At 46.2% G+C, this 57,671-nt stretch carries 20 protein-coding genes and 5 pseudogenes (1 of these 25 running past the window's edge); 7 read left to right on the plus strand and 18 right to left on the minus strand.

Features of this window, described 5'->3' with window-relative positions:
- From ACWGOO_RS08625 to ACWGOO_RS08650, 6 genes are all read right to left on the minus strand, one after another.
- Positions 1–5,360, minus strand: a 5,360-nt coding sequence (locus ACWGOO_RS08625; RefSeq protein WP_452482514.1) for an amino acid adenylation domain-containing protein, incomplete at its 3' end; no start/stop codon positions are given.
- Positions 5,360–12,646 (minus strand): amino acid adenylation domain-containing protein, encoded by a 7,287-nt coding sequence (locus ACWGOO_RS08630; protein ID WP_452482516.1) that lies wholly within the window; start codon positions 12,644–12,646, stop codon positions 5,360–5,362. The genes ACWGOO_RS08625 and ACWGOO_RS08630, both read right to left, overlap by 1 nt.
- Before the next feature lie 38 nt (positions 12,647–12,684).
- Complete coding sequence (locus ACWGOO_RS08635) at positions 12,685–22,551, minus strand: amino acid adenylation domain-containing protein (protein ID WP_452482518.1); 9,867 nt, start codon at positions 22,549–22,551, stop codon at positions 12,685–12,687.
- Positions 22,552–22,554: 3 nt separating this feature from the next.
- Positions 22,555–22,899: a hypothetical protein gene (locus ACWGOO_RS08640; protein ID WP_452482520.1), complete on the minus strand. Its 345-nt coding sequence runs from the start codon at positions 22,897–22,899 to the stop codon at positions 22,555–22,557.
- Between the two features lie 49 nt (positions 22,900–22,948).
- Positions 22,949–23,728, minus strand: coding sequence for a hypothetical protein (locus ACWGOO_RS08645; RefSeq protein WP_452482522.1), 780 nt, complete (start codon positions 23,726–23,728; stop codon positions 22,949–22,951).
- A gap of 558 nt (positions 23,729–24,286) precedes the next feature.
- The gene (locus tag ACWGOO_RS08650; protein WP_452482993.1) at positions 24,287–24,502 is read right to left on the minus strand and encodes an integrase core domain-containing protein; all 216 of its coding nucleotides are present in this window, start codon (positions 24,500–24,502) and stop codon (positions 24,287–24,289) included.
- Between ACWGOO_RS08650 and ACWGOO_RS08655 the strand changes: the two genes are divergently transcribed.
- Positions 24,416–24,604 carry a hypothetical protein gene (locus tag ACWGOO_RS08655; protein ID WP_452483013.1) on the plus strand — a complete coding sequence of 63 codons (189 nt, stop codon included), beginning with the start codon at positions 24,416–24,418 and terminating at the stop codon, positions 24,602–24,604. The two genes, ACWGOO_RS08650 and ACWGOO_RS08655, sit on opposite strands and share 87 nt — an antisense overlap.
- On the opposite strand, the gene ACWGOO_RS08660 is transcribed toward ACWGOO_RS08655, so the two are convergent.
- The 5 genes and pseudogenes from ACWGOO_RS08660 to ACWGOO_RS08680 form a co-directional block, all read right to left on the minus strand.
- A complete protein-coding gene (locus ACWGOO_RS08660) occupies positions 24,581–24,703 on the minus strand; it encodes a hypothetical protein (protein ID WP_452482524.1) in 123 nt (40 codons plus the stop codon). The two genes, ACWGOO_RS08655 and ACWGOO_RS08660, sit on opposite strands and share 24 nt — an antisense overlap.
- 163 nt (positions 24,704–24,866) lie before the next feature.
- A pseudogene (locus tag ACWGOO_RS08665) lies at positions 24,867–27,458 on the minus strand (Tn3 family transposase).
- A 24-nt stretch (positions 27,459–27,482) separates the two neighbouring features.
- Positions 27,483–28,037, minus strand: a complete 555-nt coding sequence (locus tag ACWGOO_RS08670) for a recombinase family protein (protein WP_098831705.1) — start codon at positions 28,035–28,037, stop codon at positions 27,483–27,485.
- A 173-nt stretch (positions 28,038–28,210) separates the two neighbouring features.
- On the minus strand, positions 28,211–30,988 hold the full coding sequence (locus tag ACWGOO_RS08675; protein WP_452482527.1) for a binary toxin-like calcium binding domain-containing protein: 2,778 nt from the start codon (positions 30,986–30,988) through the stop codon (positions 28,211–28,213).
- Positions 30,989–31,792: 804 nt separating this feature from the next.
- Positions 31,793–32,242, minus strand: a complete 450-nt coding sequence (locus ACWGOO_RS08680) for a hypothetical protein (protein WP_452482529.1) — start codon at positions 32,240–32,242, stop codon at positions 31,793–31,795.
- Between the two features lie 378 nt (positions 32,243–32,620).
- On the opposite strand from ACWGOO_RS08680, the gene ACWGOO_RS08685 reads away from it, so the two are divergent.
- Entirely contained in the window at positions 32,621–32,950 is a 330-nt protein-coding gene (locus ACWGOO_RS08685; RefSeq protein WP_452482531.1) for a DUF3817 domain-containing protein, read from the plus strand.
- Positions 32,951–33,100: 150 nt separating this feature from the next.
- Here the strand turns inward: ACWGOO_RS08685 and ACWGOO_RS08690 are convergent, their stop codons facing one another.
- Together ACWGOO_RS08690 and ACWGOO_RS08695 are read right to left on the minus strand one after the other, a co-directional pair.
- Positions 33,101–33,352, minus strand: coding sequence for a YolD-like family protein (locus tag ACWGOO_RS08690; protein WP_452482533.1), 252 nt, complete (start codon positions 33,350–33,352; stop codon positions 33,101–33,103).
- A gap of 536 nt (positions 33,353–33,888) precedes the next feature.
- The gene (locus ACWGOO_RS08695) at positions 33,889–47,076 is read right to left on the minus strand and encodes an amino acid adenylation domain-containing protein (RefSeq protein WP_452482535.1); all 13,188 of its coding nucleotides are present in this window, start codon (positions 47,074–47,076) and stop codon (positions 33,889–33,891) included.
- Between the two features lie 170 nt (positions 47,077–47,246).
- Between ACWGOO_RS08695 and ACWGOO_RS08700 the strand changes: the two are divergent.
- A pseudogene (locus ACWGOO_RS08700) lies at positions 47,247–47,489 on the plus strand (IS30 family transposase); the annotation flags it as partial.
- 235 nt (positions 47,490–47,724) lie between these two features.
- Here the strand turns inward: ACWGOO_RS08700 and ACWGOO_RS08705 are convergent.
- Positions 47,725–48,057, minus strand: a complete 333-nt coding sequence (locus ACWGOO_RS08705; RefSeq protein ID WP_452482537.1) for a hypothetical protein — start codon at positions 48,055–48,057, stop codon at positions 47,725–47,727.
- A 148-nt stretch (positions 48,058–48,205) separates the two neighbouring features.
- Between ACWGOO_RS08705 and ACWGOO_RS08710 the strand changes: the two genes are divergently transcribed.
- On the plus strand, positions 48,206–49,393 hold the full coding sequence (locus tag ACWGOO_RS08710) for a macrolide family glycosyltransferase (RefSeq protein WP_452482539.1): 1,188 nt from the start codon (positions 48,206–48,208) through the stop codon (positions 49,391–49,393).
- Between the two features lie 118 nt (positions 49,394–49,511).
- On the opposite strand, the gene ACWGOO_RS08715 is transcribed toward ACWGOO_RS08710, so the two are convergent.
- Positions 49,512–51,560, minus strand: coding sequence for a fibronectin type III domain-containing protein (locus tag ACWGOO_RS08715; RefSeq protein WP_452482541.1), 2,049 nt, complete (start codon positions 51,558–51,560; stop codon positions 49,512–49,514).
- Between the two features lie 439 nt (positions 51,561–51,999).
- Positions 52,000–52,238 (minus strand): annotated as a pseudogene (locus ACWGOO_RS08720) (hydroxyethylthiazole kinase); the annotation flags it as partial.
- Positions 52,239–52,511: 273 nt separating this feature from the next.
- Here ACWGOO_RS08720 and ACWGOO_RS08725 point away from each other — a divergent pair.
- From ACWGOO_RS08725 to ACWGOO_RS08735, 3 genes are all read left to right on the plus strand, one after another.
- Positions 52,512–53,684 (plus strand): right-handed parallel beta-helix repeat-containing protein, encoded by a 1,173-nt coding sequence (locus tag ACWGOO_RS08725; protein ID WP_452482543.1) that lies wholly within the window; start codon positions 52,512–52,514, stop codon positions 53,682–53,684.
- A 1,080-nt stretch (positions 53,685–54,764) separates the two neighbouring features.
- Positions 54,765–55,340 carry an HD domain-containing protein gene (locus ACWGOO_RS08730; RefSeq protein ID WP_452482545.1) on the plus strand — a complete coding sequence of 192 codons (576 nt, stop codon included), beginning with the start codon at positions 54,765–54,767 and terminating at the stop codon, positions 55,338–55,340.
- A 62-nt stretch (positions 55,341–55,402) separates the two neighbouring features.
- Entirely contained in the window at positions 55,403–55,993 is a 591-nt protein-coding gene (locus tag ACWGOO_RS08735; protein ID WP_452482548.1) for a TetR/AcrR family transcriptional regulator, read from the plus strand.
- Positions 55,994–56,210: 217 nt separating this feature from the next.
- Here ACWGOO_RS08735 and ACWGOO_RS08740 read toward each other — a convergent pair.
- Positions 56,211–56,535 (minus strand): annotated as a pseudogene (locus ACWGOO_RS08740) (IS4 family transposase); the annotation flags it as partial.
- Positions 56,536–56,602: 67 nt separating this feature from the next.
- Positions 56,603–57,671, minus strand: a pseudogene (locus ACWGOO_RS08745) (IS256 family transposase) (it continues 151 nt past the right edge of the window).

Genomic DNA, 57,671 nt, shown 5'->3' on the forward strand with positions numbered 1-57,671 from the left:
GATAACGCCACCTTGATCAGGCTGGCCACCCCTGCGGCAGCGTCCAAATGACCGACGTTGGTTTTCACCGAGCCAATCCCGCACCAGGGACCATCCGAAGCTCCAAACACCTTCGTTAGCGCCGCCAGCTCAATGGGGTCACCAAGCGGAGTGCCGGTACCATGAGCCTCCACATAGGAAATGGTCTCGGGTTTGACACCTGCCGAATCCAGTGCCATCTGGATCACTTCCGCCTGTCCTCCAATACTCGGAGCCGTGTAGCCTACCTTTCGTCCGCCATCATTGTTAATGGCAGATCCTTTAATGACAGCATGGATGGTATCGCCATCTTGTAATGCCTTGTTCAGCAGTTTAAGGACCACGACACCTACACCGCTTCCAGCGACCGTTCCCTTTGCCTGAGCGTCAAAAGCCCGACAATGGCCGTCTGGAGAGAAAATCCCCCCCTCTTGGTAGACATATCCCTGTTCGTGAGGAACAGTAATGGTCGCTCCGCCCGCAATGGCCATGTCACAATCGCCTCGCGACAATGCTTGGCAAGCAAGATGAACGGCTACCAAAGAAGTCGAGCACGCAGTCTGCACCGAAATACTGGGCCCTTTCAAATTTAATTTGTAGGCAGTACGCGTTGACAGATGGTCTTTATCATTCCCCATAATCGCTTGATAAGAAAGTAGCGGATCTGCCAGATTAAAATGAGAGAACAGCCCGAAAAGTAAGTACGTGCTAATGCCTGATCCCGCATAAACACCTATAGGGGTTTCTCCTCTTGAGGGATCGTATCCGGCTTTCTCCACCGCCTCCCAAGCACAGTCAAGGAACAAACGCTGCTGAGGGTCAAGCATCTCCGCTTCCCTTGGACTATAGCCGTAGAAGCTTGCATCAAACCATTCAATTCCATCAATCGTTCCTCGAGCAGATACATATTCAGACGATGCATATATATCTTTGGAAAGGCCGATTTTTTCCAGCATGTCTGGCGTGAAATGCCGGATGGATTCGACCGCGTTAGTCAAATTTGACCAGAACAGTTCTATATCGGATGCTCCAGGGAATCTTCCCGACATGCCAACAATGGCCACCGATTCATCTTTGGGGTCGGCATCTACCATGTCTCTTGCTGCAAGTTCCGCTCGATTCAGAGTGTTCTCCACATTCTCTTCTGAGAAGTGAGTTAACCGCTGAGTCAATAAACGAACCGTTGGATACTCGAACAACTCCAACAATTCAATATTGCTGGAAAGTTCGGCATTTAATCTGGCGTGGACCTGTGCAAGCAATAAAGAATGCCCTCCGATATCGAAGAAATTTTCATCAAGACCCACACTACTGATATTTAACAGGTCTTTCCATATGGAGGCAACCGCGCATTCAACTGCAGTTTGAGGAAACTGCTGTGTGCCTGAATCTTGTTTACGAGCTTCTTCAGGTGCAGGAAGCCGTTTGCGATCAACCTTCCCATGCGGTGTTAATGGTAGTTGTTCCATAAACACAATTTGTGATGGGAGCATATAATTTGGCAACCTTTGCTTACCGTAGCTACGAATTTCATTGGCACTCATCGGAAGTGTTGGAGTCACCCAATCTTTCACCTTAGTCTCTTTGAGTTCGCGAGTCGCATAAATATAATAGACGCTTTGCGAAACATCCAGAGACCAATCTTTCTCCGAGATCACTTCGAAGCCATGGTGCCTTAACAGATCGGTGACAATATGAAGACGGCCCTCCACATCGTGGAGTTCCAATACAACTTGTTCGATTTTGGGCCAATCTTCATTGTCTATCCCTTGAAGCACGGCTAATTCAGCTTTTTCTACATTAATTTTCAATAAATCAATGCGTTCGACCTGATATTCGCGCATTATATCCGAGAGCCTGCGGACAGGAACAGACAGTTGTACGCTTTTCAAACGGTCGTTCAGAATAGTCTCCAGCGCTTGATCCATGTCCATCGATGGGGTACCGTTACGGCGAATGTAGGAACGCACCAGTTCTTTTTCTTCATGTAAATCTGTGTGTAAACCTGACAAAAAAGAAAATTTAGGGTAAAAAGCAAACTCTCCCATTCCTTCCTCCGCGGCGAGCGCGCAGTCTATGATCGTGGCCTCGACTTCATACAAACGAGCGTTTAAAGTCGTTAATTCCCGTACATATGGATTGGGTTCAAATGCGAAAATACGCACGCCGGGAGCTTGCAAATGGGCCTGCAGAGTAAACAAACCGATATTGGCACCTATGTCAAAAATAGTATTTTTTTCCTCGATCGATATACCATGCCGAAGATAAGCCAGATTTTCATAAATATCGTGATACAAAAAGTTGGTCTCATTTTTATTCAACTGCACGACAGCCAGACCATTGTCCAGTAGATATCGCCTGTGCCCTGAAACCATGGGAGCACGTTCGAGTGTCGGCACGACATAGGCAACTAAAGTATCCTGTCCCGCTTCATCTTTACGAACTACGACACATGTTTCCTCGATATCCGGATGACTAGTAAATACAGATTCAATTTCACCGGGCTCAATCCGAAATCCGTGGATTTTGGTTTGGTCGTCGATCCGGCCCACAAAAGTGATTGAACCGTCATCACGCTGTTTTCCAATATCGCCGGTCCGATATAGCCGAGCTCCTTCCACATCAGAAAAGTGATCCGGCAAAAATTTTACTGCTGTCAAATTCGGCCTATCCAAGTAGCCTTCGGATACGCCGGAGCCACCGATCCAGATTTCACCGTTAACTCCTAGGGGGACCCGATTCTGATGTGCATCAAGCAGGTGAACTGTAACGTTAGATAATGGATAGCCTATAGAAGGAAAAACACTGTCTCGCACCCGGGCAACGGTAGCATCTACCGTACACTCTGTAGGTCCGTATAAGTTATAAAACTCCAGTCCTTTGGCTTCACGCATCTCCAACCATGTTGATTCCTCGATCGGCTCTCCGCCGATCAATCCAAGCAATGGACGATTACCCTGATGCTCTAAAAGCCCGAATCTCATCAACATTCGGCACTGGGAGGGCGTACAGTCGAAAGCGTCAATTTCCTCATCTCGAAGGTAAGCCACGAAGGCGCTGCCGTTCAAACGAATATCTTCAGGGATGATATGTAATGTGCGGCCCCGAAAAAGCTGAATAATCTGTTTGACCGATGTGTCAAAGGATAAAGAACCGTTTACTGCAATCTGCTGTACTCCTGAATGATGGCGATAAATCCTTTCCTCCAAGGCCTCGCTTAAATAGAATACTGATTTGTGCGTTACAACGACCCCACGAGGCTGGCCTGTCGAACCCGAGGTATAGATGACATAGACCGGATCTTCTGGCATTGCCAACCGATCCAGATTAAGATCGGATTCTTCAGCTAGCCCTTCTTCCCCGGCCTCCAAATATACACGAATCGCTGAATTGTCGTTAAGCTTGCTCTCCAGAAACTTGTCAGTCAGGATCACTGCCAATGAAGCATCTTGGATCATGTAACGAATTCGATCTTCAGGATAAGTAGCATCAATTGGAACATAAGCACCGCCCGCTTTTACAATCCCAAGCAGACTCACAATCGCTTCAATTGAACGGTTAAGGCAAAAGCCTACCCGAGTCCCCCGTCCCACACCGAGTTTACGTAAACGGTGGGCCAAACGATTGGAGCGCCTATTTAATTCGCGAAAGGTCAATTTCTCGTTTTTGTAAACAAGTGCTATCTGATCAGGATAAGCTTCCACAGCCGCTTCAAAACACTCATGCAATGTGCGTTCCTGCACCAATGCAGTTTTGATCGCATTCCATTTCTCCTGCATCCTGATTTCTTCAGACGTAAGTAAAGGCAGTTCGGATAGAAGAGCTTGGGGGTTTGCAACAATTCCATTTAAAAGCAATTCTAAATGCCTGATCATTCGACGAATAGTTAAAGGTTCAAACAAATCTGTTGCATACTCTAAAGCTCCTTCTAACCCGCGTTCAGTGGAAGTGAGTAACAGCACAATATCGAAGCGAGAAGTGCCTAAAGGGACCTGGATGGAAGCAGTTTGCAATCCGGGCAATTGAATCAAAGAAGACTTAACCGTCTCAAATAAGAAAAGCACTTGAAATAAAGGCGATTGACTTACGCTTCGATCTGGTTGAACTTCTTCTACCAACTTGTCGAAAGGATACTCCTGATGCTCGAATGCTTCGATAGCCACGTCCCGCACGCGTTCCAGTAATTCAAGAAAAGTAGGCTCTTCAGCTACATCAATCCGCATGATTAACGTATTCATAAAGGTCCCGATTACCTTTTCTAATCCGGTTATCCTGCGTGTAGATACGGGGGTGGCCAGCGAAATTTCATCCTGTGACGTATATCTGGTTAAAAGCACGCTGACAACTGTCAAGACGGTCATAAACATGGTTACACCCTGTTGACGGCTAAAATCAGCTAGCGCTTCGGCTAATGAAGCAGGAAATAAAAAGGTTTCCATGTCCCCTTTAAAACTCTGCCGGGCTGGACGAGGATAATCCGTAGGCAGTTCTAAAGGAGGCAAATGCTCCAACTTTTGATGCCAATACTCCTTTTGAGTTTGTAAAGCATCTGTCTCTATCCATCGACGTTGCCAATAAGCGAAATCAACATATTGGATTTCCAGTTCGGGCAGGGGCGACGGCTCTCCTGCCAAAAAGGCTCCATACAAAATCGAGATCTCTTGGCCCAAAATCCCCATAGACCATCCATCAGTTACAAGGTGATGTAGATTCAATGCAAGAATATATGATTCATCCTCTATACGAATCAACTTTGAACGAATTAGCGGACCCGATGCAATGTTAAAAGGAATGCGTGCTTCCTGTACGACCAACTTCAGGGCAAGGTTCTTCCGCTTTGTATTTACTTCCCCCCTAAGATCGACACGTTCTAATTTGAGAAACATCGAATCTTGGATATGTTGCACTGGCTTTCCATTAGATGATGGAAATGTGGCCCGCAGCATTTCATGCCTACGGATGATTTCGTTCAAACAACGTTCTAGAATGTCAGCGTCCAAAGCTCCTTCAATCTGAGTAGTAATTGGTACATTGTATGAAATATGAGTAGGATCAAGCTGTTGCATAAACCACAATCTTTGTTGGGCAAATGACAGAGGCAGTTCGGCTTTTCTACTAATGGGGACGAGTGGTAGGCTTAACAGCCCACTACCTCCCTCTTGTTCCTGAAAATAAGATAACAGCATTTTTTTGTGAGCTTGAAGATCGCAACGTAACTCCGGTGTCAGAACTCCTTTGGGCGCGCGAAACCGTAAATTTCCATCTTCAACCCACAGATCAATCCCCTTTTTACGAATCTGGTCTACTTTGGCGCGTATAAGGCTGGTAGTGGTATCATTCATTACAATATGCCTTCCTCCCAAACGTATTCTTCTCCGTCCCCTTCCAGATCGTTAGTCTGGCTTTCGGGTACTCCGCCGAGAAGTGAATGCACCAGCACATGATTGTCTTTCAATTTGAACAGACTTCGGATAGAATCAAATTCGATTACGCCGACTGGGCATAGACCCAGCTCACATACTGACGCTTCAGACATAAGTAACTGTCCCATATAACCAGATTCAAGCGTGCACAGACAGGTAGCCTGCTCTCCGTACATCGGTCCGATGGCATCCAGATCAGCTATTAGGAAAATTGAGAAAGCTGCCTGCTCGAATACGGGCTGATATACGAACGGGACGTGAATATCTTTACTTAACTGCGCTTCAGGCGACAGGAACAGAAGCCTATTTTTGGACGGATCATAGTAATATATCCCCTCATCCAGTCCTTCGATGTGTCTACCATGAACATATAAATACGTCTGAACCGCATAGAGTTCACCGAAAGATGGGTATTGCCTGCTGCTTTTTCCACCCACCTCATGATGCCGCAGCGATTGGAGCATTCTTGCCAGACGGATAAAGGGTACAATCTCTTGCGCAAAATGACGACATGGCTCCAATCCTTTGAATCCGGCAGATTTTTTCTTATTGGTTAGGTCAATTGAAGGAGCGTACGGTTCCGATCGCAACCAGTGACGCTGTCGTTTAAAATGCTCGCGTTCTTCAGGGTCCAAAATGATTTCATAATCAACCATTGCGGTTTCTTCCTCAGCTTTGACCGCCTGGGCCTGCCGGGATTTCACCATTGTATTTTTATCCAGTCTGGAAGTATACGAGCGTATTATGTCCCCAACTGTCGGATGATGATAGAATTCATCGAATTTAATTCGAATACCGAATGCTTTTTCCAAAGCATTCGCCATTCGCACAACATCCATCGAGGTAACGCCAAGCTTAAGAAGATCAGATTCCTCTGTTAAAATCTCAAACTGTAAGGTCTCCCTAATTAAGGTCAAAATTTGGTTCCGCTCTGTTTCTTTCTTGTGTTGGCTTGCATCCGTTTTTGTAGTCAGTCCAATCTGATGTGGTGCGGGCAAAGCCTTGACATCCAGTTTTCCGTTAGCGTTTATTGGCCACTGCTCTAGGATAAAGACTGCGGCTGGAACCATGTAATCTGGAAGCTTATCGCTTAGGTACATTCTCAAGTGCTGACCGTCGAGTTTATTGGTATAAGAAGAATGAAGCAGCACATATCCTGCAACTGAAGAATCACCCGATGGACCCGCCTTCACTGTTACAAGTGCCTCCTTAACGGCCTCATGCCCCCTCAGTGCTTCTTCAATCTCGCCAAGTTCGATCCGAAAGCCTCGAATTTTGACTTGAGTATCCTCTCGTCCCAGGAACTCAATATCACCGCTTGGCAAGTATCGTCCCAAGTCTCCGGTGCGATACAATCGTTCTCCCGACTCTGGATGAGTAATGAAGCTGTGAAGAGTTTTGTCCGCATTTCGCCAGTATTCCAAGGCTAATCCGATTCCCCCAATATACAATTCCCCGGGAACCCAGACAGGACGATGCTCCAGTTTTTCATTCAGCACATAGAGATGCTGGTTAGCCATTGGTCGACCATATGGGATGCTTTTCCAAGCCAACTCAATATGTTCAATGGGATATAGAATCGACCAAATTGAGGCTTCCGTCGCACCCCCTAAGCTCACAATTTTCACATCCGGCCGAGCAATTTCACGAATCCTTTCTGGTAAGCGAATAGGAATCCGGTCGCCGCTTAGTAATATCAACCTCAAGCTGTCCGGCAAACGCCGAAATGACGCATTCGCATAATCAACCAAAAGACCCATTAAAGCAGGAACTGTGTTCCAAACAGTAACCTGACATTCATCCATTCGGTCAAGCCAATGTTTGGGGTCCTTAACTCCCTCGGAATGTGGATAAACGACTGTACCGCCTGATTGAAGCATGCCTACTAGATCAAACACCGACAAGTCGAAGCTAAGCGAAGATAAAGCCAGTACCCGATCTCTAAACCCTATCTGATAGCGGGTACGCAAATCTTCTAGCGTATTCTTTGCACCTCTATGCGTAATAGCTACCCCTTTGGGTACCCCTGTTGATCCCGACGTATAAATAATGTAGGCCAAATCATCCTCTGAAGCCGAATGTTGCATAGGTTGAAGGATTTCATCCTCCTGAAAATTGTGATCGTCCACACAGTAACGTTCGACCCGGTTGGGCCAGTCAATACGTGAATTCACCCTTGATTTCGTTATGGCATAACGGATGTTTCCATCTGAAAACAGCAATTGAATCCGCTCGTCCGGTAAGCTCGGATCAATCGGAAGATAAGAGGCACCGGCACGCAGGATTCCAAGCACAGCTACCGCTTGCTCCCATCCCTTCTCCATCACTATCGCTACGGGTTGATCCCGAGTTATACCCCGGCTTTCGATCCAGCAGGCTAAGTTGTTTGCAAGACACGCCAATTCACCGTAAGTTAATGTTAATTCAGGCGTTTGTATGGCCAAATTACCCATATGTTGGCGTGACAGTTCAAAAAATGGCTCATGAAGCAATCCTCCTGGTAGTGCTGTCTCCGTTGCATTGATTTCATGAATCCGCTCCAAATGGTTCATTGGCAATAAGTGTCTGACAGGCTCATCCCAAGCCTGAGCCTCTTCCGTCAATCGGCTGAGCAAAGAACAGTAGGCCGTAAACATATCGTCGATCATTTCAGGAGGGAAAAGTTCCTCAGCCACATCCCAATGAAAACGCAACATGCCGGCATCTTCGTAAACCTGATGATCCAGAAAGACTTGCGGGGTTTGACTTATCCCATACACCACATCGCCCAAGCCCCGCATCACGGAGGCATCGAGACCATCGACCGCCGTTAAAGTGCTAGTGAAAACAACCGGCATAACTACGCCAGAATTGTCCAGATTGGTGCGCGCATAGTCACGCATCACTTTTACACCACTATAAAAACGATGATCTAAATCCTCCCAAAGCTTCTGCTGAATCATTTTTATCCGCGATCCAAATGAAGCTTCTTTAGAACAGTCCACCTCTAATAACGTTAGAGTCGTAAAATCGCCAATAATCCGGTTCACATCTGGATGTAAGGGAAGGCGGTTGAAAAGCGTTAAATTTATCGTAAACCTCGGATTTCTGCTCCAAGCGGCTAGCACTTCACTGAATGCCCCTAGTAAAATAATCGATGGAGTAACTCCAAAGCGTCCTCCATAGCCACAAAGCAAACGCCAATCTTCCGCATGAAGGAAAGAAGCGAGACGGCGAAACCTTGATGCTTTTAATGGACCCGCTGAGCGGACAATAGGTAGTTCAGGGGCTGGCGGTAGTTCCGGTATCCGTGCGGCCCAATAAGCTTCCGAACGAGTATACGCTTCACTTTCAAGTATCTGCTGCTCAGCAAGCACATAGTCGCGAAATGTCAACTCTAATGGTTTTAAAGGAACTTGCGGATTATGTACAAGCTGAGTAAGTTCTTGCAGCAAAACGTACCAACTTTGTGCGTCCCCGATTAATAGGTCTACGCTAAAATGCAAACGAAGCTTGTCTATGGAAAAGCGGGTTACACTGACATCAAACATAGGATACCGATCAGCAGGTTCATTAAGATGTGAAAGTTTATTCCGAATTTCATTAAGCTTTCGCTCTACCTCGATGGAGTTCAAATGTTGCAAATCTCTGTATTTTACTTCATAAGGCGGAACTTCTTTAAGAATAATCTGCATTCCATCGTTACGGACGATAGCTCGCATCATCGGATGACGATTAATGAGTACGTTTAAAGCATGATTCAAACGTGAGACCGGGAATATATCGGTCTCAATCTCGATATAAAGATGTGCTCCTACATCGCCAAGCTCAAATTCAGGACGACGGCCGATCCAATAAGCCTGCTGCACATCATTGAGCGGGAAAGGCTCATAGAGATCCTCTGGGGCTGGAACAGCAGGTTTCCAAGCATACTCTCCGGAACTTTGCGGCAACCCGGAACAAGCTCCTTCGGCTGCAACTTTATCCAAGTAAGCCGATAGCTCAGCAATCGTCGGTGCAGCGATTAATTCATGCAGGGGGCACTCTATTTTTAAAACCTCTCGGATTTTGGAAACTAATTGAATGGCTAAAAGAGAGTGTCCTCCTAATTCAAAAAAACTGTCCTCTATTCCAATTTCACCGATACCGAGCAGCTCGCTCCATATTTGGACCAACGTTCTTTGTAACGGTGTCTGGGGAGATACTTTAGCCTTGCCTTTGTCCCACTGCGACGCATCGGGTGAGGGCAAAGAGTTACGATCAGCTTTGCCATTGCCCAAGAGGGGGATATGTTCCAGTTCAATGAACAATGAAGGAACCATATATGCAGGTAACGCTTGCCGTGTATATTCACGAAGGTCAGCGATCGATAGCGTTGCGCCCTCTGCTCTCACCCAATAGGAGATAAGTCTGGAGCTACCCGAAGCATCGGGCTGCGCAATCAGGACAACATCACGTACGCCCGCATGTTGCCTCATCACTGCCTCGATTTCCCCCAGTTCAATCCGAAATCCACGGACTTTGACCTGATCATCATTACGGCCGAGAAACTCTAACGCACCGTCCGACCGAAAGCGTGCCAAATCGCCAGTACGATACAATCGAGCGCCTGGTCTGTCTGTATATAGATCAGGCAAAAATCGTTCCGCTGTCAGTTCTTCCTGGCCCCAATAGCCGCGAGCTACACCTACTCCGCCTATATAAAGTTCCCCTGCCACTCCGATCGGCACACGATGTCCTTGGGTATCCAATACATACATCTGCATATTCGCAATAGGTCGACCTATGGGCACTGTTAATTCATTCTGCTTGCATTCCCACCAAGTGGCTTCGACTGCAGCTTCTGTTGGGCCGTACAGATTAATCAAACGGACTCCTAGTCTTTTCATACACGCTTGCGCAATATCTGGGGCAAGTGCTTCGCCTGTACAATAGACCTGCTGGAGTGAGGAACAGCGACTCAAATCCCGCTCCTGCAGAAAAATTCGCAGCATAGACGGGACGAAATGAGCCACGGTAATTCTATGTTTTGAGATGAAATCAACCAAGTACGCACTATCCACATGCCCGTCCGGTCTGGCTATCATCAGCCGTGCGCCCGTTATCAGCGGCCAGAACATCTCCCAAATGGAGACGTCAAACGTGTATGTCGTTTTTTGAATGACTCGATCGCAGGTTTCAAGCTGAAAAGTTTCAAGCATCCAATGCATTCGGTTGCAAATTCCTCGGTGTTCGTTCATAACCCCTTTGGGCTTGCCCGTCGAGCCGGAGGTATATATGACATATGCTAGATGCTCCGGTTTTATATCGACGTTTACCGGCAATACACTTTCTTGAGAAATTTTGTTCTCCCACTCGGCATTAAGCATAACCGCATAAATTTCCAACTCAGGAAAAACTTCCTTTAAGTGCGTTTGTGTAAGAAGAACCTGCACGTTAGAATCTTCAATCATGAAGCGGATTCGTTCCAATGGATAATCCGGACCTATAGGTACGTAAGCACCGCCGGCCTTAAGGATACCTAAAATGCCAATAACGAGCTCGAACGAACGATCCAAAAGCATACCTACCGTCTGTTCCGGTCCGATCCCTTTCTTTCTCAGATAGTGAGCCAGTTGGTTACTTTTCTGCTCCAATTCCAGATATGTGAGCTTTTCACCTTCAAATTCTAAGGCTACGGCATTCGGTGTACGACGAACCTGATTCTCAAACATTTCGTGGAGCAGCCAAGGGCCGTCATAACTGGACGACGTATTGTTCCATGCTTGAAAATCAAGCAATTCCTCTTTGTTAAGTATCGGTAGTTCGCCAATCGACAGTTCCGCATTGCTTGCAGCGGATTCAAGCAACGTTTGCCAATGAGATGAAATACGGGCTACGGTAGATTCATCGAACAGATCGGTATTATATTCGATTTCGAGTTCCAATCCCTCTTCGCATGGAGTAACTTGAAACGTAAGATCGAATTTAGAGGTTCCACAATCTACTGGAATTTGTTGTATCGTTAAGTTAGCCAGTTCCAGAGGTGGCATCGGTGAATTCTGAAAAAAGAAAGCCACTTGAAATAAAGGGTTGTGACTCAAGTGTCTTTCAGGCTGCAATTCCTCTACCAATTTTTCAAAAGGTACATCTTGATGTTCAAGTGCTTCCAGAGCGGTAGTACGAACCTGATCCAACAACTCAATGAAAGAAAGTTCAGAAGACAGATCAGCGCGCATTACAAGTGTGTTCATAAAAACACCGATCAGATCTTCCATTTCCGGATATTTCCGGTTCGCAACAGGACAGCCGATGCGGATCGTGCTTTGGTTAGAATAACGGTACAGTAGAGCATGCAAACCAGCTAATAGGATCATAAATAAAGTGGCATTTCTTTTACGAGCAGTATCTTCCAGCTTTTGCTGCAGGTCAGACGGTAGCATTACTCGCAATTTGGCTCCCTTGTACCTTTGAATTGCCGGACGACGATGGTCTGCAGGAAGAAAAATAGGAGTATTATCATTTCCCAACTTATTTTTCCAGTAAGCTAGTTGCTCCCGCATGTCCCCTGCTTCATACTTGCTCCGTTGCCATTCGGCAAAGTCAGAATACTGGATTTTAAGATCGGCTAATGGCGATGCATTTCCTAATCTCAACGCATCGTAAAGAGCGGCCAGTTCCTTCAAGAACACTCCGAGCGACCATCCATCTGAAACCATATGATGCATAACAACCACAAATAAAGACTCTTGTGGGCTCATTTGCACGACCACTCCCCGAATCAAAGGAGCTTTTCCCAGATGGAACGTGCGACTGGCTTCGGCCAAGACGATTCTCTCTGCTTCTGTTGATTTGTCAGGCTCTGACAGTGTGCTACAATCGAAAAACGATAAACGAAAATCTTCTACTGGCATTACGCGCTGAACGACTCGCCCCTCTTCTTCAATAAAAGCGGTGCGTAGTACTTCATGACGGCGGACGATTTCGCTCAAACTGCGTTCCAGTGCAGAGAAATCCAACGCCCCAGTTAGATGAAGAACACCAGGAACGTTGTAATACGGATTGTCCGGATCAAGAAGCCACATGAACCACAATCGCTGCTGGGTTAAAGAGAGACCTGCTTCATGTTCCTTATGGTCACGGCGTGGTATAGGGGTCATCCCCTTTTTCTTGCTTCCTATACGCTCCAGTACTTGGTTCAACTGCGTTTGCGTTAATGCTTTCATTTTTTGTGATGACTCGTTCACGTTACTCCCCCCTCGCTTCTTCTGTTTGGCGAACATAATTATTCGAAAGCATCTTCTGCTAATGCGATTTCTTCCAATATCTCGCTCCCCACTTCTTGTACCAGCAAGTCTGCTATGTGTTCGGATAATAAAGCAATCGTGGGAGAGGTGAACAGTTCAACCAAACGTACCTCAACCATAAAAGCTGCGCGAACTCGACCCACAAATTGGGTGGCAAGCAGTGAATTACCTCCAAGATCAAAGAAATTGTCATTCACTCCAACCTGTTCGATACCTAAAATCTCAGAAACAATAGTAGCCAGCATTTCTTCAATCGGGTTGCGGGGTTTCACGTAAACAGTTTCCAACTCAGGCCGTTCGGAATCGGGCTCAACAAGAGCTTTATGGTCTAGCTTTCCATTTTCAGTAAGAGGAATTTTATCCAAAATCACAAATGAAGATGGAACCATATGAGCAGGCAACCTCTCGGATACATAAGTGCGTAAAAGTGGTACAAGCTTCCTTGCCAACGTACCTTGGAATGGGTCATTTGCATACGAATTTAAAGGTCTCTCCTCAAATATAGGCTCAGGCAGAAAAAAACGTTTTCCCTGTATGCTCATCCCTCGATGCAACAAGACAGCATGAAAAGAATGGAGCTCATCTGCTGTATCACCACAACCAACATGAACGGAATAAGGCAGTTCGTGCTCCCAAGCCCACAGTTCTTCAGGATCAATGCCTTCCTTAGTACAAGTTGAAACCAGAGGCAGCACGTCCAATTTCGTCCGCTCCTTGGGTCCATGCATGACCTGCGCCCAAATCCCCAGTTCACTTGACAATCTCCGGTTCGGTATCCTCTTAACGATTAAAGCTTCAGGATTCTCTTGCTCTATCATGCTTCGTAGAGAAGAGAGGGTGAGGCTTTCATTTTGCCAATCAAGCACTAGTGGATTACATTCAGGTGAATCCGCACTGAAAGCATCCTCAGCAGAAATGTGAAGCATCACGTCATAACGATACCGTACCAACTCACTGTCGCAGCTTCCATGTTTGAGATAAATCTCCACATGACTTATTTGCGGTATCTGACGTTTGAGTGCATAAAAAAATTCAGGTTCAGCGAGCAGTTCGTTTTCTTCTCTTACTGCATGCCGGGCAGCAGCACAAATACGTGATAACTTCATGTCCTCCGGCGCATGAAAAAATTGTATGGAGGTATGAAAAATTTCTAGCAGAGCAGCGTTCCTTACATCGCCGACAAAGATTGTCCCACCTGGTTTCACCCGTTGCACCGCTTGATGCAATATATTTATAAAATACTCAATGCTCGGTAAATACTGCATCATGGAGTTGATGATGACTGTATCATACAAATGGTCCCCCAGTCCGGATAGGTCATCTGCGGATCGATGGAGCAATTGCACTTTGTTTTCCTCTATCCCCACAGTTGCCATTTGACTCCGAATATAGTTCAAGGCCACATCGGACAGATCTAAAGCCGTATAGCATGTACAACCTGGAGCCAGCCGAAACAAAAGCATACCGGTACCGCAGCCTATTTCCAGAATACGATCCGCTTTTAATCTTTTAATTTGTGCTACCGTATGTTCGACCCAAGCATGCATTTCATTTTTAGGGATTGGCTGATTGGTATAGCTGCTAGTCCAACCTGTGATGTTCAAGGTAGGATCTTCATATGCTTCTCCCTGACCATAGGTCGTATCGAAGACGGTTTGCCATTGAAAAACTTGCTCTTGTTCCATTTGTTCTCCGAACAAAACAGTTTTAGCACTTTCTGGATTTGCAACGACATGTGCAACCAATCGGCGATCCTCTGATGTCGGTTCCCATACCTGCAGCACACAATCTTGAACCATTGGATGCTGCTTGATCACAGCTTCAATCTCACCTAATTCAATGCGAAAACCACGAATTTTGACTTGCCCGTCTCCACGCCCGAAATATTCTAGCGAACCTCCTGGCAACATACGTCCACAGTCTCCCGATCGATATAAAAGTTTGTGTGTATCGAATGGATTCTTAATCAGCCGAGATTCTGTCAAATCAGGACGATTCAGATAACCTTGGAAAACCCCAGCTCCACCAATGCAAATTTCTCCTATAGCTCCAAGCGGCAGTGGACGCTGGCTAGAATCGAGAATATGAATCTGAAGATCAGGTATTGGCATGCCGATCGAAGCGGGATGCAGTATCGCCTCTTGTATGGATTGGATTGGGGCATAGCTCACATGTACCGTCGTCTCCGTAATACCGTACATATTAATTAACTGTGGACTGTCTAATCCGTATCGCTCAATCCAAGGGACAAGTTGCCTAGTGTCAAGTGCTTCACCGCCGAAAATTACATATCGCAAACCAAGTGGAACCGAATCAGAGCGCTGACAAATCGCGTAAATCAGAAGACGGAAAGCAGAAGGAGTATGGTTCAACACCGTCACTTTTTGTTCACGTAACAATTCCAAAAACAATTCCGGCGAACGACTTGTAGTATAAGGGACCACTACCAGCTTACCCCCATGAAGCAACGCCCCCCACAGCTCCCAAACGGAGAAATCGAACGCATACGAATGAAACAAGGTCCATACGTCCTTTTCTCCAAAATGATACCAATCCGTTGTTGCCTGAAATAACCGAACGACATTATAATGTGTGATCAGTGCCCCCTTTGGATTTCCTGTTGAACCCGACGTATAAAGGACATAAGCAAGGTCATGGGGACTCACAGCAACTTCAAGAGGTTTGCCATCTTCTAACTGGGGTTCCACTCTAGCATCAATACAGATGATTTGAGCCCCCTCCAATTGAAGCGCACGCTCACGCGTTGTCTCTTGTACCACAACGAATGTAGCTGATGAATCACTGAGAATAAAGTTTAAGTGTTCTGTAGGGTACACTGGATCTAAGGCTATATATGCAGCCCCGGTTTTCAAAACACCAAGAATGGCAATAACCGTTTCAATGGAGCGTTCGGTACAAATACCAACCCCAATCCCTTGGCCAACTCCCAAATCAATGAGTCTGCGTGCCAGGCAATTCGATCTGACTTCTAACTGCTCATAGGTCAGTTGGCTGTCGCCACAAACTACGGCCACGTTGTCAGGATGACATTGAACCTGTTTCTCAAACAATTGATGCAAACAAGCTTGTGGTGAAAATTCGATAAGACTTTGTCTATTCTCTGTTATCAACCTACGCTTCTCTGCCTCTGATAAAAGCGGCAAGTCCTTAACAGCACATGCTGGATTAGTGACCAGCCCCCACATCAAAGTTTCATAGCTTTGAATAAATCTTTCAATAGTCGTAGCATCGAATATCTCGGTATCAAACTCGCATTCGATCAGCAAACCTCTTGGAGTTTCAAGCAGGTCGAAAATCAAATCCAGCTCAGACGTACCATTGTCGATCTGTGCCACTGGAGCGATAAAGGAGGCATCCAAGGCAGGGCCAATCTTTAACGAAGTCGCTCTGTCTGAAAATGTATGCATAACAACTGCAATATCATACAATGGATTTCGATTGCCGTAACGGTCAGGATTAACCGCATTAACGATTTTCTCAAAAGGACATTCACTATGAACAAAAGCGTTCAAAACTGTGTTTCCAACCCTTTGAATGAATGACAAAGCACTTTTTTCCGCACTCACTGTCGTACGCAAAGGCAAATGATTGGTAAAGTCACCCACCAGATGTTCAAGCTCGTCCGTTGTTCGATTGGACACAGTTGTGCCAATGATCAGGTCTTCACGGCCAGTCCAGCGATACAATAAAGCCTTCATGCCCGCAACTAGTGTCACAAAAGGAGTAACGTTCTGAGCCCGACTCAATGCATTCACCGCTTCTATTAAATCAGTTGACAGGTAAGCGTGTATCCTGCGCCCAACATGCTTAGTAAAGGCATTCCGCTGCCGATCGGCTGGAAAGCAGGGTTCAAAAGAAGCCCCTTCCAAATGCTCTTTCCAATAGTGCAAATGAGGAGCGAGATAAGTGGCACTTAATCGTGACCGCTGCCACTGGGCATAATCAACATATTGAATTCGCAGTTCAGGAAGCGGGTAATCATCCCCCTTCAAAAACGCGGTGTACAATAAATCCAGCTCTTGTAGTAATACACCGACCAAAGACCATCCGTCTGCCACGATATGGTGAAACAAGAGAAGCAAAATGTGATCCTCTTCACTAAGTCTTATAAGCTGCGCCCGCATAAGCGGATTTTTATTTAAATCCAGCGGACAACTTGCCTCCTCTAAAGCAATACGGCGCGCTTCTTGCTCAGCCTGTTCTAGTGAGAGATGGCGAAGATCAACGATTGGTAATGGCATTGGTTCGGGAGCAAGTACCCGTTGGCGTGGTTCCCCTTCAACAACATCAATACGAACCCGTAGAATCTCATGTCTGTCAAGAAGCTCCTGAAGGCATCGGTGCAAAATGTCTTGTTGCAGCGTTCCTTTCAGTCGCAGGCCGGTAGGCAAGTTGTAAGCAGTCGTTAAAGGGTCTATTTCTTGAAGCAACCAGAGCTGCATTTGCGACGTCGACAGCGCGAACGATTTTTCTTTCCTGTCCAGTCGCATAATCACCTCTGGCTCAACTTGCAAACCGGCGCTTATCGCAAGGTCAACGAGTCGAGCACATTCTGAAGCTATGCTTACTATTGTCGCTTCCCCCATCAGTAAGGCGATGGACAGTTCAATCCCAAGATCGCATTTCAGACGATTGCGCAATTGTATAGCCATCAACGAGTCGAATCCCATTGTGCTCATCACTTGCTGATCTTCCAGAGATTGTTCAGAAAGCATTAGCATTGAAGCTAACACTTTCTGAAGATAAGCGACTAGAGCCTCTGTTCGATCTGTTCCGTTCTCAAGGATTCGCTCAATATAGTTGATGTCCTCCTTCCGCACATCGCAGTACAGGTGATCCTCTATCGTTGACTCGAATCCAGAAGATACGCTGTTACTTGATTCAGCTTCACTTGTAAGCTCGCTTCCTCTTGCTTCCCTGTTATTTGACCAATCAGCCGTTACTGATGGACTCCAATAATGCTTTTTATCGAATGGATAGGTAGGGAGTGCAATTTTTTTTGACTGTCGTGTATTTCTGCCGCTCCAATTTAAAATAGATCCTCTCGAATACAATGACCCTAGTGTCTCCAAAAGAGTTCTTCTTTCGTCCCTTCCTTTCCTCAATGACGGAAGAGAGACGGTATTAATCAGAGTCTGAGATATCAAATGTGTGAGTGTTGCTGTTGGCCCGATTTCGATAAATACATCACAACCCAGCCCACCGAGTACTTGTATACCCGCCGCAAATTTTACCGGCTGACGAAGGTGATCACGCCAATACTCGGCATTCGGCTTTTCTCCAGCTTCCCAAGCTGTCCCAGTCAAATTACGAATGAGTGGAATTTGAGGTGCTCCATAAGCGTATTTTGTCGCAACAGCCTCAAATGGCTCCAACACTATATCCATTTTGGGAGAATGAAAAGCATGTGAAACCCGCAAAAGTCGGCTGTCCACTCGATTGGCGTTCAGATGCTCGCACAATTGGTCAATAGCCTCTGTATCCCCAGCAACCACAGTATTCCCTGCACTGTTAATAGCAGCGACTGATAAACGGTCATTATAAGGTGCCAGCAGGTTTTCTACTTCGGATACTCCTAGCATAACAGCGACCATGCGGCCGGGTTCTGCGGAAGATTGCATCAACTGACCTCGTTCGGCCACTAATCGCAATCCATCCATCCAGTCCAACACGCCGGATGTACACGCAGCAGAAAATTCTCCTAAACTGTGACCACTCACAGCAGAAGGTTCAATCCCCCAAGTGCAGTAAAGTTTGGTTAGGGCATACTGAAAAGCAAAAAGAAGTGGTTGAACATAAGAAGTGTCTTCCATCCAGTTGTTTGCTTCCTTCTCTCCAAGAATTGCAGCCTTAATTGAGCGCCCTTGAAATGCAGGAAATGCCTGAAGCGTTAGGTCACAAGCATTAATGGTCTTTTGGAATATGAATTCCGTCTCATATAGTTGCCGCCCCATACCGGGGTACGCCTCTCCTTGTCCAGCGAAAATGAAAGCAATTTTTGGTGTTTTTAAAGCCTTTGTTAAAGTGATTGGTTTGTCCATTGCCTTATTTATTAAGAGCAATTGAGCAGCCAATTCCTCTTTAGTTGCCCCCACCATAGCAATTCGGTACTGCAGATCAGCTCGCGTCGTATCTACCGCATGACAGAAATCTGCTAACGAAACTGATGGAGATTCTTCCAGAAATCTCCCGTATCGTTCTGCCAAAGTCCGTAGCGACCATTCACTGCTCGCTGACAAAGTTAGCAGATGTAACGAAGAATCGACAGGTTCTGTTATCGGCTTTTCCACAACAGATGGCGCTTCTTCCAGAATAACATGTACATTAGTCCCACTGAATCCAAATGAACTGACTCCAGCGATCCTTCGTAAAGAAGGTCCTGGCTGCCAGAGCATATTTTGCGTCGGTACTTTGATAGGAAGCGAGTTCCAATTAATGTAAGGGTTAGGCTGATGGAAATGAAGGTTTTTGGGTACAGACCGATTTTGCAGCGAAAGAACTGTTTTTATTAGACCCGCAATGCCTGCTGCTGATTCCAAATGACCTATATTCGTTTTTACAGAACCGACAAAAAGAATATTTTCCCCATTGCGTTCTTCACAAAGCGCGTCTGCGAGAGCATGCATTTCTATAGGGTCTCCCAATACAGTTCCTGTACCGTGCGCTTCCACATATTGGACCTCATTCGGCAGTACACCCGCATTACTGAGCGCTTCGCGTATAACCGACGTCTGGGCAGCCTTGCTCGGTGCGGTAAGACCATTCGTCCGTCCGTCTTGATTGGCAGCCGAACCACGGATAATTGCTAAGATATTGTCTTTTGCAGCTTGAGCATCAGAAAGCTTCTTCAATACAATTACTGCGCAACCTTCCCCACGTACATACCCGTCGGCGGTACTGTCGAAGGTGTGGCATCGTCCAGTTGGGGACAACATTTTTGCCTTTGAGAGACTAATATACAGTTGGGGCGCGATCGTAAGATTGGCACCACCCGCTAGTGCTATCTCGCATTCTCCATTGAGTAAGCTTTGGCAGGCCAAGTGCACGGCCATTAACGAAGATGAACAGGCGGTATCTACTGCTATTGAAGGCCCTTGTAGTCCCAAGCAATATGAAATTCGTCCTGCAGCCGTGCTTAACGCTCCGCCAGAAACAGCATACGGGCCAAGTCGTTCAATATCCATAAACTGCAACCGTTGATAGTCACTGTAGCTAAGACCAAGAAATACCCCTGTAGGATGACCTGCCAGACGATCTGGCGACTGACCGCTACGCTCCAGAGCCTCCCAACTCAACTCCAGCAGAATCCGCTGCTGCGGGTCCATTTCCATTGCTTCAGGACGTGAGATATTGAACAATCCAGCATCAAAGACATCAATATCGGATAGGAACCCCCCATGCCTGCTATAAGTTTTTCCTGGCACGTCAGGATCAGCATCATAATATTTTTCCAGAGACCAACGATCTGGCGGGATCTCGGTAATACAGTCCTCTCCTCTCTGAAGCACCTGCCAGAAATCTTCCGGATCGGATGCTCCAGGGAAGCGACACGCCATTCCAACAATCGCAACAGATTCCACATTATCAGTTGGCTTGGGCGGATTTGACTCAAGTTTGATTACCCTCTTGTTAACATAATTTTCCTCTGTTAGGTATTTCGCCAACTCATGGATGTCTGGTTGCTCATAAAGCAACGTCGAAGATAGCTTCCATCCGACGTACGACTCTATCTCACTCGTCAGAAGGATGGTTTCTTTTGAGCTGAGCCCCAAAGACGAAAAAGGCATCCGCACGTTAACTTCCTCAGGAAGCATGTCTAGCCGGGGAGCTATCTGTTCACAGATCCATCGCTCCAGCGTCTCTGCTTTCTCAGGACTGGAAGGTTTTCCCCATTTGTGATGATCCACTTGAATTGCCCTGTCTTTCTTTTGAGATTGCTCCAAGGAACTCCAGCTAACAATAGTATTCAGCAACCCGTTTTCATAAGCCTTACGGCTGGCGCTACGTTGAATTTTCCCACTGCTTGTTTTCGGAATGCTTCCAGGACGAATTAGGGCGAGGCATACTAGTGAAATACCATGAGCGCCGGAGATCGTCTCCCGAATTTGATGAGCGATCGCCTCTATGTCAAGTTTAGCCTTGCGAGCTGAACGCTCGACTTCGTAGACAACACCAACCCCTTCCGTTCCAATGGTCGTTACAGCAAATGCTGCGCCCGCACCTCTACGTACAAAAGAGCAACTTTTCTCTACAGTGAGTTCTATATCTTGTGGATAGTGGTTTTGCCCATCGACGATAATTAAATCTTTAAAACGTCCCGTAAAGTACAACTCTTCGTTCCGCAAGAAACCTAGATCACCCGTACGTAAAAAAGGTCCTTCATTTGTTTCACTAGTATAGGCCTGGAAAATATCTACTGTCTCCTTCGGCTGGTTCCAATATCCTGCACTTACCGAGCTGCCTGCTACCCATATTTCACCCACCTGATTATCGGGACACACTTTAAATGTTTCCGGGTCAACGATAAGAATTCTCGTATCCCAACCGGCGTTCCCACAGGATGGCAAGGCGACGCCATTTTTTTCATCACTACAATCTACGATTCGATTCAAGGCCAATTCTGAAGCATCTGCTATGACATAGGACGGTCCATTATTTAGGGATGACGCAACTTGAAGGGTTGTTTCCGCCATCCCATACGCGGGTGCCAACGCTTGCCGTCTAAATCCACAAGTGGCGAACCTTAATGCAAATTGCTCTAACGTATCTTTTCGAACGGGCTCTGCCGAAACAGCTACGGAGCCCCAACTGCTCAAATCTAACTCACTTATTTGCTCTGGCGAAACCTTTTGTATACATAAATCAAAGGCAAAGTTTGGTCCTCCACCATGTGTAATCTTCCATTGTGTAATCGCCTCAAGCCAGCGGACGGGCCGCTGTACGAAAGAGACCGGGTCCATCAGATATCCACAATGCCCATTGTAAACAGGAAGCATAATTCCTTCGATTAGTCCCCAATCATGAAAAGGAGGAAGCCATATAAGAGAAACGGAGTCCTCTTTATATCGCAAGGATTGCACCATAAGATGACATTGTGCCAACAAGTTACCGTGCGTGATCATTACTCCCTTGGGGATGGACGTTGAACCAGATGTATATTGAAGGTAGGCTACCATGCCCGAAGTTGCATCAAATGGAACATAGGAGTTCGCTTGACCACAAGCGATGTGGTCAACTACTAAGCGTAGCATCGTTAAGAGTTCAGGGATCTGTTCTATACAATCTTCAAGTTGTGCCTCTAATCCCGATTCAGTTAACACAATCACGGGATTAGAGTCTTGAATCATAGAGCAAATTCTTAGGCACCCCCGGTCAAGCGAATGATGCCTAAGACGGGGAGGATAAGCAGGAACCGCAATGACTCCAGCATATAAACAGCCAAAAAGCGCTGTTATATAATGGATGCCAGGATTAAAAAGAAGAATTGCCCGCTGACCCGGTTTAACCTTGACCTGTAAAGCACTTGCTATGGCTTTGGCTCGAAGGTCTAGCTGAGCATAAGTGAGCAAGTCAGACGGGAGTTCTCCGTCCTTAAGAAACGTATGTATCGCTTGATTTGGCATTTCTACCACACGTCGTTGGATAATTTCCAGAATTGAAGATTTCTTGAACACTACTTTCACCTCCACAAATAAAAAAACGTGCACACTTAAAAAGTGTTTCTTCTTTGGAAAGTGAAGGAACACTTTTAGATAATATTGTCTGGAATGATAGAGTGAATAAGTACCGCCACCGCTGAAATGGAAATCCATCGATGGCGGCATTTGTTAAATTGCTGTGTTAAATTCGAAGCGTTTCGTAATCTTGCTCTTCCATATCTTCATAGCTGCAGAGTAATCGTTCAGAATACGGATTCCTTCCTCCTGACCGAAATACTCAATAACAATTTCAGGTGTATGCATCCATAGATCCATATCACCCAACGACTCCATTGGAAGCGTCAATGACAAAACGTCATCTCCACCAATAAACGTCCGGTAAAATGTCAGCCTGTGTCCCAGTCCTTGAGGATGATTATTATGTGCCACAAGGATTTTGGTGAAGTTTTCTTCAAATTGAGTTTTTTTGCCTGGTATGATATAGAAATCAAGGTTATATATAAATTGTTCCATAAATAAACACTCCTTTTTTAGAGTTCAAAATAATCATACATTTAGATTACTACTCAACGAATTCACAACCGGAATTATCGCAACTAGGTACGAAAGTCATCAAATATGATTTGTAGTCTTCAACGCCGGAAAGGAGTGAGTCATAAATTCTCTTTGCCTCCTCACTCCCATATACGCTTAAAATATCCCTTAGACCTTGCCAATGATCCATTTCACCGAAACTTCTCATTGGCACATATAGATGAAGCATGCGATGATTTGTCCCCTCTTCGACATAGGTTACCCACTTTAAGCCTTGACTGTGCTGATTGTGGGCTTGAACTGCTTTAGATACCATTTCTTGATATTCTTCCGTGTCAGTTTGCTCATTGAGCCGGACGATGGCGTAATAAATATACTCCAACGGCGTTTCTTCCTTTTCTTTTGAAGGGTTACTAGCCGTAGGATAGTATTTTAGCAACTTGCTTTCATTTGAAATCAGCGTAGAAGCAAACGCTTCTAAGCATTCTTTGCCTTCCTTTTCGCCGTATATTTCATACATAATTTCCTTATCAGAGAGTGCTTTTTCACGTCCGTCAGCGTCATTTAATGGATACATTAGCCATACTACTCCTTCACCAATCCAACTTCCATAACAGGAATAGGTGCTTCCATTTTCGTGTTCTTTGTGAGCATTTGCAATTTTCAACAAACAATCATGGAACAGCATACCTGGTCCTACTTCATGATTTAAATCAATTTGGTACATATAAGGTGAAGGCTCTGTTCCATTAGGAGAGGTATACGGAAACCCCCATTTTAAATCTAGACTCGGAATAACTTGTGCCATATTAATAACTCCTCTCATTTAAAAAGTGGTGTTGCTGTTTTGGTAAATCAGATATGTAAAATCAAGATGTACGGAAGGTACTGGTTCGTAGCTTAGAAGGCGATAACTCGTCAAGCAATCACAATGAGAAATTTAAGAATGTTAGAATTTTTATTATAAATGTTTCATTTATAATTTATAACTCTATATGCAATAATAGTTATTTATAAAACAAAAGAAACATTCAATTAATCTTTAAAGCTTATTCTACCATTTGTCTCCAACGGCTTTTGACAGAATTATGAGACACCCAAGCTAAAAGTTTTTCTTTATCGTTCATTCAAGTAGATATTGTTCTAACTTACGTCTTCATTTTAAACTCTCAACTAAAAAATACGAATCAACCGAAAGGTTGATTCGTGAGGTTGATTTTTCCTAAACATGAATGATTACATGCTCTACCTACATATGAAAAATTACAAACATATTTTTTTGCCTAATGCAAGTCTGGCCTCTCGGTCAGTATGAGATTCGATTCCACCGGTTTTTTTTCACATAATTTAAGCCGCTTCCGGTACTCTACCGGGGACAGTTATTTAACCTTCGTTGTGGACGATGTTGGTTATAAAATCGAATGTAATCTTCAGTTTTTCTTTGTGCATCATCCATATTTTGGATATCATAAGGATAGAGTCCTTCCTTTTTGAGATGCGAGAAGAAGCTCTCCATCGAGGCATTGTCATAACAATTGCCTCGGCAAGACATGCTGATTCGAGCGCCAACCTTTGGCAGCATGTCGTGATATGCATGGGACGTGTACTGGAATCCCTGATCGCTGTGAACGATGAGGCCAGTCACGCCTTTTTGCTGTTACTAGGCTTGTCGAAACGTCTGTAAAACCAGCTCGTTATCATTTCTATGGCTCATCTGGTACGCGATAATTTCGTCATTGAACAAGTCTTTAATCGCAGATAGATATAGCCAGCAATCACCCACACGATATTGCGTGATATCGGTGACCCATTTTTAGTTTGAATGGATGCCTAAGCGAATGCACTGTTAGGCGTCCCACCCACATTTTAACGAAAATATACTCTAATCAAATTTCGACATAAAATGAGCCGAATTTTCTACTCTAAGAAAAATCCGGCTCTTATTTTTAGACTTGTTGTAAAGGACGAAGAGATTCTAACGTTGTAGTATCTTTCATATTAAATCGATACTCACCTAAAAAGTTGATATGCTCCCATCCTAGTGGTGAGATATGTTTTAATAGTTCTTCGTTAAACCCATGCGTACTTCTTAACATTTCTACAGCTTTGCTTAAATATACGGTATTCCATATAATGATGGCATTAATGAGAATACTTAATACACTTGCTCGTTGCAACTGATCTTGGAGAGCACGTTCACGGAATTCCCCGTGTTTCCCAAAAAATATTGCTCTTGCTAGTGAATTCATTGCTTCTCCTTTGTTTAATCCTCGTTGAACTTTTCTATGTAATGTTTTATCTGAAAGATAATCTAAAATAAAGATAGTTTTTTCAATTCTACCCATTTCTCTTAATGCCTTTGCTACTTTATTCTGGCGAGTATAAGAACCTAACTTGCCCATAATTAGTGCACCGGACACTTTTCCTTCTCGAATTGAATGAGCTATACGTAAAACGTCATCATAATTTTCATAGATCAATTTCATATTCACTTGTCCCCGTATAAGACCTTCTATATTTGAAAAATCTTTAGGTGAACCAATTGTATACAATTTAAAACTTGATAAGTCCCTTAATCGGGGGGCAAAACGAAATCCTAACAGGTGAGTTAAGCCAAATACTTGGTCAGTATATTCGGCTGTATCCGTATAATGCTCTTCAATCATTAAATCAGATTCATGATGTAGTAACCCATCAATCACATGTATAGCATCTCTTGCATTCGTGTTAATAACTTTTGTGTAAAAGGAAGAAAATTGATCACTTACGAATCTATATATAGTCGCTCCTTTGCCAGATCCATAGTGTGGATTCGAGCTAGCACTCAAAGAAGATACTCCAATTTGAACACGCATTCCATCCGATGATGAAGTAGTACCGTCACCCCAGTAAGAAGCCAAGGGTAGCTGATGTTGAAAATTAACCAATATTGCTTGTGCACGATTTAATGCATCATCGTACATACGCCACTGACTTGCATTAGCTAACTGATGATAAGAGATATCTGGTGTAGCCTCTGCCATTTTCGTAAGTCCAATATTTGTTCCCATAGCCATAAGTGAAGCAAGAGAAATAATGATTTCTTTCCCTTTAGGTGGTTTGTTTGTGGGTGCATGAATAAATTGTTGCTCGAAGCCTGTCCAGTTCGCTACTTCTAGAAGTAGGTCTGTAAGTTTAACCCGAGGTAACATGTGACAGAGTTTGGCACTAAGTTGTTTGGCTTCCTCTGGAGTATCCTTGTGATACTTTACGTTTTCCTGAGTCATTTAGTTCACGGATGACGTCTAAAGCGTTTAATACAGACTTAGCATAATTTGTAGACTGAAATTCTAAGGCTCTAAGTAATGTAGGAGTATATTTTCTTAGGTAATTGTATCGGCTTTCTAATAAATCAAGATAATCATAATTTATAGGTCGAGACAGTTGTTTAGCTTCCTCTACAGAAGATAAAAATTTATCCCAGGGCATGACTGTTTCTAATACCACAAAAGGATTCACATTTTCTTCTTTAGCTTTAATTAATGCAGTTCCTAAGTCTGCATAATGAAGAATTTTTTCATTTAGCGCTTTTCCGTTTTTTTATGGATCTCCTCTTGCTGCTTTCTTCCCTTTAATTGAAGATTCATCATTTGTTTATCATGAATCTCAAAAGCTTGATCAATTAAATCCTGAGTTAAATCGAATAGATAAGCCACCAATATGGCATACTTTTTTATCTCTTTAAACCTTCGAAATGAGAAAGCTTCATAGCGTGCTCCCATTCGAGATAGTTGTCGTAGTCGATTAGGATGTATCCCTTTTGTATTAATGTTTAACTGTAGTCCTTTTATGTATTCTAAGCGCTCAATAACCTTTAAAAAAGATTCTGGTGAAAATTGACCAGGTACTTCTTTTAACCAAGCTAAATAAGTTTTTGAAGAGTTAGGCATGAAATGGAGCAACCCACTTAGTTTTTCCTTTTGTGAAAAGGTTAAAGATGATGTTAGCATCTTAAATATGCTTTTCTCTGCTCGTTTACGTGTTTCCCATATTGCTCGTTCTATAATTGCCATCGAAGGAAGTATAATCTTCCAAGTACGGAGTTCTTGCAATGCTATTTCAATGAGATATGTTGTATTTCCATTATTTAATGCATGTGGTTGAAGAAATTTAGATAACTTTCGATAGTCAGCAATTGTAAAGTTACGAAAACCGTATTCTTTTCGAATCTCTTCTATATGTTCATATCGTGTAGCGTCTCGTTGAGCATAGAGTCCCCAATCTTCTGTATTTACACCAATTTGTGTAGCTACAAATTCTAAAACGACATTCGGAATATCTCCTACATCAGATAAGGGCCATCCTGAATATCGTAAAACACTTAATTGAATAGCAAAACCTAGACGATTATAGTCCCTCCGATGGCGATTAATAATTTTGAGATCATGCTGACTGAATGAAAAGTATGTACTTAATATCCATTCGCTTATATCAGAGGGGATTTGCATATATTGTTTTCGGTCTTCCGTTGTAAGAAGTTCTCTTACTCTCACATACATTAGAAGTCATCCCCTTTGTATTTGTTATTTCGCTTTCTGCAGATATCGATACAATGTAGCTCTTGAAACACCTAAGGTGTTACATATATCTTCGGTAGAATAATTTGGATCCTTCATTAAAGATTTAGCCATAGAAACCTGGGTTGTATCCATCACTTTAGGTCTTCCACCCAGACGTCCACGTGCACGAGCGGCTGACAATCCAGCTTGTGTACGTTCTTGAATCATTTCTCGCTCAAATTCAGCTAATGCTCCGAATACGTGAAAAATGAGTTTCCCTCCACTTGTAGAAGTATCCATATTTTCCTGAAGACTTCGAAAGGCAATTCCTTCTTCATTTAATATATTGATAGTTTCAATAAGGTGTTTGAGGGAACGACCTAAGCGATCTAATTTCCATACTACTAATGTATCGCCCTCGCGTACGTAATCAAGAGCTTCATCTAATCCAGAGCGAGATGAGGTAGATCCACTTACTACATCAGTAAAAATCCGTTTGCATCCAGCTTGTATAAGAGCATCTTTCTGTAAATCCAAATTTTGATCATGTGTAGACACACGAGCGTAGCCAATTAACAAATTATCACCTCCATATATTTTTGTATTGTCTCATAACTCATAAAATAAAGGAATAATGAGATTTTGATTTTAAGACAAGTTTTGAGACGGATAACATAGCATTATTTCAATATCAAATAGAAAGCATAAAGAAGTCTCAAAAACGGAAGTTTTTGAGACTTGAAAATACTACATTACGGATAAGTTATTGTAAAATCAATTGTTACGTAATCATTTGTAGCATCTGTACCAGAAAGAGTGACTTTATCACCCGAATTAGCACTCACTTTTTGATCTGGCTGAGCCAGTATATCATCCGGACCCGCATTTCCAGTATCATGATCTTTTACATCCCCATAAAAAATAAAAGTGCCATTAGGTGCATAGAATTCTAAATTGTTTACAGATATTGTTGTATCAGTAATATAATCATCTCTTGATGGCATTGACCATAGAGTAACTTCATTGGCCTCTTGATTCAAAGCAAGATCTGAATAGAATTTAATATACCCATAGGATTCTGGATGTCCACCCCTATCTTTAAGCGAATAAAAGTTCACTGTAGCATTCATCACTAATCTTTCCCAACCCTGTATATCTATATTTTGTTGATTGTACCACAAAGCTACTATAGATTTAACAGCCGGGTTATTTTTATATATAGCATTAATTTGAATACGAGAACCTATATCAAAAGTACCAGCATTATATTCAGTAAAGTTTATCTTCTGTATTCCATCTTCTGAGGTCTCATATCGTGTTCCGGTTCCGTAACCTTTTCCATCAACTACAACCTCGTAATCACATACATATTCAGGATCAAGTTTTAAATACACAGCACTTACCTGACTACCGTCTGTTTGCCAATGATCAACGGTATGTGCTTTTTGTATAATTTGCTCTGTTATATCACTTGTTAGCGTTTCAAGTTTTGTGATTGTAATATCATCCAAATAAATATCACCATTATTCGAATTAACATAAATTTGATTAGCAATAGTGGAATCATCAAGGACTTTAAATTCAAAGTCAACTCTTTGCCAATCTGTATCTAGTGTAAAACTGCTATGCTTTTTATGACTACTATTCGTATTCATTATTCCCATTTCTATCGATGAACTTTCATTCATAGATTTTGCGTACATACTTAAAACATACTTTCCGTATGGTTCTAATAAAGGTTGTAAAACCCCCGTTGCATTAGTACCTTTTAAACCTCCACTTTCTATTCCGATATCATCTTGCTGTGTTGCACCTGTCCATGTAATTCCGTTACTTGTAACACTGGAAGACCCATTACAATCAAAACTAACACAAGGAATTTTAATCAAAATCTTCATCCCTTGTTTTAATAACAAATCGAACATCGTTTTATCTGGATTCGATTCTAACTGACTCTCAAAATCATCAGCTGTCTGTTGATCGTAAATAAGTTGTACGAGTTCTTCACAAATTGGAATGTCATTATAAAACTGTTTTTCTCCATCACTTGTAGTTAAAAAAGCGACTTGAATTGCATCTCTAAAGGTAATCTCTGGCGTATAATCAAGGTTATCCTTATAATCTCTTGCAGCTATTCTTCTTTCCAACACTTCATCGCCTGTATCTAATACTAAACATGCTGAGCTGGCTTCAATTTGTGTGAAATATTTATCCCAAGATGTATTATTATCATCGACATCCCCACTAATTTGAGTGGTTTCTATTAGTAGTTGTTTCCCAGATTGAAGTTTTTCTAAACTATCATAATGTATTGTAAAGTCCTTTCCTGGTTCAACCTCGGTTAATGCCATAGCATGTAGAGATTGATCAGGATAAGTTGCCCCAGGAGAAAGTGAATTACCAATATTGCTCGGAGGAGCTGTAATTGTCATAATTGTTTCATCGTCTATGATAAAGTTATTTGTTGGTGTTACTTGATAAATAGGAGCTGTACCAGTATTGAAATATCTTACATTCGCATTTAAATATGCAGATTGACCAGTGTTAATATGAACTTGCTTGGTGGTACTTTCTTCAGTTGTTTGCGTTGTTGAGGATGTATGTGAAAATCCTGCAGTAATCTTACCAATAAATTTTCTATCTTCTCTACCAGCCTCTGCACTAGTATTTTCTGTATTTGATTCTGTTTTACTAGAAGAAGTGGAGTTTTCTTGAGATTCTGTAAAATCTTCGTTCTCTGATATTATAAGCTTCTCCATACTAACTCCAACTTGTGGATAGGCTGCTACTAATGGATTTCTAGCTTCTAAAGAAGTGGCGCGATCCATGTTTCCTGTCACTTTTTCTAAATCAGTATACGGATCTCCTACGGTACTAGCTTGATTTGGATTGGATACATACTTTGTATACGTTCCATCATAATCAGGACTCCACTGAACTACATTTGTACCGTCAAACGTATATCCATTGATTTCCCACTCATCCAATATCCCGTCTTGGTCTGAATCGGTAGTATCATCAGCCACATCACCAAACAAACTAGTTTGTGGGTAAAATTCTGTATTTTTAAAGTCTGGTGATAATAGACAAACATTAGGAATACTCTCTTTCTTATTGGAATATGCCCAACATAGCTCGCAAGATACTGTGTGATTCGTATCTTTCTCAAAACGACTTTCAATTCGAACTGAATATACTTTATCTTTTTCTAATGTTATTTTTCCTCCTAGATTGATAATTTGATTTTCGATTTGAGTTAACATCTCCTGGTTAGATGGAGTGAAGAATACATATTCATCTGTTTGTTCTGGTTTAATAAATCCTAACCATCTAGCTGATTGAATCTTTTCGTTTTGTATATTAGATAAAGATGACATCTGAGTTTGATTTAAAGACAGATTACTGTCTTTTTTTTGTGTTATTAATAAGAGGTCATTAAAGTTTATTCCTTTAAAATAAAAGCCGATTAAACCAAAGCGTGAAAAACTACCTGTATTCTTATATTCTTTTACTTCCTTTTCTATTTTCATTTCTTCACTCCTCGTAGATAAAATAACATACTATAATATAGTAACAACAAAAGAGAGCGAAAAATGTCATACTGTGGAGTGAACATATTTATTTGTAAGAAAGCTCATCAGATAGCCATCATGTTAAAAACTTTGTGCGCCTTCACTGCAGCGAATCAGGAGGATTGAAATTATTTATTCGTGTCGAAAATTGCTTAGCGTATATTTCCGTTAAAATGTGGGCGGTACGCCTGTTAGAGAGGGCTTCCCAAAGGCAGTTGCATATTTTCAATCAGCTTTTCAATTGATCGTTGTGTCAGACGTCAGCTTTTTCCTTTACGGCCTACAGGAGCTGCAATGAATAGTGGGTTAAGGGAATCATGCATAAGACAAGTTGCCACGATCCCCTTTGGAGCTGTTAACCGAAGGGGATTTTTTTCGTAACAGAAGATGCTTAATCAAAATAATAGACCAATCAAGACTTTGAATACACATGTCTGCTTCATGTGAAAAATGGAACGAACTATACTTCATAAAGTGAGATCAGTTACTACATTTACATACACCTAATTGAAATAAATGAAAGCATTTGTTAAGTGTGTTTACTGCTGTGATTATGACGATCGTCGGTATTACTATTTTCATCGTTATTTTTGCTTTTTTGTTTGTTGCTATCAGAAGGCTTCAGTGGTAGGACAATGGCAGCGCATTATTACCTTTTTTAGTTGCGTCGATAGGCGGAATAACTTCTCAGCCCGCTTAAAAAAGGTTTGACTCCGCCGGAAAGAGTGTGTCAAAATTATCCTTTTAGCGATGAATGGTTTTCTATTGTGAATTTTTCAAATAGTGAAAGTTTAAAAATAAGGGCGCTTCTGGTGGTTTTGTGAATATCCATCCTTCACTCACGTATCCGTCCAGCAGCTCGCACATTTTAGCATATCCATCTTTTCTGAACGAAGGTGCGTATGCTGCGGCTTTAGGAGAGGTGTTCACATAATGTAGGAAAAATCCTTCATCAATCACCTGCGTATTATAAATGTATGCCTCACTAGACGCGCCGCACTCTGGATGGTGTTCTCCCCTATTCACAAACAGACAATGATCACCGTGCAAATCTACCGGCCATAGTCCATCAATGATCAAGTTTATTTCTTCCTGCTCCAGCCATTCAAATTGAGTTGGAAAGGGATCACACACTAAAGGTCTGGTTTGATGGGTTTCAGCAGCCATACGTTCATACAAACGCTGCGCGGCTACCGCATATTCATCCCCCAACCTAAGAATTGCGATATCCCATTCGTGCGAGCATGTTCAACCTTGATCTCCCTTTGATGCTGTAGATTGTGCAACCGATTGATCTGTGGATGTAATCATATGCGCAGCCTCCTCATTTTATCATCGCATCCATTTCAACAACTCATCACTCAGAAAGCACAGCCTAAGCCTTAAATCCATTCATGTAAACGTGAAAATCCAGACATATCTCCGAAGTAAGTGGATGGTTTCGCAAATGGAATTATCTATTATTACCCTTTAAAACGAAGAAAAAGCTGTAAATATTCGATATATCGTAACTTTCTACCGTTTAACAAAAGCGTTTTATAGGCTATATTAAATTTTAAGTAATAGGAATAAGAATAGGGAGGTTTATTCATGTTTAAAAATGCTTTAAAGACGTTTGGTATCATTGGTAATATTGAAGCGGTATCATTTCTGCTGCTTGTATGTATCGCTATGCCGCTTAAATACGCAGCCGGGATGCCGCAAATGGTAAGCTGGGTGGGGATGATCCATGGGGTATTGTTCGTGGCTTATGTAGTTGCAATTGTAGCCATGTTGATTTCTCGCAAATTGACGGTATTACAAGGGCTTATAGCTTTGATTGCCTCGCTGCTGCCGTTCGGTCCTTTCATCTTTGACCGTAAGGTGCTGAAGAAAGCGGAAGCGCGTATGGATAATGCCACTCCTGTAAAAACTTCATAGGCACATACAAAAATAATCTTACACAAAAACACGGCTTCCGGGAGCTTCTATAACCCTGGGAAACCGTGTTTTTATTTGGCATTCTATGTGCCCCACTTTGTCGTGATTTCATTCCTTTATATTTATGTCATCTTATAGACAAATCCCCCACTAATCTTTTGGGTAATTTACACTCATAATGTCCATAAAAGGAACTTTGTCCGTTTCACCATTACTCTCTACATGAACCTTGCCCGTTCTTGGGTCCATTTTGACGATCTGCCCGCGGGTTGTTTCTTGACGCCCCCATACGGTCAACACGACTTCGGATTGCTCTTGCTGCGCTTCTGCAAGCTGGTTCCCGATTTCCTCCAGCACAAATTCATCCCGGGTAGGCCGTTTGGCCACCTTCGCCTTTGCCACTTGCTTTCACCCTTCCTTTACTGCAAAATCAAATTCATTCTATTTTACCATACTTTTCATCATTTGGTGCTGGTAATCTGAGTTAGATCGTGTCATTTGCGTATAAAAAGAACCGATTTTCTCACAAACAAAAAAATCGGTTCTCAAGCTACTTGTTGAAACGGATTAGGAGAGAATGGAAATAATAAGTACCAGGTCTCGTGTTCCCCGACCCGAATAAGTTATATAAAGTCGCATGAGGCCGTCCGGTCACTTTTAAAATCCGCTCGTACGATTCGCCAAGTAACAGCATGAGGATCGTTTGATCCTTTTCATGCGTACGTAAATTATACTGGAATTTGGAAGTTTGAAGCTCTGTAAGTTAAAGTCTCTTCGTTTATCCTACAGCTTGGCAAGCAGCGCCCGATTAACCGTAAATCAGTAAGCCTTCGGCTTGATTGGGCAGACAGAGGCGCGAACGCCTTCTCCGCCCTCGTTTAAGCGCTTCGCCATAAAGAGCGCTCTGTGCAGGCCGCCGGCAGACGAAGCAGGCCCCGTTAGGTGGCCTCAGCTTGACGTTCAGAACGGCTGTGGCTTAAAAACGCCGCCAGCGCTTCGGCATGCGTTTCATTAAAATAATGCCCTGCGCCTGGAATGATGCGTAGTTCAACCTGATCTGCGAACAGCTTCCAGTTGCCATACTGCGACAAATATTCCGCCGTGATCCAGTCATCGTCCCCAATCACACAGTACAAAGGCGCTTTAATGCGGCGGCGCGCCTCATCTTGCAGCGTCTTGTTAAAGTATTTGCCTGAAATGACGCCGTCGCGCCGAAACCGTTTGATCAGATAGCCCGCTTCCTCGAAAGTCATTTCGAACTGGAAGCGGATATCTTTCATGAACTGGTAGACGGTCTGATCATCGACGTTCTTCGGCTCGGTTTCGTCCGGCATCAGCAGCGAGCCTCCGATCCACAACGCTTCCACGGTGATGCCCCGTTCCTCCAGCAATTGTACCACTTCAATGGCGATGGCGGAACCGGCGCAATGTCCGTAGACGGCCACCGGCCCGCTCGTCTCCGCCGGCATTTGGTCGGCGCATTGCCTTGCCGCCTCCCATACGGAAAGACCGGGGGCCACGGAAGGCTCTGGAAGTTCCACCGCAAGCAGCAACGGGCCGTCTTCGAGCTTCATCTGGTCCGCCAGCTTTCGGTACGACATGCTGCTGCCCCCGCCGTACGGCACGCAGACAAGCATTCCAGCCGGCTCGGCTGCTTCAGACGGCGTGTGCAGTGTAACGAGCTTTGCTGTACGAGCTTGGTAATGATGTTCCATAATAACAGCCAATCGTTCAATGGTGCGGCCTTCAAAAATATCCGCTACCGACACTTGTCCGCCCGATTTGGAGGCGATGCGCACAGCTTTCATGGAGTCCCCCCCCAGATTGAAGAAATCTTCATGCACGCTGACGGTCTTCAAGCCCAACACTTTCATCCACACATCTGCGAGCTGCCGCTCTAGCTCATTGCGCGGCATAACAAAGTCCAGACCGCTTACAGCGGCAGCCCCGGCCTCGCCGGGCTCCGGCAGCGCTTTTCGGTCGACCTTGCCATTGGCGGTAAGGGGGAGCGATTCGAGCTGAATCAAATGCGACGGAATCATGTAATCCGGCAGCCGCCCGGATAAAGCTTGTCTCAGCTGCGACGGCGTATAAGACTCAGCGGATACATAGTAAGCGCACAAGGAGAAATGGCCTTCTTCATCGGCCTTTGCGAGCACAACCGCCTCCTCGACGGCAAGCGTTTGACACAAAACGGTCTCCACTTCACCCAATTCAATTCGGTATCCGCGAATTTTAACCTGATGATCGGCGCGCCCCTTATATTCCAGCTCGCCGTTATCCTTCCACCTCGCCAAATCTCCAGTCTTATACAGCCGGACGCCGGGAGCAAACGGTCTCTCCACAAACCGCTCTGCAGTCAAATCAGGCCGGTTCAAATAGCCGCGCGCCACCCCCTCGCCGCCGACGTACATTTCGCCGAACAAACCGATCGGGGCCAAGTTTCCGCTAAAATCAGCGATATATATGCTGGTCGTTGGGATCGGGCGCCCGATATTATTAGATGCTGCTTCCATGTCCCGCTCATCCAGTTCTTTATAGGTGGCGTGGACCGTAATTTCAGTAATGCCATACATGTTTACGAATCGGATTTGCGGATATTTGCGCTTCACATCGAGCAATTTGACGGCTGCGAGCGATTCTCCTCCAAAAATGACATACCGCAGCGATGCCAACCCGCCGCCTGCGTTCTCTTCCGCCTGCGCCAATTGATAAAAAGCCGACGGCGTCTGATTCAGCACGGTCACACCGCTCGCGGCGAGCAGCTCCAGAAAAGATTTTGGATCTTGGGCGACCCGTTTCGGCACCACGACCAGCTTGCCGCCGTTTAAGAGCGCTCCGTACATTTCCCAGATCGAGAAGTCGAAACAGAGTGAATGGAACAGGGTCCATGTGTCGGCGGCGTGAAAATTGAAACGGTTCCGGCTGTTGAACAGCAGGCGCGCCACGTGCCGATGCTCGATCAGAGTGCCTTTCGGCTTTCCGGTTGTACCCGAGGTGTAAATCACATACGCAAGATGCTCCGGCCCGGCGGACGGCTCCGGATTCCGTTCATCGTCCGGGCAGGAAAGCTCCCCTGGCGTATCCAGCAGAATCACTGTGCCTCCAAACGCCACGCACTCCTGCAAATGGTTTTGAACGACTAAAATTTTCGCCTTCGAATCGTCCAGCATATAGCCGATACGCTCGGAAGGATAGTCCGGGTCGATTGGCACATAAGCCGCGCCGGATTTCAAAATTCCGAGCACGCCGACGATCATGTCCAACGAACGGTCCGCGATCAGCGCAACCAGCATATCCGGCCGCGCTCCAACCGCCTGCAGCTTTCTTGCCAGCCGATTAGCCCGGGCGTTCAGCTCTCGGTACGTCAACGTCTCGGTTCCGCAGGCGACTGCCGTTTGGTCCGGCGTGCGCCGGGCCTGCTCGTCGAATATCCAGTGAATCGTTGCGCCGCGCGGATAATCGGCCGCCGTATCGTTAAACGCCGTCCGGATGGTCAGTTGTTCCGCTTCATCGGCCAACTGCAGCGCGTCTACAGTCAGCTCTGGATTGGAAGCGACTTGCTCCAAGGCAAACCGCAGCTGCCTGCTAATTCGCGCAATGACCGAATCCTCGAAGACGAGGGCGTTATAGGAAATATGAATATCCATGTCCTCGCCGGGAAAAACGGTCAGATTCAAGTCGTAATTCGTCTGCTCCGAAATGGTGATATTCGAAATGGCCAGGTCTCCATCATCGCCCAGACCGATTCGTTCGATCTGCTGATCCATCGGAAAGTTTTCGAAAGCAACCAAATGATTGATCAAATCTTGTTTCTGCTCCGTCATTTGCTGAATCTCGTACAACGGGAAAGATAAGTACGGCTGCGCCGCCAGCGCATGATCCTGGCTGCGCCGCATCAACTTCGCAAAGGTGTCTCCCGGCTCCGAACGCACGCGGACCGGAATCGTGTTGATGAACAGCCCGATCATGCGCTCCATATCCGCCAAATGTGCCGGCCGACCAGCCACCACGCTGCCGAACACCACATCGCGGTGGCCGTTGTAGCGCTGCAGTAGCACACCCCACACGACTTGGAACAACGTATACAAGGTCGTGTGATTCGCTTTGACCGCCGACGCCAGGCGGCCCGACAAAGCGCGGCCGAGACGGATGCCGGCCCGCTTTGCTTCGTAGCCGGCGCGCCGACCGGGAGCGCTTGAACCGACGTATGTCCCCGGCAGAGCGGTCCGTTCTCCGCTGCCGTGCAAATACGCTTGCCAGAACGCGGCCGCTTCCCCGGGGTTCTGCTCCTGCAACCACGCAATAAACCGACTGTACGGAGCGGCCGGCGACAAAACCGGCTTTTCCTGCTTCCGCAGGGCAAAATAGCAGCCAAACATTTCCTTAACGAGCAGCGAAACGCACCAGCCATCTAAAATAATATGATGGGAGCTCCAAACGAAGCGGTACGTGTCGCCGCTCAAACGCAGTACGGCGACACGCAGCAGCGAATCCTTTGCGGGGTCCATGCCCCTTGCCTTGTCATGATCCGCAAACGTTTTAGCGTAAACTTCGCGTTCCGATTCGCCAAGTTCGCGCAAATCTTCATAATGGAGCTGGCCTTGACGGCGGCGGAATACAATCTGAACCGACTCTTCCTCCCAAGCGCTGTAAAAATTAGTTCGCAGCGCCTCATGCCGCTGTATAACCAAATCCAAGCTTTGGCGGAACGCTTCCGCATCGAAAATGCCGGACGCGTCAAAGGTCGTCTGCTCAAAATACGCGCCAAACCGCGACTCCAGCAAATGATGAAACAGCATCCCTTTTTGCATCGGGGTAAGCGGGAGCACGTTTTCAATTTCGCCCAGCTCCGCTGTCTCGGCCGTCAGCCTGTCCAACTGAGAAGCGGTCATGCCCGGCAGCAGCACATCGCTTGGCGTCAGTTCGGTCCGCTCTTGCGCGACGCAGTGCGCGATGACCTCCTGCAGGCTGCGTTTCAGCAGATCGGCAAAACGTTGGAAGGTTTCCGGTCGGTACATGCGGCAGCTGTAACGGATATAAATCGCCAGTCCGTCCTCCTCCACCATACTGTTGATATCCAGTTTGTGTTCCAGCGAGGTCGTTGCGCCGACCTGCTCACCTAACGCATACGGCGATTTCGCCAGTCCGCTTAAAGCGTAGTCCTGACCGAAATCACCTAAATAATTGAAGCAAATGTCCGGCTGCGCGGTCAGCGGAGCAGAGCCGTTCGCTTCCGACAAATAGCGCAAAATGCCGTAGCCTACGCCTTTATGCGGAATCGCGCGCAGCGATTCTTTCACCTGTTTGATCGAGCGGCCGATCTCGTCATCCGCCCCGGGCTCGAGCACGACCGGATATAGGCTCGTAAACCAGCCGACCGTTCGCGCGATATCCATCTCCGGCAGCACATTTTCGCGGCCATGGCCTTCCAAATGGACGAGCACCCGAGCCAGCCCGCTCCAACGCCGCACCGCCCGGGCCAGCGCCGTCAGCAGCAGATCGACCACTTCCGTTGTGTAAGCATTCGACGCGCTTTTGAGCAGTTGGCCCGTCTCCTCGGGCGACAGACGAATCTGCGCCAGCCTGCTGTCCTTTACTTGAGACCGAGTGTGGGTCGATATGCTTCCTGCGTCGGCGTCGGCTTCCGTTTCGCTGCCGCTTAATCCACCGTCGGTATCAACCGGCAGCGGCTCCATAGCAAGCCGCTCAATCTGCTCCCAGTAAGCCTTCTCCCGTTCCAGGACGCCGCTGCGGGCAAACTGAGCCAGCTGCTCCGCCCATACACGGAACGAATCCGTCTTTTCCGGCAAGCGTACCAGTTCTCCGCGGACCGCTTGCGCGTAACCTGACGCCAAGTCTTCCATCAATATGCGCCACGACACGCCGTCGACCGCCAAATGATGGATGGCGACTAGCAGATGATCGCTGTCGGCGCACCGGAAGAGGCCTAGTTTGACGAGCGGTCCCTTCGCTAGATCGATGCCGCTTTGCATCGCATTAGCCTGAATCTCAATGGCTGCAGCCGGGTCCGCCAAACTTGTGAAATCGAACACGTCCAGCGTATACAGGTCGCCTTCTCTAATTCCCCTGTTGTACAATTCGATCCGGCCGTCAGCGTTGCGGCGGGCGACAAGCCTCAGCGCATCGTGGTGCTCGGTTATTTTCCGTACCACCTGCCGCAGCGCCGCTTCCTCGAAGCCGCCGTGGCGGGTAAACATCAGCGCTTGGTTGTAATGATGCGCCCCATCGTGCGCCTGCTCGAAAAACCAACGGAGAATCGGCGTCGCGCTGACCGGGCCAGCAGTCTCGGATTGATTCGCCGTCCGCCGCGCCAGCGAAACACGCGGCGAAAGCTCGGCCACAGTCGGATAGCGAAAGAGGTCTTTCATGTCCAGCCGATACCCGGCCTGCATCAAACGGGAAGAGACCTGTAGGGCTTTAATCGAGTCGCCCCCGAGGGCAAAAAAGTCGTCGTGCACGCTAACCGACCGGACGCCCAGCACGGTCTGCCAAATGCCGGCCAGCGTCTCTTCGGCAGGCGTACGAGGCGCTTCGTAAGTGACGTCTCCCCGAGACAAGACGTTAGGCTGCGGCAAACCGCGGCGATCCACTTTCCCGTTAGGCGTCAGCGGGAGCCGCTCCAGGCCCATAATATGCGCAGGCACCATATGAGACGGCAGCCGCTGGGCCAAATGCGTCCGCAATCCGGCCGCGTCAACCGCCTTCTCGGATACCACATAAGCGCATAATTCGTTCTGTCCCGATGCGGAGGCGGCGGCATATGGAGCGACCACGGCTTGAAGCACGCCCGGGAAGGACAGCATCGCCGTTTCGATCTCGCCCAGCTCGATCCGGTACCCCCGGATTTTGACTTGATAGTCCATCCGGCCGAGAAAATCGACGTTTCCGTCGTCCATCCAGCGCACCAGATCACCCGTGCGGTACAGTCTTCCTCCGGGTGCAAACGGGTCCGGCGCAAACCGCTCTTCCGTCAGTTCCGGGCGGTTCAGGTACCCACGGGCTACCCCGGCGCCACCGATGCATAGCTCGCCCAGTACGCCGACAGGCACCGGATTCAGCTGGCTGTCCACAATGTAAAAGCGGGCATTCAGCCACGCCTGACCAATAGGCACATTACCGACGGAGGGCAGCTTGTCTAAAGGCTCGTCAAAGTAACTGGAATCAATGGCAGCCTCGGTGACACCATAGCTGTTGATCAAACGCGTATGCCGGCCAAGACGTTCCTGCAGTCGCCGATAATCGTTCACCTTGCAGCTATCCGAACTCGTAATAACGAGCCGCAATCGGCTTAGATCCAGAGCGTATGCATGGGCATGATCTAAAAACGGAACAATCAGCGCGGGCGTCGATTCAAACATAGTAATTTCATATTTTTGCAGCCAGTCGTGGAGCGCGGCAGGATCAAATCGGTCCTCTTTCGGACAGATCGCCATCATGCCGCCGCTGATGAACGTGCGGGCCAGGTCGCCCGTAAACACATCGAACGAGAAGCTCGCTAATTGAAGCAGCCGCACGGGGAAGTCTGCCAATCGGTATTCCTTAAGGTAGGCGAGCGCCGTATTCATCAGGCTCCCATGCTCGACCATAACACCTTTGGGGCGACCTGTCGTACCGGACGTATAGATCACATACGCCAAATCTTGCGGCGCAACGGCTGCCGAATCCGTCCAGTCGTCCCGCTCGTATAGGCTGGCATCGTCCAGATACAAGATAGCAGCAGCCGAGCCTCGCTTTTCCCGCGGTTCGCCGACAAGACGGCCGAGCCGGGTATGCGTCAGAACGACCGTCGCCCCGCTGTCGTCCAGCATCAAACGAATGCGCTCTTCCGGATAATCCGGATCCAGCGGCACATACGCGCCGCCCGCTTTCCATACGGCGATTACTGCGACCAGCAGATCCACCGAGCGTTCGGCCAAGATGGCGATCATGGTCTCGCGGCCAACGCCTGCCCGCTGCAGCGATGCCGCCAATCGGCCCGCCCGTTCGTTCAATTGTCCGTAGGTCAGCGCGACCTCCGAGTCGGCCGCGGCCAGTCGCTGGGGAGCCTGGAGCGCTTGGCGCTCAAATACACGCAGCAGCGTCAGTTCCCGCAGCCCGTCGATTAATGCTGGCTCGGCCGATGCTGTCAGGCCGCTGAACGCGCCGATCAGCTGCTCCCGTTCAGCCAGCGTCGTCAATTCCACCGCCTGGACGGGAATATCCGGATTCGCCGTGACCTGATCAAGTACATGAGCCAAATGCCCGTACATCCGGTCCAGGTCGTCGGAAGCAAACGCCAACGCATTGTATTCGAGTTCAATGCGCATATCTTCGCCTGGTAGCACAGTCAAAATAAAATCATAGTTCGTCTGTTCGCTGGTCGTAATATTGTCCAAAGTAAACCCATACGGCCCCCTGCCGCTTAACTGCTCTGCCGTTACATGGACCGGATAGTTTTGGTAAACCATGATGTGATTGAACAACTGCCGTTTGTGCTCAGTCAAGGCAAGGACTTCGTATAACGGGAACGTATCATATGTTTTTGAAGCGACAATATGCTTCTGGTGACCATGCAGCACTTGAGCGAACGTATTGCCCGCACCGCTTTGGATCCGAACTGGTACGGTATTGATAAATAACCCGATCATCGTATCGATTCCGGGAATATCAGCCGGTCGGCCGGCGACCACACAACCGAATACAGTGTCCGCACTGCCGCTGTATTTTTGCAAAATGATGCCCCAAACGGTCTGCAGCAGGGTGTTTGGCGTCACGCGCTGGCGGCGCGCCACTTGATGCAGGCGCTCTGTTCGCTGAGCACCCAGCGGATAAGACCGTTTAACGAAAACGAACCCGTCCGGCCTCTCACCTACATACCTTCCTCTAGGCAGCGGCGCTCCTTGTGCGCTTCCGTTCAAGTAACATTGCCAGTAGTCGCGGGCGGCGGCGTGATCCTGCCGCTCAAACCAAGTGGCATACCTGCTGTAAGGCACCGTTTCGGGCAGCGTAGGCCGGCGCTGCTCAAGCAGCGCAAAATACATTTCAAACCACTCGGCGAGGATCAGCGGCATGCACCAGCCGTCCATCACAACGTGATGAAAGCTGAAGAACAGGCGATACGCGGCTTCGCCCGTACGCAGCAAAGCGACGCGCATCAAATGGCCTTGCTCTAGCTCAAACCCCGCTGCCCTGTCGGAGCTGACAAGCGTTTCAAACCGGTCGGTCTGCTCGGCTGCGGACAACTCCCGCCAGTCTTCATAACGTATGGTGGTAGGCTTTGTCCGGAACACCACCTGCACCGGCTGTTCCTTCCACCCTCTAACGACATTTGTCCGCAGCGCCGCGTGGCGGACTACAAGCGCCGATAAACTCTTCTCCAGCGCATCGGGACAAATCGGTCCTCGCAGGTCGCAGGACAGCTGTCCAACATAGGCGCCGGAGGCCGGGTCGAGCAAACTGTAAAACAACATGCCTTTTTGCATGGAGGTCAACGGGTAAACATCCGCGATTTCTCCTAGCGGGCCGATCTGCGCCGTGAGCCGCTCCAGTTCTTCAATGGTGACATCCTCTAGTGTAACGTCGCTTGGCGTTAGCTCGGCTCCCTGCCGAGACTGGCAGTGCACAATCACTTCCCGAAGGCTTTCCTGATAAAGCGCAGCCAACCGTTCGATCGTTTCGTTGCGATACTGCGCAGCACTGTAGCCGATTGTAAACGACAACGCTTGTTCGGCAATCAGGCCATTGAATTCCAACGCAAACGGTCTCTCCGCCCGGCTGCTGATGGAGTCGCCTGCCGAATACGGAGAGAAGAGCAACCCCCCGTCTGCCAAATCTTGGTCAAACTGTCCAAGATAGTTGAAGCTGATCTCCGGTTCCTGGAAAAGCTCATCTTCACTAAGATCTGCCAAATAGCGCATGAGGCCATATCCGATTCCTTTGTTCGGAACGCTCCGCAAATATTCTTTTATCGCTTTAATATAATGCGGCAAGACTGCGTCAACGCTTTCCTCCAAAGCAGGTCCCGTTTCCAGCACAACTGGGTATTGGCTGGTGAACCAGCCCACTGTCCGCGAAATGTCCACCTGCGGCAAAATTGCCTCCCGACCGTGCCCCTCCAGGTTGACGGCGACTCGCCGCAAGCCTTTCCAAGCCCGTAGCGCTATACCGAGCGCCGCAAGCAACAGATCGTTTACACCGCTTGAATAAGCGCGGGGCGCTTGCTTGAGCAGCGCTTCGGTCTCTTCCGGCGTCCAGCGAACGGCCACCTGCCGCGTTTCCGAAACGGCCTGCCTGTCCCTTCCTTCGGCTTCGTCGTCTTTCGGTAAAGCTTCCGGCTTAACTTTGGCTACCTGCTGCCAATAAGCGAGCTCCTTCTCCAACTCTGCGCTCCGTGCATATTCGAATAACTGCTCCGTCCAGAAGCAGAAAGAATCCGACTTGGGCGGCAACTGAACTTTGCCAATCTGCTCGAACTGTTCGTAAGCCCTGGTCAAATCTTCCAAAATGATCCGCCACGAGATGCCGTCCACGATTAAGTGATGCGCGCACAGCAGCAGATGGTCACCGTCCGGGCAGCGGTACAAGCCCAGCTTAAACAGCGGCCCTTCTTCGATATGCATGCTGCTTTGCAGCTCGTTTGCTTTCGTTTCAACGGTAGCCGCCACATTAGACTCGGTGGACAGATCGAACGTGGACAGCTCAAACAATGCGCCATCCTGCGCGCTGCGGTTCCACGCTGTCCAGCCGCCGCTTTCGGAAGGGCGAAACACGAGACGAAGCGCATCGTGATGGACCGCGACGGCATACGCCGCTTCGCGTAGCGCAGCTTCGTTAAAGCGCTCTGCACGCGTCACCATGATCGATTGGTTGAAATGATGCCGCACCGGTTCATACCGTTCAAAAAACCATTTCTGGATCGGCGTTAGTTTAGCCTCGCCGGCAACCTCTTCCTGGGAGGAAGGGCAGCTTACCGGCTGGGTGAAAGCAATCAGTCCGGCAATGGTCGGATGCTGGAGAAAATCTATCGTCTCCAGCTTGTATCCGTGCCGCAGCAGGCGGGCCAGCACTTGAATTGACTTGATCGAGTCGCCGCCCAGCTCAAAGAAATGATCGTGGACACCAATCGGCTCCACGCCGAGTACCTGCTGCCAAATCTCGACCAGCAGCGTTTCCAGCGGCGTGCGCGGCGGTACATACGCCGCGCTGGTTTGTGCGCTGCCCTGAGGCGACGGCAGCGCGTGGCGGTCCACTTTGCCGTTCGGGTTCAGCGGCATCCGCTCCAGCGGAATAAATCCGGCCGGCATCATATACTCCGGCAACTGGATGCGCAGCGCTTCGCGCAGCTCGACAGCTGGCAGTTTGCGCGTCACCGTATAGTAGGCATACAGCGCTTGCTGTCCTCCTGCATCAGCGTGTGCGACCACGACCGCTTCTCGGACGGCGTCGATTTGGAGCAAAGCCGCTTCGATCTCGCCCGTCTCGATTCGGTAGCCGCGGATTTTGACTTGATGGTCGATCCGTCCCAGATAAGCGATTGTGCCGTCCGGCAACCACTTGGCCAAATCTCCGGTACGGTATATCCGTTCTTCTCCGAATGCGCCCGTTACGAATTTCTCCTCCGTCAGCCCGGGACGACACAAGTAGCCTCTAGCCAGCCCGACGCCTGCAACGCACAGCTCGCCGGGCACGCCCACAGGCAGCTCATTTCCCCACGAATCTATGATATACACACGGTGATTCTGCATAGGGCTGCCTATGGCTATCGGGCTGTCCGTTTTCCAATCCTCTGGTACCTTCCAGATACTCGTTGCAATGGAGTTTTCGGTAGGACCGTAGCCATTATATAGCGCCAAGTGGCCTTTCCAAAGCTGGAACAGCTTGATGCTCGCCGCCGAACCGACGGAAAACAACATTCGCAGGCTTGGCATTCGGTCAGGTTGAAGATGCAGTGCATAAGTAGGCGGCAGATCAACAACCGTAATGCCATGCTCGGCTATGTACCGCTCGAACCGCTCGTAGTTCATAATGATCGAAGATGTCGGTACGTATAAAGTCGCTCCACAAAATAACGCCTGGAAGATCTCCCAGCAGGCCGCATCGAATGACAGATTGGCGAACAGCAGCGTGCGATCCTCCAAACCGATGCCGAGCGTACGATCGTAATACGTTTTGAGATTGACTAGACCGCGGTGTTCCACGAGTACGCCCTTCGGTTGGCCTGTCGTACCCGAGGTGTAAATGACATAAGCAAGGTCGTCCCCGCTAGTTCGGTCATCCAGTGCGGAGCTCTCATCAGCGTAAACGCGTTCATCATCCAACGCGATGACCGTTTGACCCGATAGATCGATAAGCTGGCGCAGAGCTGTTTGCGTGACGATCAGCGTCAAGCCGGAATCGTCCAGCATGTAACGAAGTCGTTCCACCGGATGCGAGGGGTCTAGAGGCACAAAGGCGCCGCCGGCTTTTAGAATGGCGAATAAACCGACGATCATCTCCAGCGAACGTTCGACCATCAGGCCGACTAGGTTGCCGGTTTGCACGCCGTTTTTTCGCAGTGTTCGGGCCAAGCGATTCGCCTGTTCGTTCAGGGCGCGGTATGACAGCGTATGTCCTTCAAAATACAGCGCCGTCTGTTCCGGCGTACGCTCAGTCTGTTCCTCCAGCAGCCGATGAATCGTTGTCTCCCTTGGAAACGACACAACGTTTCCTTGAAATCCATCCAGCCTTTTTTTCTCCGCTTCGCTGAGCAGAGACAGCCTGCCGATGATTTGACTCGGCTGCGATATCAGTTGACGCGCGACCGTCATATACTGGTCAGCCATGTTTCCGACCTCCGTTTCGTCGAACAAGTCAATACGGTAATCGAACAGCAGGCTCATCTGGTTCAGCGTCAAATTTTCAACCAGATGCAGATCGAAATCGTTGACGGTATGGCCGGCGCACAACGATTGCAGGTTATCCAGCCGCGCATGTTCGCCAAACGGGATCGCCGCCAACGTTCGGTATTGGATCGACATGTCGAACAGTCGATACGTGTCTTTGACGGAGCCTGCGGCGCGGAGCTCTTGAACCAGCTGATTGTAAGGATACCGTTGATGACGAAGATGGGAGGACTGCTCGAAGGCTACGCGTTTCAGGAAGGCAAGAAGCTCCGCCTCGGGATCAATCCGAATACGGGCGGGGACGGTGCTGACGAACATGCCGATCATTTCTTTGTCCCTGCGGGCGGAACGGTTGGCATAAGCGGTTCCGACCGTGATATCGTGTCTGCCTGAGACTTTATACAGCCACAAATAAAATGCCCCTAAATAAAAGGTAAACAGGCTCAAGTCATGCTCCCGGCAAAACGTCTTTATGCTTTGATGCAGTTCGTCATCCATCGACAACGACGCCCGCCGGGCTGTGGTTGAGCCACCCAACTGGGGACCTGGCTTCAGGCTGTCTGCAGGCTGCCAGTCGCGGAATTGATCAAGCCAATATTGTCGATCTTTGGCAAAGCGCTTGGATTCCCGATAGCTCTGTTCCGCATCTGCCCACTCGGAGCATGCCGGCTTGCGCGGCGGGGGATTCGATTCATCGCGCAAAATGCGGGCGTAATTATCCGCCAAGTCATTTAGAAGCAACTGAATCGACTGCCCATCGGAAATAATATGGTGCATACGTACGATCACCCAGTGAACCTCGTCTTCAAGCCGCAGCAGCATGCAATCCCACAAATCGGCTTCGCGCAGAGGCATGGCCGCCGCCGTCGCGGTTTCCAGCCAGTGCGCGGCTACCGCTTGAGAGTCTTTCTCCGCCGACATATCGATAAAAGCAAGCGCTCGGCGAAGTTCACTAACGACATAGAGATGCGGGACCGGGTTTTCAGAAGCTCTGTCCCAAGTGATGCGTGTACGGAGTGCTTCATGCTGGATCTGCACCTGGTTCAGAGCTTGTTCGAACGCCTCCAAATTCACAGTGCCGTACAGGTGAGATACTGCCACAAGCGACGACATCGACCCGTTTGGGTACATGCGCTCGGTGTACCAAATCCTTTCCTCCGGTTGTGTTAAACGACGTTGATTTTCGACATTTTCGATCATCCTGCCTCCCCTTTCAATTATTTCATTTTTGTGAATTTTCATTGACGGATTGTAATATGAAGTGCGACTCCCGCTGGTGTACTCCAAGGCAAATGGAGAGAGGAACAAGCGGTAGAAGCTCGAAGAGAAGTTGCATGCAACATGGTCACCTGAACAGATCGCGGAGCGTTTTAGAATAGAAGGCCAGCCCACCGTGTGCTGCAAAACCATCTAGCGCTGGCTCTATGCAGGCCGCTGGCGTAGCGGCTTCTCAGTACCCTGCTGGGGCGTTTCAAACGGAGACTGCAGATCGAGGCAAAGAGTTTGCCTGTTACGTGAACCTGGAAACTACACATGGCGTGCAGATCAACTTTGCTGACCCATACTCCTCCTGGCAAAGAGGGTCGAATGAGAATGAGAACGGCCTGCTTCGAGAGTTCTTTCCTAAAGGCACAGACTTTGCCCAAGTTTCCGATCGGGGTCACTTCACAACGTAATCATCAAAAAGATGGCAGCTACGATAAATGGTTTACTGTCATTTCATTTGGGTAATCATGATATAAATAATCATTTGAAACATTTTTGATACTATATAAAATAGTATCAATTAAAAAAGAATATTTGTTCAACTATATATCATAATGCAAATAATTTAAAAATATAATCAGTGTCATAATTTAGCTCAAATTGTATAATAACTTTAAAATGGAATCAAAAGTAAGAAATAGACGACAAGGAACGGAACGAGCATGTTAAAGAATTGGATATGACCATCCTCTCCCCGGACATGCCGAACAAATACCCGGATTTGCCCAGCGGCATCGCACTGAGCAATTGACCGACCCGCGTCACCCGATCCCGGTCAATCGCGTTTTTCACTAAGGCGAAACCTACGATCAACAAGACGCTTATCGTTGACATCGCGACAGAAGCTACCTTCCTTCTCGCCATATGACTGTGAAGGATTTCTAGCTTGCTGCGTTCCATACCGATAACCCGTATCTTATTTTCCTTGTCCCCAAAAATATCCGTTGTCCCGATCATATAAATGATTTTTTGCGATATGTTTGGAAACCTTAAGATGCACTTACAAAAAGGATACAGTTTGAAAATATAAATATTATTGTTATTATAGATAGAGAGCTTCAGTGAAAACTGCGATCCTCGATGAAGGGAAAAGGAGTGATAATAGATGTTACATATATTAATGGTTAACTTTCCGGCAGAAGGACATGTGAACCCTACGATCGGAATTACGCAAGCCTTTACAGCACGAGGGGACCAAGTACATTACATTACAACGGAGAAATACAAGGGCAGACTCGAAGCAGTTGGAGCAAAGGTTCACCTACATCCCGATCTGGTCAGAAATGCTTCTATCAATGGATCTTCTCCATCCGGATTGAACGAATTTTTGAACATTCAAATTCAGACTTCGCTAGACATATTGGAAGTTACCCAGAAGTTGTCGGAAAGCATTAAATTTGATTTTGTGTTCTACGATAGATTCGGAGCAGGCGAATTAGTTAGGGATTATTTGAATATCCCCGGCATTGCTTCATCTCCATCCTTTCTTTTTTCAAACAATCAGATGATTGTTAACCCCTTTCGTTCTGATGCTGAAGTACCGTTTCAGATTGATGAACAGGCCACAACCTCACTGCAGCACATGAAGGAAAGATTCGGTGTTGCTCCCAAGCATATGTTCCAATTTATGAATAATTCAGGAGCACTGAATGTTGTATATACCAGCAGATATTTTCAGCCGAACGGCGAACAGTTTAGTGAAGAGAATCTTTTTATTGGCCCCAGCTTCCCAGAGCGCAAAGGGGAAAATTCATTCCCTCTGGATGCATTACAAGATAAAAAAGTTCTGTATATTTCGATGGGAACGATTTTCGATCATATTGAAGATTTTTTTAACACCTGTATTGAAGCTTTTTCCGATTTTGAAGGCATCGTCGTGATTGCAGCCGGCGAGAAAGCTGACTTTACGAAAATCAATTCGGCCCCTGAGCACTTTATCATCTCGCCCTATGTTCCTCAATTAGAGGTATTACGTCATTCAGATGTGTTTATTACTCATGGTGGAATGAACAGCGTGAATGAAGGGATTCACTTTAATGTACCTTTGGTCGTCCTGCCTCAGGACAAGGATCAGCCGATGGTCGCGCAGCGGTTAACGGAACTTGAAGCTGGCTATCGAATAACCAAGGACCATATCAGTGTACAATCATTAAGAGATGGCGTACGTGAAGTGGTGTCGAACGCAGCGTATAAAGAGGGTGTACAAAAAATAAATGATAGCTTCCAGCAATCCGGCGGTACAGATGAAGCACTCGCAAAAATTGATGCTTATCTTCAAAACGAGCTCGCGTAAATCGCGGGCTTTGGGGTGACATACAAAAAAAGAGAAACCCAACGTCATGGAAATGATCGGGTTTCTCGGTAAGCTGAGTTCCAAATTCTTTACTTTGGAACCATTTTTACAAAAGTAGTTATTTTGTAATTGTAATTTGTTTGGATGCAGCGCTATAATTCACTTGGTAACCCGAAAGCTCACTAATGGCTCTTAATGGAACTAACGTGTAGCCCTTAACGATAATCGGGGCTATGATGGGAGTTGAGGAATTCCGGGATATATTGAGCTCATATACTACCATCTTGGGATTCTTAATTTGAAGTATCGCCTGTTTGCCTTCAGTAGGGCGATTCATAAGGATTCGCTTGGTCCCTCTTTCATAATTCACCTGGTAGCCCAACCGTTCGCTGATAAAACGTAGTGGAACCATCGTCACCCCATTTATGATTTGCGGGGCCTGATCTATCGACATAGCCCGACCATCCACGTAAGCATATTTAGCTCCTGGTGTTAGGGTGAACGAAGTTGCATATGAGGCAACCGCATTGTTGGAGTACACGGGCGCTGAGCCAGATGTTGTTGTTGTACTTGTACTTGTCGTGGTTGATGAACCGCTGGTATTAAACACACGATTACGAATAGCTTCCAGTCGATCCAGCAGATCACTTTTACGCGACCCGCTTGGCAGATCACTAATTGCGTCTCTGGCAGCACGCCAGCTGGATGCACTCAGGTTATTCTCCGCAGTCCTCATCAAATCTCTTGCTTCCTCATAGTCTGATGAACTAGACGACGAAGACGAATAGGAAGTATCCGTACGTTCCGACAAACTCACACCTGAGGATTCTCCTCCATTGCTTTTTACTGCTACTACCTTAATTACATACCAGCGTCCTGCACGCAAATTCGTAATATTGTAAGACTCAGAGGTTGTAGCCTCCCGATAGTCGTTATCAACATATATTTTCACCCTTTGCGCTTCACTCGGAATATCGTAGATGATTTTTATCCAGGTTTCATTCTTTCTGTCTACCCTAAGATTGGTTACTTCCGACGTACTGGAGCTCGATTTAGTCGTCGCACTCAGCCTCACGCCAGAGGACAACGCACCTGTGCTCCGCTTGGACCTAATCGTAATTTCATACGACCGAGCTGCTGTCAGGTTGGTGAACGTATATGTCGTTCCAGATGAATCTGTTATCAGTTGCCCGTCCAAATATAGACTAACTGTACTAATCCCACTGGGCATCGTCCAAGAAATGGATATGCTCTGATTGCCAACGGACGTCACTGCCGCTCCAGTCACATCTGGCACGGACGAAGTATCGACGGAGACTGTCGGGGTCGTGACTGGAATACTAACCCCCTCAGATATGTTTCCGGATTTGTCCGCTGTCTTGATCGTTACTGTATAGTTTGTGGAAGCAATCAAGCCACTAAACGTGTAGGACGTCCCTATGCTTCGTTGCACTTCCTTACCATTTAGATAAATAATCGCTTGGCTCAGGTCAGCATCCTTGGGTAATATATAATTCACAGTAAAAGCGTTGTAACCCACATTCGTCGCTGTCAGCCCAGTTACCTCTCCTGGAGGTGTCTTATCTACAGGAACAACAGGAGCAGTTTTGGCCTTTACTGTAGTCCCCTGAGATTCATTTCCGCTCTTATCCACCGTCTGCACGCAAAAGTTATATGTCGTATCAGGCTGTAAGCCGCTCATCATATAAGAATTACTTTTGATATTATCTACATATACGTCCTTGCTGACGCTAACCTTTACATGGTCAAAATTGGTGTCCGTCGGATTTGTCCAAGACAAGTTCATCTTTGTTGTATCTGCCGGAATCGCTGTAAAATGGCTTACCTCTCCAGGTGCAATATTCAGAGCAGCTGTATGGTTCGCCAGCGTTTTTATAATTCTGTTAATATAGGTTCTTTGACCATCAACTTCTGTAGGCGTAGTCACGCCTGTACCTGAAGAAACTTTCAAATAGCGCCCTTGACCTGCTGATACGTTTGCATGTGTCTGCTCTATATCCAGGTCTTTCAAATTCCAGCTATACCCTTTTGTGGGCAACGCACTTGCTGCTACATCCGTTCCCCCACAGATGCCATATCCCGTATTCAAAATCAGAGTAACCGTTGCGAACGGAGCCATCCATTGGCGCAATCCCTTCTTTTTCATGATCTGTGCTCTCCTTGATAACAATATGTATTTATTTAACCAGTAAGCAAGCTTACAAAAGCCTCATACTGCAACCCCTAAGCATAAGCAGAAGATGTCCATTTTATTGTTATCGGAATATTTACAGGAAATGTTTAGGACAATCCATTCCAATCGTGACGAATACCTCCATAAATATACCTCCCGGCAAGAAGTTATTTCTATTTACAGCTTATTCCACCTGCCCATTTCTACATAAACAGTGGTTTATTTCACCTTTTATACTCTTGTGTTCAGAATATCCGTTTTTCGTTCCGCGCCATTTCAGCAGCGCTTGTCGTATACGGAAAGCGCTGCTATACTAGCAGTAAGTCTGCCGTTTTCAATGATCCACCCTATACGGCCGTCGGTAATGGCGTCTTCTTTGCCGGTAATTGCAACAATCGTATTCAGTTGATGGATTAGCCGATAAACCAGCCACAATTATAGACTCTTCGAGTTCTTCATTTAACGTACCGATGTTAAGTACAATCGTCCCCGCAATACGGGCCATATCTGCGACTTCCTCTTTGGCGTATGCCATAATTGGTCAAGCGCCGAGCGCGAACAGTCCGTTTGCCGTAAAATTGGTGACGACTACATTGATTATATTGTGACGAGCGGATTCCTATCTCGCATATTGTGTAGCAACAAAGCCATTTTATCTAACAAAAAAACAACCTTCTTTCTTCAGGAACCTATGAAAGACTGTTGACTTATACATATGTATACACTTATATCCTTATGCTGGCATTATCCAACAGGTTCACGCGGTCTACGACGGCTTAGTCGTACTCTCAGCTTGCTTCCACGGACTCCCATTATATTTTTTCTAATGTTACGGGTTCGTCATACAAAAATCAACAGGTAATTGCCATAAATTCATTGATTGCAAATCTTTTGATCATGTAGAAAATGTTTGGAGGTTTACTTTTGGACCAATCTATCAATTCCTCCCTGTCTGCTGTTGTAGCAGCTGACGGATCGGGCGACTATCTATCTCTAATTGAAGCCTTAGCATCCAATGAAACAAATATTTTTGTGAAAAACGGTATTTACAATGTTTCTTCTACTATACTGATTCAAAATCATGCTACAAAAATACAAGGTGAATCCGTTGAACAAACGATACTTCGCCAAACCGATCCTTCAGAGGATTTAATTAAAATAAACGCCGATGATGTTGCGATTACCCGCTTAACCCTAGATACGTTAACTCACTCTGCTAAAGTAGCTCTTGTTGTTGCATCCTCTAACCGTACCCGCATTGAAGGAAATAAAATTTTAGGGACTGCAAGTATTTTTGCCGTATACTTTGCTGGTCCACAGGTGACACAAGGTGCAGAAACGATTGCGGCAGTAGAAGAAAATCATCTCGATAATGAAAATGTGTTTGAAAATAACACCGTATATTCTGATTTTATAGGGGATGGTCTATCCTTTTCTCTTCAGAAAAATGGTAAGGTACTCAATAACAATGTATTTGGCTCCATGATCTCTTTTTATATGTGTCGTGATTCCGAAGTATTAGGCAATCTCATTAAGGATTCTCCTCTCTCCGGTATCTCTTATTCATTGCCCGCTTATAACAACCGCATTGAAAGGAACATCATCCTTCGTTCAATCAATTCAGGGATTCGCGTTTCACGTAATTTAGAGCACCCAATTTCATTAGGCAGTCGATACCATGGATTAGAGATTATTTATAATATTATTTTGGATTCCCGCTTTTTTGGCATTGAACTAGATCAACTCTCTAGCGGTATTAACGTGATGTTCAACACGATTGATCATCCTGATTTCTCGGGCATTCAGGTTTATCGAGGTTCTAATATCAATATTTCCAATAATTTCATTTCTAATTTTGGAGCATGGAAAGATCGTGGTAAAATCCATGATTGGACGAGTGATTCGAACGGTATTTATCTGGAAACGGATGTTCAACAATCCAGCATTCATTTAAATGAAATCATATCCAAGGGAAATGGCGATTTTGGTATTCGGGTCACGAAAGAAACTTCTCAAAATCGAGTTTATTTTAATCGAATTTTAGGGACTTATGTTCAGCATCCCTTATGGATTGAAGGCAATAATTTTTTGAAATAATATTGCCCAATCCATTCTGAGGTTCAAGTCTGACTACAGCTCCTTATCTCGGATCAGGCTCTGTAAGGTCATATCCGTTGTCTTTCCAGCAAAAATGTTCGAAGTCGTGATCCTGGAATAACACACTTTTACATAGCCAATCGATTACCTCTTCAGCATCATTGATGGTATCCTCACGAAAGCCAAAGAACTCCCTGATTTGTGTTCGATGGTAGGACAGAACAGCAAACCCCAACCGAGTCTCCCCCGACTTATTGCCGACTTGCTGCATTTCATTTGGAAGAAATGTGAAATGCTCAATTACTCCTCCAGCTCCCAATTTCGCTTCATATGATCCCCTCCGAGAAAAGTTCCTAAAATGGTCAGAATCGGAATTTTTGCGTTGAAATCAGTATACAGAAGCCTAATATACTGGGCAATGAAAAGCTAAAACACTATGAAGTTCAAATTACAAAACCAAAAACGGAACTCATCATTCAGGACGAGGGAAAGGTGGCTATTACCAAAGCAAGTTTGTTGGCACTTCGTGAACTCCAAGAAGGCCTTTAGCAAAGATGCTAAGGAACAAGGCGTTTCCGAACAAGATGTGCTTGATGAGCTGAAGCAGGTTTGGGAGAAACTATGGAATGATCGAAAAGAAAAATAAAGGTCTACGGGTTTTCATTGATAAATGTTCTCACTGTACTGTCTGAAACATCCATTAGCGCCAAGCTCCTGCGATATTTTATTGAAGAACATGAATTGTTAATTTGCAGCTTCCACCTTGACCGAGGCTTCGAAGGTATTTGGGCAGAAATTCCCATAACGACTTTCTCTAAGGGAAAAGTTTCTTACATCGTTGGAATTTGAATTGACATTCACTCCTTCTGACCTTTCCTTGGTGCAAGATCTGCAGATCCGTGATAATGCTAATCTTGGTTTCTGCAATCAAGCATATTTGGAAGCTGATGATAATAAACGACACTACTATTGAAAACGAAATAGAATTATGCTAATATACGAAAAAAGATACCGAACGGTACCTTTTTTCGTATATTAGCAAGGAAGCACACATTTTTCTAACGTAAAGGAGAGTAATACATGACTACACTGTTTATTGTTCCAGAAAGCAAGCTGTCCGTTGACGCCACTCGTTACGTGCGAGAGCTTTCAACCCAAACACTATTCAATCATTTGATGAGAACTTATGCTTTTGGATGTATGATCGCCCAGAAGAACGATTTGAACATAGACATGGAATTGTTGTATCTTGGTGCCATCATGCATGATTTGGGCTTGACCGAACCGTTTGCAGACAGGGAGCGTTCTTTTGAAATCGAAGGAGGAGAGGCGGCTTGCCATTTCTTGATTCAACACGGTTATCCCATCGAAAAAGCGGAAATCGTACAAAAAGCGGTCGAATTGCACGCCACCGTCGAAGCGGAAAAAAAACAGCCTGAGATTGCTCTGGTACATTTGGGGGTTATGGTCGATGCAGGTTTTCGGGTCGATCTTTTTCCAAAAGATCTTGTCCAGCAAATCATCGGTGAATATCCGCGGCTCGGGATTAATCAAAAAATGATAGAGCATTTTACTTACCAGCTTCAGAAAAAAAACGACACGAAATTGATTCCGATTATCGAAGCAGCCAAACATCACTCCCATTTCAGCGAATGATGTAAACCGGAAGAGATAGATTCTTTTTCAACAGACATGGTGAAATTTATGAGGTGAAGGATATGAAAAAAGGCGAACAAACCCGCAGGCACATCATTAGCAGATCAGCCGAGCTCTTTAATCTTCAAGGATATGCCGGTGTCTCTCTCAGCGAAATCACATATGCTACGGGAATTAAGAAAGGGGGCATCTATAAACATTTCGTCAATAAGGACGAAATTGCGCTGGAAGCCTTTGATTATGCCGCCGACACTGTATTCGAGCAATTTGCAGAGACAGTCAGTTCCAGGCAATCCGCTATAGAAAAGCTGATCAGTATGTTTGAATTGTACAGCAGCGTGGCTGAATCGCCTCCATTTGTGGGAGGATGCCCGGTGATGAACGCGGCCATTGAGCATGACGATGGGCATCCATTGTTGCGCCGGAAAATCAGGGATCGCATGCGCGACTTTATTGAATTTATCAAGAACATACTGCAAGAGGGCATAACGAACGGGGAACTCAAATGCAACATCGATCAAGATGGCGTGGCCTCTTTTCTTTTTGCCGCGCTTGAAGGCGGGATTATGCTAAGCAAACTGGAAGCAGACAATCGGCATATTTTTTACAGCATGGATAATATATCTATGTTTTTGAAATTATTAGAAGCGTAAGCCTCTTGATTTTGTTGACAGCATACGCTGATCGTCGGGGGGAAACGACATCCTATCGAGAATTGAAGCTGGAGGTTTCGATCCATCGGGGGTCTCGCCACATACCCATCAAGCTAACCAAGTAAATTACTAGATATGAAACGATCCTTGTTTCATATCTAGTAATTTATAGAAAGGTAGGCATGCTAAAGAAGCCTATTAAAGCGTGATTTTTTCGCTAGGCAACTTGTCTATGCTTCACCGTCGTTTTATACACAATCCCTAGAATATCAAAGACGGTCACCTTCTTATACCTATGACATTTACGACCGTTCTTTTTGAGCAGCTGATAAAGGCGATGCAGAATTTTCAAAAGTTCCTCTGTTCCAACGGCTATCGCTTGAAACAGTAATGGAAAATAGTCTTTAATCATATAAATCGCTTTGTATTCACTCAGCTCCCTTTTTCTTTTCAAGCAGAAACTGACGCATTTGAAACATCGTAGAAGAACAGAGGAGAATGCCGATGAGTTGTCCATATAAATGGCACTCTAGGCGTTCTCTTGGGTCTGCTAATAATTTTGTGTAAGCTCTTTTAGGCATCGTTTCCCCCGAGGGGGAAGTTGTGATTTTAACGCAAGTGTTGACCGACCCGATCCGGAAAAAAGACGGAAAACTGGAGGAGCATTTGTCCCCAATTCTGGACACGTCCTGTCCATTTTCGAGTGACATCGACGGTGGCCAGATAAAGCATTTTAAGCAGAGCTTCATCGGTAGGAAAGATACTTTTCCCCTTTGTCACTTTACGAAGCTGCCGGTGGTAACTCTCGATCATATTCGTCGTGTAGATGAGTTTGCGGATCTCGGGCGGGTACTTGAAAAAGGTAGCGAGCTCCTCCCAATGGGTCCGCCAGGAACGAATAATGAGGGGATATTTCGTACCCCAGACTTCCTCGAAACGGTCGAGTTCAAGCAAAGCCCCTTCTTCGGTTGCTGCCTTGTAAATGGGCTTTAAGTCGGCAGTTACTTTCTTAATATCCTTGTACGAAACGTACCGGGTGGAGCTGCGAATCTGGTGAATGATACACTTTTGGATTTCGGTTTGGGGATAACAGGCCGCAATCGCCTGAGAAAATCCAGACAGGTGATCTACGCAGATCATGAGTATGTCTTGAACCCCGCGATTCTGGAGTTCATTCAGAACACTCAGCCAGAACTTGGAGGATTCATTCTCGCCAATCCACATGCCCAAGACATCCTTATTTCCGTCCAGATCGATGCCAATGACCATGTAGGCTGCCTTGTTAATAATGGCCCCGTCTTGCTTTACTTTGAAGTGAATGGCATCCAGATAAACGACGGCATAAACGCCTTGCAGAGGCCGATTCTGCCATTCTTTAATGAGAGGCACCATCTTATTCGTGACATTGGAAATGAGCGTAGGAGAGACCTCCATGCCGTACATCTGTCCCAAATGATCTTGGATTTCCCTGGTGCTGATCCCTTTGGCATACAGGGCAATCATTTGCTCTTCGATGCCGGTTACGTTCGATGGATGCTTCTTGACAACCCGTGGCTCAAACTCACCCAGGCGATCTCGAGGGATGCTGATTTCCTGTTCGCCGTACTCACTAACTACTGTTTTACGACTCTTTCCGTTGCGGCTGTTCGGGGTAAGCTTCGCCTGTACCTCATGCTTT

The organism is Paenibacillus sp. NPDC055715 (assembly GCF_053617595.1).

Excerpts from the sequence above, each read along its gene's own strand:
- ACWGOO_RS08685 (WP_452482531.1), top strand. The coding sequence starts at position 32,621 with ATGTTTAAAAATGCTTTAAAGACGTTTGGTATCATTGGTAATATTGAA.
- ACWGOO_RS08730 (WP_452482545.1), top strand. The coding sequence starts at position 54,765 with ATGACTACACTGTTTATTGTTCCAGAAAGCAAGCTGTCCGTTGACGCC.
- ACWGOO_RS08705 (WP_452482537.1), bottom strand. The coding sequence starts at position 48,057 with ATGATCGGGACAACGGATATTTTTGGGGACAAGGAAAATAAGATACGG.
- ACWGOO_RS08735 (WP_452482548.1), top strand. The coding sequence starts at position 55,403 with ATGAAAAAAGGCGAACAAACCCGCAGGCACATCATTAGCAGATCAGCC.
- ACWGOO_RS08640 (WP_452482520.1), bottom strand. The coding sequence starts at position 22,899 with ATGGAACAATTTATATATAACCTTGATTTCTATATCATACCAGGCAAA.
- ACWGOO_RS08715 (WP_452482541.1), bottom strand. The coding sequence starts at position 51,560 with ATGAAAAAGAAGGGATTGCGCCAATGGATGGCTCCGTTCGCAACGGTT.
- ACWGOO_RS08710 (WP_452482539.1), top strand. The coding sequence starts at position 48,206 with ATGTTACATATATTAATGGTTAACTTTCCGGCAGAAGGACATGTGAAC.
- ACWGOO_RS08655 (WP_452483013.1), top strand. The coding sequence starts at position 24,416 with ATGCGAGAAGAAGCTCTCCATCGAGGCATTGTCATAACAATTGCCTCG.
- ACWGOO_RS08645 (WP_452482522.1), bottom strand. The coding sequence starts at position 23,728 with ATGGCACAAGTTATTCCGAGTCTAGATTTAAAATGGGGGTTTCCGTAT.
- ACWGOO_RS08695 (WP_452482535.1), bottom strand. The coding sequence starts at position 47,076 with ATGAAAATTCACAAAAATGAAATAATTGAAAGGGGAGGCAGGATGATC.
- ACWGOO_RS08635 (WP_452482518.1), bottom strand. The coding sequence starts at position 22,551 with ATGCCGCCATCGATGGATTTCCATTTCAGCGGTGGCGGTACTTATTCA.
- ACWGOO_RS08675 (WP_452482527.1), bottom strand. The coding sequence starts at position 30,988 with ATGAAAATAGAAAAGGAAGTAAAAGAATATAAGAATACAGGTAGTTTT.
- ACWGOO_RS08650 (WP_452482993.1), bottom strand. The coding sequence starts at position 24,502 with ATGCTGCCAAAGGTTGGCGCTCGAATCAGCATGTCTTGCCGAGGCAAT.